Source organism: Thermogymnomonas acidicola, assembly GCF_014646795.1.
In the GTDB taxonomy this organism is placed as follows: Archaea; Thermoplasmatota; Thermoplasmata; order Thermoplasmatales; family Thermoplasmataceae; genus Thermogymnomonas; species Thermogymnomonas acidicola.
In genome coordinates, this window is sequence record NZ_BMNY01000001.1 from 1 (window position 1) to 56630 (window position 56630).

Annotated in this window: 56 protein-coding genes, 3 tRNA genes and 1 riboswitch (1 of these 60 running past the window's edge); of the genes, 20 read left to right on the forward strand and 39 right to left on the reverse strand. The window is 55.9% G+C overall.

Annotated features, from left to right (window positions below; all coding sequences use genetic code 11):
* Positions 1-304 precede the first annotated feature (304 nt).
* From IEW66_RS00005 to IEW66_RS00015, 3 genes are read left to right on the forward strand one after another with little or no spacing between them, the layout of a single operon-like run.
* Entirely contained in the window at positions 305-1018 is a 714-nt protein-coding gene (locus tag IEW66_RS00005; protein WP_188679228.1) for an ABC transporter ATP-binding protein, read from the forward strand.
* Positions 999-2408, forward strand: coding sequence for a hypothetical protein (locus IEW66_RS00010; RefSeq protein WP_188679229.1), 1410 nt, complete (start codon positions 999-1001; stop codon positions 2406-2408). The genes IEW66_RS00005 and IEW66_RS00010 overlap by 20 nt, the downstream gene beginning before the upstream one ends.
* Before the next feature lie 53 nt (positions 2409-2461).
* Positions 2462-3040 carry a hypothetical protein gene (locus tag IEW66_RS00015; protein WP_188679230.1) on the forward strand — a complete coding sequence of 193 codons (579 nt, stop codon included), beginning with the start codon at positions 2462-2464 and terminating at the stop codon, positions 3038-3040.
* Here IEW66_RS00015 and IEW66_RS00020 read toward each other — a convergent pair.
* From IEW66_RS00020 to IEW66_RS00030, 3 genes are all read right to left on the reverse strand, one after another.
* On the reverse strand, positions 3037-4668 hold the full coding sequence (locus IEW66_RS00020) for a B12-binding domain-containing radical SAM protein (protein ID WP_188679231.1): 1632 nt from the start codon (positions 4666-4668) through the stop codon (positions 3037-3039). The two genes, IEW66_RS00015 and IEW66_RS00020, sit on opposite strands and share 4 nt — an antisense overlap.
* A 67-nt stretch (positions 4669-4735) precedes the next feature.
* Positions 4736-5761, reverse strand: coding sequence for a PTO1314 family radical SAM protein (locus IEW66_RS00025; protein WP_188679233.1), 1026 nt, complete (start codon positions 5759-5761; stop codon positions 4736-4738).
* 118 nt (positions 5762-5879) lie between these two features.
* The gene (locus tag IEW66_RS00030; protein WP_188679235.1) at positions 5880-6749 is read right to left on the reverse strand and encodes a phospholipase D-like domain-containing protein; all 870 of its coding nucleotides are present in this window, start codon (positions 6747-6749) and stop codon (positions 5880-5882) included.
* Positions 6750-7021: 272 nt separating this feature from the next.
* Between IEW66_RS00030 and ppdK the strand changes: the two genes are divergently transcribed.
* Entirely contained in the window at positions 7022-9667 is a 2646-nt protein-coding gene (gene ppdK, locus IEW66_RS00035; RefSeq protein WP_188679237.1) for a pyruvate, phosphate dikinase, read from the forward strand.
* A gap of 217 nt (positions 9668-9884) precedes the next feature.
* On the opposite strand, the gene IEW66_RS00040 is transcribed toward ppdK, so the two are convergent.
* The 3 genes from IEW66_RS00040 to IEW66_RS00050 form a co-directional block, all read right to left on the reverse strand.
* Positions 9885-10271, reverse strand: coding sequence for a DUF488 domain-containing protein (locus IEW66_RS00040; RefSeq protein ID WP_188679239.1), 387 nt, complete (start codon positions 10269-10271; stop codon positions 9885-9887).
* A 214-nt stretch (positions 10272-10485) separates the two neighbouring features.
* Positions 10486-10557, reverse strand: a tRNA-Gly gene (locus tag IEW66_RS00045).
* A gap of 180 nt (positions 10558-10737) precedes the next feature.
* Entirely contained in the window at positions 10738-11925 is a 1188-nt protein-coding gene (locus tag IEW66_RS00050) for a Glu/Leu/Phe/Val family dehydrogenase (RefSeq protein ID WP_373286577.1), read from the reverse strand.
* Between the two features lie 487 nt (positions 11926-12412).
* On the opposite strand from IEW66_RS00050, the gene IEW66_RS00060 reads away from it, so the two are divergent.
* Complete coding sequence (locus IEW66_RS00060) at positions 12413-13186, forward strand: DNA polymerase sliding clamp (RefSeq protein WP_229657384.1); 774 nt, start codon at positions 12413-12415, stop codon at positions 13184-13186.
* A 274-nt stretch (positions 13187-13460) separates the two neighbouring features.
* On the opposite strand, the gene IEW66_RS00065 is transcribed toward IEW66_RS00060, so the two are convergent.
* A tRNA-Arg gene (locus IEW66_RS00065) sits at positions 13461-13535 on the reverse strand.
* An 84-nt stretch (positions 13536-13619) separates the two neighbouring features.
* Here IEW66_RS00065 and IEW66_RS00070 point away from each other — a divergent pair.
* Both IEW66_RS00070 and queC read left to right on the forward strand, forming a co-directional pair.
* Complete coding sequence (locus tag IEW66_RS00070; protein ID WP_188679245.1) at positions 13620-14099, forward strand: 6-pyruvoyl trahydropterin synthase family protein; 480 nt, start codon at positions 13620-13622, stop codon at positions 14097-14099.
* The gene (gene queC, locus IEW66_RS00075; RefSeq protein ID WP_229657385.1) at positions 14096-14806 is read left to right on the forward strand and encodes a 7-cyano-7-deazaguanine synthase QueC; all 711 of its coding nucleotides are present in this window, start codon (positions 14096-14098) and stop codon (positions 14804-14806) included. Before IEW66_RS00070 ends, queC begins: the two co-directional genes overlap by 4 nt.
* Before the next feature lie 3 nt (positions 14807-14809).
* Here queC and mdh read toward each other — a convergent pair whose 3' ends face one another.
* Positions 14810-15784 (reverse strand): malate dehydrogenase, encoded by a 975-nt coding sequence (gene mdh, locus IEW66_RS00080; protein ID WP_188679255.1) that lies wholly within the window; start codon positions 15782-15784, stop codon positions 14810-14812.
* 112 nt (positions 15785-15896) lie between these two features.
* Between mdh and IEW66_RS00085 the strand changes: the two genes are divergently transcribed.
* Both IEW66_RS00085 and gvpD read left to right on the forward strand, forming a co-directional pair.
* A complete protein-coding gene (locus IEW66_RS00085; protein WP_188679257.1) occupies positions 15897-16787 on the forward strand; it encodes a DUF835 domain-containing protein in 891 nt (296 codons plus the stop codon).
* 1 nt (position 16788) lies between these two features.
* Positions 16789-18225, forward strand: coding sequence for a gas vesicle protein GvpD P-loop domain-containing protein (gene gvpD, locus IEW66_RS00090; protein WP_188679259.1), 1437 nt, complete (start codon positions 16789-16791; stop codon positions 18223-18225).
* Here gvpD and IEW66_RS00095 read toward each other — a convergent pair.
* A complete protein-coding gene (locus IEW66_RS00095; RefSeq protein ID WP_075056664.1) occupies positions 18210-18500 on the reverse strand; it encodes a hypothetical protein in 291 nt (96 codons plus the stop codon). The genes gvpD and IEW66_RS00095 overlap by 16 nt on opposite strands.
* 54 nt (positions 18501-18554) lie before the next feature.
* On the opposite strand from IEW66_RS00095, the gene hemB reads away from it, so the two are divergent.
* The 4 genes from hemB to tatC all read left to right on the forward strand — a co-directional run bounded on the left by hemB (position 18555) and on the right by tatC (position 21129).
* Positions 18555-19535 carry a porphobilinogen synthase gene (hemB, locus tag IEW66_RS00100; protein ID WP_188679261.1) on the forward strand — a complete coding sequence of 327 codons (981 nt, stop codon included), beginning with the start codon at positions 18555-18557 and terminating at the stop codon, positions 19533-19535.
* A gap of 89 nt (positions 19536-19624) precedes the next feature.
* Positions 19625-19948 carry a TA0956 family protein gene (locus tag IEW66_RS00105; protein WP_229657386.1) on the forward strand — a complete coding sequence of 108 codons (324 nt, stop codon included), beginning with the start codon at positions 19625-19627 and terminating at the stop codon, positions 19946-19948.
* A 64-nt stretch (positions 19949-20012) separates the two neighbouring features.
* Complete coding sequence (locus IEW66_RS00110) at positions 20013-20300, forward strand: Sec-independent protein translocase subunit TatA/TatB (RefSeq protein ID WP_188679265.1); 288 nt, start codon at positions 20013-20015, stop codon at positions 20298-20300.
* Between the two features lies 1 nt (position 20301).
* Complete coding sequence (gene tatC / locus IEW66_RS00115; RefSeq protein ID WP_188679267.1) at positions 20302-21129, forward strand: twin-arginine translocase subunit TatC; 828 nt, start codon at positions 20302-20304, stop codon at positions 21127-21129.
* Here the strand turns inward: tatC and IEW66_RS00120 are convergent.
* The 22 genes from IEW66_RS00120 to priS all read right to left on the reverse strand — a co-directional run bounded on the left by IEW66_RS00120 (position 21100) and on the right by priS (position 39461).
* Positions 21100-21819, reverse strand: a complete 720-nt coding sequence (locus IEW66_RS00120) for an enoyl-CoA hydratase-related protein (RefSeq protein WP_188679269.1) — start codon at positions 21817-21819, stop codon at positions 21100-21102. The genes tatC and IEW66_RS00120 overlap by 30 nt on opposite strands.
* A 1-nt stretch (position 21820) precedes the next feature.
* A complete protein-coding gene (locus tag IEW66_RS00125; protein ID WP_075056669.1) occupies positions 21821-22075 on the reverse strand; it encodes a hypothetical protein in 255 nt (84 codons plus the stop codon).
* A complete protein-coding gene (locus tag IEW66_RS00130; RefSeq protein WP_188679271.1) occupies positions 22072-22431 on the reverse strand; it encodes a hypothetical protein in 360 nt (119 codons plus the stop codon). Before IEW66_RS00130 ends, IEW66_RS00125 begins: the two co-directional genes overlap by 4 nt.
* A gap of 3 nt (positions 22432-22434) precedes the next feature.
* Positions 22435-23892, reverse strand: coding sequence for an NADH-quinone oxidoreductase subunit NuoN (gene nuoN, locus IEW66_RS00135; protein WP_188679273.1), 1458 nt, complete (start codon positions 23890-23892; stop codon positions 22435-22437).
* Positions 23889-25451 carry an NADH-quinone oxidoreductase subunit M gene (locus tag IEW66_RS00140; RefSeq protein ID WP_229657387.1) on the reverse strand — a complete coding sequence of 521 codons (1563 nt, stop codon included), beginning with the start codon at positions 25449-25451 and terminating at the stop codon, positions 23889-23891. The genes nuoN and IEW66_RS00140 overlap by 4 nt, the downstream gene beginning before the upstream one ends.
* Before the next feature lies 1 nt (position 25452).
* Positions 25453-27390, reverse strand: a complete 1938-nt coding sequence (locus tag IEW66_RS00145) for an NADH-quinone oxidoreductase subunit 5 family protein (RefSeq protein ID WP_188679275.1) — start codon at positions 27388-27390, stop codon at positions 25453-25455.
* Between the two features lie 4 nt (positions 27391-27394).
* Positions 27395-27694 carry an NADH-quinone oxidoreductase subunit NuoK gene (gene nuoK, locus IEW66_RS00150; protein ID WP_075056673.1) on the reverse strand — a complete coding sequence of 100 codons (300 nt, stop codon included), beginning with the start codon at positions 27692-27694 and terminating at the stop codon, positions 27395-27397.
* Positions 27694-27912, reverse strand: coding sequence for an NADH-quinone oxidoreductase subunit J (locus tag IEW66_RS08710; RefSeq protein ID WP_188679277.1), 219 nt, complete (start codon positions 27910-27912; stop codon positions 27694-27696). The genes nuoK and IEW66_RS08710 overlap by 1 nt, the downstream gene beginning before the upstream one ends.
* Complete coding sequence (locus tag IEW66_RS08715) at positions 27905-28153, reverse strand: NADH-quinone oxidoreductase subunit J (RefSeq protein WP_188679279.1); 249 nt, start codon at positions 28151-28153, stop codon at positions 27905-27907. Before IEW66_RS08715 ends, IEW66_RS08710 begins: the two co-directional genes overlap by 8 nt.
* Positions 28150-28584: an NADH-quinone oxidoreductase subunit NuoI gene (gene nuoI / locus IEW66_RS00165; RefSeq protein ID WP_229657388.1), complete on the reverse strand. Its 435-nt coding sequence runs from the start codon at positions 28582-28584 to the stop codon at positions 28150-28152. The genes IEW66_RS08715 and nuoI overlap by 4 nt, the downstream gene beginning before the upstream one ends.
* Positions 28581-29621 (reverse strand): NADH-quinone oxidoreductase subunit NuoH, encoded by a 1041-nt coding sequence (gene nuoH / locus IEW66_RS00170; protein WP_188679280.1) that lies wholly within the window; start codon positions 29619-29621, stop codon positions 28581-28583. The genes nuoI and nuoH overlap by 4 nt, the downstream gene beginning before the upstream one ends.
* Positions 29618-30745, reverse strand: coding sequence for an NADH-quinone oxidoreductase subunit D (locus IEW66_RS00175; protein ID WP_229657389.1), 1128 nt, complete (start codon positions 30743-30745; stop codon positions 29618-29620). The genes nuoH and IEW66_RS00175 overlap by 4 nt, the downstream gene beginning before the upstream one ends.
* 2 nt (positions 30746-30747) lie before the next feature.
* Complete coding sequence (locus IEW66_RS00180; RefSeq protein ID WP_229657515.1) at positions 30748-31200, reverse strand: NADH-quinone oxidoreductase subunit C; 453 nt, start codon at positions 31198-31200, stop codon at positions 30748-30750.
* Between the two features lie 8 nt (positions 31201-31208).
* Positions 31209-31673 (reverse strand): NADH-quinone oxidoreductase subunit B, encoded by a 465-nt coding sequence (locus tag IEW66_RS00185; protein WP_188681101.1) that lies wholly within the window; start codon positions 31671-31673, stop codon positions 31209-31211.
* Positions 31673-32110 carry an NADH-quinone oxidoreductase subunit A gene (gene ndhC / locus IEW66_RS00190; protein WP_188679282.1) on the reverse strand — a complete coding sequence of 146 codons (438 nt, stop codon included), beginning with the start codon at positions 32108-32110 and terminating at the stop codon, positions 31673-31675. Before ndhC ends, IEW66_RS00185 begins: the two co-directional genes overlap by 1 nt.
* Positions 32111-32226: 116 nt before the next feature.
* Positions 32227-34041: a Glu-tRNA(Gln) amidotransferase subunit GatE gene (gatE, locus tag IEW66_RS00195; protein ID WP_188679283.1), complete on the reverse strand. Its 1815-nt coding sequence runs from the start codon at positions 34039-34041 to the stop codon at positions 32227-32229.
* On the reverse strand, positions 34038-35249 hold the full coding sequence (gene gatD / locus IEW66_RS00200; RefSeq protein WP_188679284.1) for a Glu-tRNA(Gln) amidotransferase subunit GatD: 1212 nt from the start codon (positions 35247-35249) through the stop codon (positions 34038-34040). The genes gatE and gatD overlap by 4 nt, the downstream gene beginning before the upstream one ends.
* Positions 35250-35260: 11 nt before the next feature.
* Complete coding sequence (locus IEW66_RS00205; protein ID WP_188679286.1) at positions 35261-36061, reverse strand: DUF72 domain-containing protein; 801 nt, start codon at positions 36059-36061, stop codon at positions 35261-35263.
* Positions 36061-37203 (reverse strand): acyl-CoA dehydrogenase family protein, encoded by a 1143-nt coding sequence (locus tag IEW66_RS00210; RefSeq protein WP_188679288.1) that lies wholly within the window; start codon positions 37201-37203, stop codon positions 36061-36063. Before IEW66_RS00210 ends, IEW66_RS00205 begins: the two co-directional genes overlap by 1 nt.
* A gap of 47 nt (positions 37204-37250) precedes the next feature.
* The gene (locus IEW66_RS00215) at positions 37251-37829 is read right to left on the reverse strand and encodes a DUF3501 family protein (RefSeq protein ID WP_188679290.1); all 579 of its coding nucleotides are present in this window, start codon (positions 37827-37829) and stop codon (positions 37251-37253) included.
* Positions 37830-37831: 2 nt separating this feature from the next.
* Positions 37832-38254, reverse strand: coding sequence for a rubrerythrin family protein (locus IEW66_RS00220; RefSeq protein ID WP_188679292.1), 423 nt, complete (start codon positions 38252-38254; stop codon positions 37832-37834).
* Positions 38255-38318: 64 nt separating this feature from the next.
* Positions 38319-39461 (reverse strand): DNA primase catalytic subunit PriS, encoded by a 1143-nt coding sequence (priS, locus tag IEW66_RS00225; protein WP_188679294.1) that lies wholly within the window; start codon positions 39459-39461, stop codon positions 38319-38321.
* Between the two features lie 86 nt (positions 39462-39547).
* On the opposite strand from priS, the gene IEW66_RS00230 reads away from it, so the two are divergent.
* Positions 39548-42886 carry a S53 family peptidase gene (locus IEW66_RS00230; RefSeq protein ID WP_188679296.1) on the forward strand — a complete coding sequence of 1113 codons (3339 nt, stop codon included), beginning with the start codon at positions 39548-39550 and terminating at the stop codon, positions 42884-42886.
* Here the strand turns inward: IEW66_RS00230 and IEW66_RS00235 are convergent, their stop codons facing one another.
* The 7 genes from IEW66_RS00235 to IEW66_RS00265 form a co-directional block, all read right to left on the reverse strand.
* Complete coding sequence (locus IEW66_RS00235; RefSeq protein ID WP_188679298.1) at positions 42887-43918, reverse strand: methionine synthase; 1032 nt, start codon at positions 43916-43918, stop codon at positions 42887-42889.
* Complete coding sequence (locus tag IEW66_RS00240; protein WP_188679300.1) at positions 43919-44809, reverse strand: uroporphyrinogen decarboxylase/cobalamine-independent methonine synthase family protein; 891 nt, start codon at positions 44807-44809, stop codon at positions 43919-43921.
* Position 44810: 1 nt separating this feature from the next.
* On the reverse strand, positions 44811-45596 hold the full coding sequence (locus IEW66_RS00245) for a methylenetetrahydrofolate reductase (protein ID WP_229657390.1): 786 nt from the start codon (positions 45594-45596) through the stop codon (positions 44811-44813).
* Positions 45597-45667: 71 nt separating this feature from the next.
* Positions 45668-47203, reverse strand: coding sequence for an L-piperidine-6-carboxylate dehydrogenase (amaB, locus tag IEW66_RS00250; RefSeq protein WP_188679304.1), 1536 nt, complete (start codon positions 47201-47203; stop codon positions 45668-45670).
* A 131-nt stretch (positions 47204-47334) separates the two neighbouring features.
* Positions 47335-48945, reverse strand: coding sequence for a B12-binding domain-containing radical SAM protein (locus IEW66_RS00255; protein WP_229657391.1), 1611 nt, complete (start codon positions 48943-48945; stop codon positions 47335-47337).
* 93 nt (positions 48946-49038) lie between these two features.
* Positions 49039-50046: an AmmeMemoRadiSam system radical SAM enzyme gene (gene amrS, locus IEW66_RS00260; protein WP_188679307.1), complete on the reverse strand. Its 1008-nt coding sequence runs from the start codon at positions 50044-50046 to the stop codon at positions 49039-49041.
* 92 nt (positions 50047-50138) lie between these two features.
* Positions 50139-50945: an MEMO1 family protein gene (locus IEW66_RS00265; protein WP_229657392.1), complete on the reverse strand. Its 807-nt coding sequence runs from the start codon at positions 50943-50945 to the stop codon at positions 50139-50141.
* Between the two features lie 78 nt (positions 50946-51023).
* Between IEW66_RS00265 and amrA the strand changes: the two genes are divergently transcribed.
* From amrA to IEW66_RS00295, 6 genes are all read left to right on the forward strand, one after another.
* Positions 51024-51584 carry an AmmeMemoRadiSam system protein A gene (gene amrA, locus IEW66_RS00270; RefSeq protein WP_188679311.1) on the forward strand — a complete coding sequence of 187 codons (561 nt, stop codon included), beginning with the start codon at positions 51024-51026 and terminating at the stop codon, positions 51582-51584.
* Between the two features lie 48 nt (positions 51585-51632).
* Positions 51633-51738: riboswitch (TPP riboswitch) on the forward strand.
* Positions 51734-52942, forward strand: coding sequence for an MFS transporter (locus IEW66_RS00275; protein WP_188679313.1), 1209 nt, complete (start codon positions 51734-51736; stop codon positions 52940-52942). It overlaps the preceding riboswitch by 5 nt.
* Positions 52943-52948: 6 nt before the next feature.
* On the forward strand, positions 52949-53728 hold the full coding sequence (locus IEW66_RS00280) for a thiamine phosphate synthase (protein WP_188679315.1): 780 nt from the start codon (positions 52949-52951) through the stop codon (positions 53726-53728).
* A 1-nt stretch (position 53729) separates the two neighbouring features.
* Positions 53730-54404 (forward strand): thiamine phosphate synthase, encoded by a 675-nt coding sequence (thiE, locus tag IEW66_RS00285; protein ID WP_188679317.1) that lies wholly within the window; start codon positions 53730-53732, stop codon positions 54402-54404.
* A 343-nt stretch (positions 54405-54747) separates the two neighbouring features.
* Positions 54748-54819 (forward strand) — tRNA-Ala (locus IEW66_RS00290).
* A gap of 452 nt (positions 54820-55271) precedes the next feature.
* Positions 55272-55466 (forward strand): hypothetical protein, encoded by a 195-nt coding sequence (locus IEW66_RS00295; RefSeq protein ID WP_075056691.1) that lies wholly within the window; start codon positions 55272-55274, stop codon positions 55464-55466.
* A gap of 455 nt (positions 55467-55921) precedes the next feature.
* On the opposite strand, the gene IEW66_RS00300 is transcribed toward IEW66_RS00295, so the two are convergent.
* A protein-coding gene (locus IEW66_RS00300) for a hypothetical protein (protein ID WP_188679319.1) crosses the window boundary here: on the reverse strand, positions 55922-56630 show its 3' portion. Its footprint extends 338 nt past the window's final position; the window shows 709 of its 1047 coding nt (coding positions 339-1047); its start codon lies off the right edge, out of view — the gene reads right to left on this strand; it ends in the stop codon at positions 55922-55924.

Below are 56630 nucleotides of genomic sequence, written 5' to 3' on the forward strand. Positions count from 1 at the left end.
TACATTCCCTTTTCCGAGGGAGTGTATGGTAAGTTTCCTGGAAGAAGCAGGAAATCTCCACCGTGAGGTGGAGATGCCCAGTCCGTGAGGGCGGGGTAGTTCACCTGTTTTTTCATGGGCTGTGCCCCTCCACCGCCTGGTGCCGTATCTCACCAATGAAGCCACTTTGCCATGCTGTCCGTGTGCCAGATTGAGTTCATGCGCCACTTCAGCGGCATGCAGTTGGTACAGGCAAGAAAAGCGTGGCGCAGGCCAGGGTGCATTCCCTTAATAACCCCATCATACTATACATGGTGAGATGACCGTGCCAGACATTGAGCTCAGCGGCGTCGTCAAGAACTACGGAAAGACTACTGCCCTCAACAGCATATCCTTCAGGATAATGCCGGGGGAGAGGTACTCCCTCCTGGGCCCCAACGGGGCAGGGAAGTCCACGACACTCAAGCTCATAGCGGGCCTCCTCGAGCCTGACATGGGTGACGTGATGGTGGGTGGCCACAGGGCCGGTTCCAACGAGGCTAAGGCACTGATAGGATACCTGCCAGAGGACGCCATCCCGTACGGTGTCCTCTCCGTGAGGGAGAATATAGAGTATATGGCGGCACTCAGGGGCGTCAGCGACCCAGAGGCCAGGACGGAGGAGATGCTGGAGATACTCTCGCTCAAGCAGATGGAGAAATACAAGGTACAGAAGCTCTCCAGGGGAAACAGGCAGAAGACTGCCATTGCAATGGCACTGATCCACAAGCCCAGGATAGCCATACTCGACGAGCCGCTCAACTACCTTGACATACCCACGCAGGAGCAGGTTGTTGACTTCCTGGAAAGCCTGGGAGCAACCTTCCTGGTGTCAACCCACATCATGTCCATCGCGGAGAAGCTCACTGACAGCGCCATAATAATCACGCACGGGAACATCGTGTACTCCGGCCCCCTGGACAACATAAGGAAGTCGACCGATGAGACCATAGAGAGGGCAGTGGCGAGGATGATGGAGGATGAGGTACACACTGAATAGCCTTATCCTGAGAACGAGGTTCACCAGGGGGTTCCTGGCACTCACCGTCCTCCTCCTCCTTTATTCAGGTTTGATAGGCTTCTTCAGCCCACACAGCAATGATGATGTGATATACGCACTGACTTTCACGGCCTTCCTCTTCCTGGTGATAGGGGTCAGTGGCGGCGTCGCTGTCAGGAGGCCGGACAGGGACTTCCTGTTCACCATGCCGCTTGACAGGAGGAAGCTCGGTTCCTCGCTTCTCCTGGCACAGTTCCTGACAACGGGAGTCTCCGAGGCCTACTTCCTCTTCGTGATCTTCAGGTTCCTGGGTCACCCCATTGCCATAGGGCTGGCCGTGGTTGCCCTCATTGGCACTGCCGGCATGCTGACAGGAGTGGGCATAATCAACTATTCCCTCACCCTGCCCAGGAGGGTCGTCGTGAGCGCGGTCATGGCCCTGCTCGCGCTGAGCCCACTCCTTGGCTTCCGGTACTCCTTCACAAGCCCCCTGGTCTCCTATTCCCCCGCGGGCACGGCTGTTTCAGCTGCTCTCGGCTCAATCTTCCTGGCCTACTCCTACAGGAATATCACGAGGACAAGTTTCGCGGAGGGGGGCCTCAGGCTCTCTGGCAGGGAAGAGTTCAGGAGCGAGATGGGCTTCTCCGGCCTCACCCCGAGGAGGGCCATAGTCCGCAGGTACATGAACCTCATAGACATCAGCTCCCGCTCGAGCGCCGGCGGCAGCATAAGGGTCTCGCAGATAAGGAGCAGCACCAAGGCCATCGTGCTCTTCTCTTCGGCGGTTGCAGCGGTCTACGCGGCCGTGGTCCTCACGCTCCCCTCTGCCAGGATCTCCTTCGGCAGTGACAACTTCAACATAATCACCTTCCTGTTCAGCGGGTATGTCAGCGTGATACTCCCTATCCTGTTCTCCCAGGGCGCCATATCGAACGAGAGGCTGTGGGCCGGGCCCATGACCATGGACCTGGCCTCCTATTTCAGGTATGCAATGCTCTCAAAGATGGCCCAGTCATACATAATAATGGCGCCATTCACCGTGGCCAACGTTTTCCTCTACTTCATGGGGCTGCACTTTGCGCTGAACTCAGTGCCGGTATTCCTGGGCATATCCCCAACTGCTGTGATAATATATGCGTTCCTTACTGCAAGGTACGCCCCTGTGCAGATCACGGACAGCGAGTTCATGTCGCAGACCTACAGCGGGAGGCAGTTCCTCCTGGTACTCCCGATGCTTGTCCTCTACCTCCTCGCCTTCGTCTCGGTGGCCTTCCTCACCTTCGGGCTAGCGGTGTCCGCCACAATGTACTGCATAACGGCCTACATACTGGCCAGAAGGAAGCTCTGGAGGCACCTGGTGAACATGCTCACCGAAAGGGGTTTTGTCTGAGAGTGCGGGAGGATAGGTTTATCCAAAGCGCCGCAGTATGTCCGTGAGTGTCCATGGCCATGATTAGGGTAGGTCAACCCAGCATTAGGGTGAGCTGGGCCTGGTATGACCAGGCATCTGGCATAGTTGAGTGGAAGTTAAGGAACGTGGGGGGCGGCAAGGGCTCTGTCATACTGATCAGGGACGGGTACGTGTTCGGTGGGGCCTTCTGGCCGGTGTACCTGAAGGTCTTCGGTTTCCCGGTAACCATGGACGATGCCCCGCTGGTCAACATGGGGCCGGCCAGGAACAACCCACCGCTTGGTGTCCTCACAGACCCTGACGGCCACGGTCAGGTGGGCTTCGTCTTCACACTCTCCGCAGGTGAGGCTTACAGCACCCTGGAAGGCGGGTTCAGCACCGAGTTCACGCCAGATTCCTTCGGCAAGATAGAGGCAATCAGCGTGATTCCTGAATCCGTGCACACGTTCATCATAACATACAACGTGAGTGCACAGTGCGAGCAGTACGCATCACAGACGGGCGAAAGCATAAGCTGCCCCGAGAACCCTGTGAAACTCAGATCGATGTTATGGAGGTCTGGGGAGGGCTTCCCCATACCTTTCATGGACGATATAGTGCAGCTGAGCTAGTGGGCGTTAGCCTCCGGCGAAACCGCAACGTCCTCCTCCTTCTTGGAGGGCGGCGTGAAGACCGTTGTGCCCAGCCAGTAGATGGTCTTCATCAGGCCGAAGAAGCTGTTCAGCTCGATCCTGCTGAACTCCCTTGCCTTCTGGCCGTTGGTCTCCATGAGCTCCTTGAATATGCCCTCGATGTGGCTGAACGTCCTGTCCATTATCATGTTCACAAGGTACCTGACCGCCCCGTTGCCCACACGCCTCGTCATGTATGGGAAGACCTGCCTTGTGACCTCCAGGTCGTGCTTCCAGGATACGTAGAGGAGTTCCCAGTACTTCTTTGGCAGCCTCTCCATGACCGGGAACGGGTTCTGCCTTATCCTGGACGTTCCCATGGGTATAACCGGCAGCGGGAAGACCCAGGCCCTCAGCTTCTCCGCGTATATGTCCTCGACCATCTCTATGCTCTTCTCCACATCCTCATCAGTCTCGTCCGGATAGCCTATGGTCATGGTGTAGCATGGCGTAATGTAGGCATCGTTAAGTATGGCCGTGGACCTTATTATTACGTCCTTCCAGTCTGCGGGGGTCCACGGGAACGGCTTGCCCCTCATGTACTTGGCGATTATCCTCTCGCTGCCGTTCTCCAGGCCGACCACAGGGGCCTCAGCCATATACTTGTCGTACTCCGCAATGTGCGATATCTCCTCCACCGTCTTCGGGCTGTCCAGCACCGCCGGCGAAGATATGTGCGGGAAGAATATCTGCTCCGCTCCCGCCTTCTTGACAGACTCGAAGAGCTTGACCACCGCCTCGTGGTTCGTCACGAGCCTCTTTGCGCCGTAGAGCAGTATGTCGTCTGTGAGAAGTTCTATGTTCCTAGAGCCGTGCTTCAGGTTCAGCTCGACCTCCTTCATCACAGATTCCAGGGGTATTGTCCTGAAAGTCTCGGGCGTGATGGAGCAGAACTGGCACCCCCTGGGGCAGCCCCTTGTTACCTGAACCTCCCCGAACCTGGCAGGCTTCACTATGGTGGGTATCTGCTCCACCTTCGGGTCCCTGCCCTTCATGTCCCTGGGCAGCTGCTCACCGTTGAGGGCCTTCCTCACCAGTTCCGGGAGATCGACCTCGGCCTCCCCGTAGAATATGGTGTCCACCCATTCCGGCCTCTCAAGCGCAAGCTGCCATGTTGCGGGCCCCCCTGCAAAGACCTTGAAGTTGTAGGCCCTCTTGAGCCTGGCGATCTTCTCCGACAGCTCAGTGAAGAACTGCGCTGTCCAGGATGGGCCTCCGCCAAACAGCATGGTGAGCTTGAAGGCAACAGGGCTCAGGCCGAGGGGATCGTGGACAGTTATACCGAGGAGTTTCGTATCTGGCCCCACGACCCTTTCAAGGGCCTCTGGGGGCGAGACTACAACGTCGTTGAAACCGGCATTAACTAGGACTGCCTCGACCTTCCTGAGCGCGTAAGGGGCCACCGTAGCCTCCCCGTTCCTGTGGTACGCGTTGGGCGGCGTGAACATCTTGTCCATCATCAGCCTGGGGACAAGCCTGGCCGGCATGCAGGCCACGTAGCCGAGCGTTGACACTCCAGCGTACTCCGTGAATGAGCCCCTGTCTGCGGTGAGAACTATCCTGGCCATGTTGCAATATTATACTTCAGTAAATATAACTGTTTTGAAAACGGGAAACATAGATGTCATGGATTTATTACTGCGGCGCAGGTGAGCCCCGTGACCTTATATAGGATATGACGTTGTCTATTATCCTCTCCCTCACCATGGATGGGTTGCGCCATGAGAAGAGTGAGGGCTCGAGGTAGCATGAGAGGGCGCATTTGTTGCAGCTCCTGTAACTGTCCCAGTCTATGGAGGCCCAGAGCTTCCTCAGATCCGTCTCCCAGACCCTCTGTGTTCCGGAATACTCATTGAGCACGTAGCACGGCGTCACGACCCTCCCCTGCGGGTCTATGTTTATGGTAAGCCATGGCTTGCATTCCCACGGGTCATTATGGTACCATGAGTTTATAACGCTCATGAAGTACTCCTTCGACTCCACTATGGGGTACCCCTGCTTCTTCATCTCGAGGAGCCTCTCCAGCACACCGCGGAGCCTCTGTGCATCCGGTGACATCTTATCCGCTGTGGAGTAATCGTATGCCACCTGGAAGCTGACGGAAACGCCCAGGGACCTGCCTAGCTCCACTATCTCCTCCGCCTGGTGCATGTTCTCCCTGGTAATCGTACTGCTTATTGAGACTGGAAGGTACTTCGTGGCCTCCTTAATGCCCTCTACGGCCTTCTTGAAAGAGCCCGGTATGCCGCGCAGCCTGTCGTGGAGCTCGCCTATCCCGTCTATGGATACGAAGAGGTAGTCCAGGTAGTCCTTTATGTCCCTGGCCCTCTCTTTCAGGAACCATCCATTGGTTACCAGGGACGTGTGGAACAGTGAATGTGATGCGGCCAGTATGTCCTTTATATCCCTCCTCAGAAGCGGCTCACCGCCTTCAAAACCCATGAACGAGACGCCGAAATCTGCAAGGGCCTTCAGCATGAGCTTCTCCTCTTCCAGGCTCAGGAGCTTCTCGTCCTGGCGCCTCCAGAACGGGCACATCTTGCACCTCAGGTTGCACGTGTAGAGCAGCTTGTGCCCGGCAATGAAGGGGCGCTTCTCAGACCCCAGGGAGGACAGCTGCCTCCTTATGCTCCTGAGGACCACCTGCTGGAATAGACCCATGTGCTAACCAACACATATCTTTATTCATACTTTTCCATAGCAATAAATATCGCACTGAGTAAAAGGGTCAAGAGTCGGCTTCATGCGTGCGCACGCGTGGTTTCAGGGCCAGTGGGACCTAGGCCTTCTGGGCCTCAGAGTAATCGTGCAGGACTGTCCTGCGCACCTTCCTCCTCTCGAAGAAGCCCCTCAGGATCACACCTACCTCCCTGTTCTTTTGCAGGCTGGTGGATGTGAAGTTCTGGGAGCCTATGAAGGCAAAGTCCCTGCCGACGATGGCCTTGGCGTGCATGTAGAGCTTCTTCGCGTCCATGAGCCTCACATGGACATGCGATTCCCTCAGGAGCTCCGCGTTTTTCCTGTCACTGGCGCTTATGGTGGATGGCAGCACAAGCCTCACGTGGCGCCCCCGCTTCCTGAAGGCCTCCATCACGGGCTTCGAATCGCCGATCTCCTCCGATTCTGCGATTATGGCCCTCGAAACCAGGGATGAAACGGATGTTTCAGAGCCCGGAGACGTTATGATCTTTGGGGTTACCCTCGGGGTTTCCTTTCCGTCCCAGTCGGAGTTGAACAGGGATATGAGGGATTTCCTTATGGCCCTGTCCTTGGTTATGTAGATGAACTCACGGTTCCTGCCGAAAGCAGCGGCTGTCATGTTGGCTGTCCCTATGAGGGCCTGCCTCTCGTTCACCATGTACTTTGCATGGTCGAAGACGCCGGGCCTGTCGAACGCTGCCGGAGACCTCCGTACCTTTGCGCCCGACATATTCAGTGCCTTCACCTCCGCAGTCACGTCGCTGTCTCCGTATGGCCTCCCATCGTAAATGATCCTGACCTGGGCACCGCGCTTTATTGTGTCCGAAACTGCCTTCAGGACATCACTGTCATCGATCAGGTAGAAGTTCATGAGGAGGAAACGCCTTGATGACCTGATGAACCTGAGCACCGGCTCCTTTCCATCATCAGGCTCAACGTATACAGGCATGGAAGGCCAATTGGTCACCTTTTAATTAATGATCTCTCCGAGTGGCAACCCCCTGGGTATTATATGAATTTACAAATATATTAAGACGCCGAAATTTTCACAAACATTCTTACCTCAGTGTCCCAGTGCCTTAAAGATTTCCCCATAGATACCCGACATTTTGTTTCCTTTGTGGAATATTCATAGATTTAGTATAATTCATAGATCTAATACTCACATGATAGGGACACCAAAAGCACCACTTTATAAAGAGACCGGAGCAATGATCAAACATGAACTTAGGGACGGAGAAGAGGATCTACGACCTGGGAGAGGGTGGCATGCACCTGGTCCACCTGCTGGGTGGAAAGGGGGCAGGCCTGGCGGAGATGAGGAGGATGGGGCTGCCTGTTCCTGCGGGCTTCACCATAACAACCGCGGAGTGCACGAGGTACCTGAAACACGGCAGGCTCGATGAGGGCCTGGTGAACGAAGTCAGGGAGGCCATGGGGAGGCTTGAGGCGGCCACCGGAAAGAGCTTCGGCAGGGGGCCAAGGCCACTCCTTGTATCGGTGAGGTCCGGGGCGCCAGTGAGCATGCCAGGAATGATGGACACTGTGCTGAACGTTGGCCTCAATGAAGAGACCATGGAGGCAATGGTAGCCCTCACCGGCGACAGGCGTTTCGCCCTGGACAGCATGAGGCGCCTCATGCAGATGTTCGGCACCACTGTACTGGGCATTCCTAAGGAGGAGTTCGATCGGGCCACACTCAGGGTTGCCAGGAACAACGGGCCTGGGAGTGCAGACATGATGGACCTGGATACGCTCGATGGCCTGGTAAGGGAGTTCGGTGAGGTCTACAGGAACCATGGCCTGGAGTTCCCACAGGATCCGTACAGGCAGCTCTTCATGTCCATAGAGGCGGTTTTCAGGTCCTGGAACTCCGACAGGGCCAGGGCATACAGGGAGATCAATGGGATAGACGATGGGATGGGGACTGCTGTAAACGTCGTGGAGATGGTCTTCGGCAACATGGGGGAAGATTCTGCCACAGGGGTGGTTTTCACAAGGGACCCGAATACAGGGGAGAAGAGGCTGAGCGGTGAATACCTGGTGAACGCACAGGGCGAGGACGTCGTGGCCGGTATAAGGACGCCAGAGAACGTCTACGGCATGGAGAGGCGCATGCCCGGGGCATTCAGAGACCTGGTAGAGGCCTGTGACAGGCTTGAAAGGCACTACAGGGACATGATGGACATAGAGTTCACAGTGGAGCGTGGCAGACTCTACCTGCTGCAGACCAGGGTGGGCAAGAGGGCGCCGAGGGCTCACCTGAGGATAACGCTGGACATGTTGAAGGAGGGCCTGATATCCGTGGAGGAGGCTGTGATGAGGGTGGAGCCAGAACACATAGAGGGGATCATGCACCCAAGGGTTGAGGATGGGCAGGACGGATCCGTGATCTGCTCGGGCCTTGCGGCTTCACCGGGGGTTGCCACTGGAGAGATCGTCTTCTCCTCGGACAGGGCCATAGAGCTCTCGAAGCAGGGCCGGAGGCTGATCCTGGTGAGGCCGGAGACCACGGCCGACGATGTGAGGGGCATGGCTGCCAGCGCCGGGTTCCTGACGCAGAAGGGAGGGATGACCTCTCACGCTGCCGTGGTCGCAAGGGCCATGGGAAAGCCAGCCGTTGTGGGCGCAGAGGAGATCGAGGTGGACCACATAGGGGGAGTGCTGAGGGCAAGGGGCCTCACCCTGAGGGAGGGAGATGTGGTGACAGTTGACGGCACCACTGGCAGGGCCTACATAGGCGAGGTCAGGGTCACGGAGGTGGCGGAAAGAGACGATATTGACGAGTTCCTTAGGGTGTGTGACAGCGTCAGCAGGCTCCAGGTGTGGGCCAACGCGAACACGCCTGAAGAGGTGGCCCTCGCGAAGAGAAACGGTGCGAAGGGCATAGGCCTGGCGAGGACGGAGAGGATGTTCCTCGGCAACGACAGGATCGGTGTTGTGAGGGCCATGATAATGAGCAGGGACAGTGAGGAGAGAAGATCGTACCTGGACAGGCTGCTCCCCATGCAGGTAAGCGACTTCACGGAGTTCTTCAGGACGATGGAGGGGATGCCAGTGATAATAAGGCTCCTCGATCCGCCCCTGCATGAGTTCCTTCCGGAGAAGGAGGAGATACTCGAAAGGCTCTCCGGGCCAGCTGACGGGGAAAGTGCGGCGGAACTCAAAAAGATGCTTGAAACCGTCAGAGACCTGGAGGAGTTCAACCCCATGCTCGGTTTCAGGGGCTGCAGGCTCGGCATAATACACAGGGAGATCTACGAGATGCAGGTCAGGGCAATAGCCAGGGCCGCTCTCAGGGTAAGGTCAGAGGGGATCGAGCCCAACGTCGAGATAATGGTGCCACTGGTTGGCCATGAGAACGAGATGAAGGAGCTGAGGGAGATCATAATGAAGACGTTCTCCAGTGAGGACCCTGAGGGGAGGATAAGGTACAAGATCGGGACAATGATCGAGGTGCCCAGGGCCTGCCTGGTGGCGGACAGGATCGCGGAGTTCGCGGACTTCTTCTCCTTCGGGACGAACGACCTGACACAGATGACCTTCGGCTACAGCAGGGACGATGCAGAGGGGAAGTTCATAAGGCAGTACATAGAGAGAGGAATACTGAGGCATGACCCGTTCACTTCCATAGATCTGGACGGTGTGGGCAGGCTCATGAAGATCGGGGTTGAACTGGGCCGGAAGACCAAAAGGGATCTGGAGATAGGCATCTGCGGTGAACACGGCGGAGATCCGGAGAGCATAGAGTTCTGCCACACGATAGGCCTGGACTATGTATCTGCCTCGCCCAGGAGGATACCCGTTGCGAGGCTGGCTGCAGCGAGGGCTGCCATAAGGAGCGCGATGGGGAGCAGGGAGTCCTGAGGATTTCAGTCAGAGTGCCCATGAGCAATCAAAACCTAAGATCTTTATTCCATTCTTTATTCCATTTTGTTCGCTGTGCGGTGCCTGGCTTGGTGAGGCAAGGCTGGAAACTGGCCCTACAACTACCGGGCTGGGCATGGGGATAAGGGCCCGGGCGCCCCGGGATACAGTGGAATCCGGGGAGCGTGCGGGCAGAGACTATGAATGACTGAACTTGCTACTGCAGCCCTGCCCTCCTCGCATTCTCCCTGCAGAACGACCGGAATTCCTCCCAGTTCTCCAATATCCCTTTTATAACTACTGCACCATTGAGCTCGCTCCTAGATGCGACCAGGAGCGTCACCGTGTCCATCCGCCTCAGCCCCTCGAGCTCTTTACTGTGGCAGAGCTCTTCCCTGTACCTTTTCCTGAACTCATCCCACCTGGCTGGGTCATGTGAGTACCAGCGCCTGAGGGCGTCACTGGGTGCAATGGACTTTGCCCACAGGTCCATCCTCAGGGCATCCTTCTTCATCCCCCTCGGCCAGAGCCTCTCCACAAACACTCGGTAACCATCTTCCTCAGAAGGTGCGTCGTAAACTCTCTTCACCATGACGCGAACCATACAACATTACATGTAGCCCCAATTTATAAAGTCCGGTGATCTGGACTCACCAAGTTAAGACTGGGCACGGTGCACAGGGTGTCGCAATACTTCCATCCATCTAAACCGGTAAAGCGTACGTTTATCCATCTCCAGCGCCCCTAGAAACCTGCCTTGCACTTACCCACATGCCCCCGATGGTCTACTCCACGGGTCTCCCTTCAAAAAACCAGTATGCGGAAGCCGGGATTCGAACCCGGGTTAAGGGCTTGGGAAGCCCCTGTGATGACCACTACACTACTTCCGCCCATCTCCAGAATGGCAAGCCATTATTTATAACTATACGCAGCGATAAATTACCACCCGTACCAGAAAAACGCTGCAGGCAAACCAGGCTTCGCAATAGCGAGAGGCCACACCCCTGAGCGAAAAGTGTAAGTTGGCGCTCTTCTCCGCACTGGAAAATTATAGGTGCGGGACTGGCACCTCAGTACCAGCCCCTTGCCTTCATTGCGTCGGCCACCCTCTTCACAGATATTATGTAAGCGGCCGTCCTTGGGTCAACGTTGTACTTGTTTGCAGTGTCCAGCACGTCGTGCGTGGACTTGGTCATCTTCCTGTCCAGCTTCTCGTAGACCTCGTTCTCCGTCCAGTACTCCCCTGTCTGGTTCTGCACCCACTCGAAGTAGGAGACTGTGACTCCGCCTGCGTTGGACAGGAAGTCTGGGAGAAGCAGCACCTTGTTCCTGTACAGTATCTCGTCCGCCTCTGGAGTGGTCGGGCCGTTTGCCAGCTCCAGCACTATCTTGGCCTTCACCTTGGATGCGTTCTTCGCAGTGATCTGGTTCTCGATCGCCGCGGGTATGAGTACGTCCACCTCGCTCTCGAGCAGCTCCTCGTTCGTTATATCCTCCGTACCCGCAAGGCCCTGCACGGTTCCCGCCTTCTTCTTCTGCTCCATGAGCTTTGCGTAGTCTAGCCCCTTCGGCGAGTAAACGCCTCCCCTGGTGTCTGAAACGGCAACTACCTTGGAGCCGAACATCTCCCTGACCAGCTTCACGGCGAACTGCCCGGCGTTCCCGAAGCCCTGTATCGCAACTGTGGCCTTCGATAGGTCAAGGCCGACCCTCTTTGCAGCCTCCCTGAGGACGAACATGCCACCCCTTGCAGTCGCGTCACCCCTGCCCAGTGAACCCCAGTTCTCTATGGGCTTGCCGGTTATCACGCCCGGTGCAGAGTGCCTCACGATCGTCTCGTACTCGTCCATCATCCAGGCCATTATCTGCGGTGTTGTGTAAACGTCCGGAGCAGGGACATCAACCTCGGGACCGATGAAGTCCGCTATTGCCCTTATGTAGCCCCTGCTCAGCCTCTCCAGCTCGCCCTGGCTCATGCTCTTCGGGTCGCATATCACTCCTCCCTTCCCTCCACCGAGGGGGAGGTCCATGACAGACGTCTTCCATGTCATCCAGGCAGCGAGTGCCTTAACGGTTGAGAGCGTCTCCTCAGGGTGGAATCTTATACCGCCCTTGGCTGGTCCCCTCGCTGTGTTGTACCTTACCCTGAAACCTGTGAAAACCTTCGTCTTCCCATTGTCCATCTTCACGGGTATGCTCACCTGGAGCACCTTCTGTGGCTGGCTGAGTATGGCCAGCGCCTCTGGGTCCAGGTTCATCACGCTTGCAGCCTTGTTGAGCTGCTTCAGCGCTATGTCAAAAGGATCCAGATCCTCCCCATCTGCCCTCACTCCGGTCTTCACTTTGCCGGATATCTGGACATTTTCCGTCATGCTTTCACCACATGTCCCCAAATGAGGGGACACATGGGCATGGCATGAGAGCCATTAAACTTTTCATGCGACTTATTTTACTGGATCTGCTATGACATGACATGATGTCTGCGACAACTGTCCACGACAGTGGCCGTACGGTGAAAATATTCCAAGCCGATGGGCAGGAGGCCAGGGTTAAACCTGCATTTTATATGGTATATGAAAGACGAGGCAAGATCCATGCTTATCATGATATACTGGAAAATATACATCACCTGTACCGCGGCGGGAAGAAACTTTTATGCTGGCATCACGCATGGTGTCTGCATATCGCCACACAGTGCTATAAAATTCACTGGTCTGTTGTGGCCTTACTCTGGAGGAGAATGACATGGCAGAGCTTCAGGAGATGGGACAGATGAGGTTGACCATTTCAGTAAGGAACCTCAGGGAGATCGCAGACCTCCTCAACACGGTCGTGACGGAGGCCAAACTCAAGATAGACCAGTCCGGGATCACTGTGAAGGCCGTTGATCCCGCACATGTCGCAATGATCAGCCTTGAGATCCCCAAGGGCGCTTTCTCAGAGTACCAGGTGGAGAGCGAAGAGGAGATCGCAATAGACGTCGAGAGGCTCAAAAGCGTGATAAAGCTGGCGAGCAGCAACGACAGTGTGACCATGAGCAAGGACAAGGAGAAGCTGAAGTTCGAGATAGGCACCATAGCGAAGAGCATAGCGCTTCTCGACAGCCAGGCGGTGACCACGCCGAGGGTGCCACAGATCTCTTCAGATTACTATGTGGTGCTTAACAAGAGCGAACTGGAGAGGGGGCTGAAGGCTGCGGAGGACATATCAGACGCGGTCAGGTTCACACTGACGCCCGATGAGTTCAGGGCAAGGTCCGTCTCCGATTCTGAGGAGAGCGAGCTCAGGCTTCCCAAGGACATGCTGAAGGAGATAAAGTGCAACGTTACGATAAAGAGCTCTTACCCCCTTGAGTACCTGCTGAAGTTCGTCAAGTCGCTAGCAAGCGCGGACGTGATAAAGCTCAGCTTCAAGGACGACTACCCACTGTCCATAGATTTCAACTTCGGCTACGGAAAGGACGGCACGCAGGGGGCTATAAAAGGTACATTCCTGCTGGCCCCGAGGATGGAGCAGTGACACTACTTCACCCTCATCAGCACAGCGACTGCAATTATCACTGCGATTGAAACCACCATCATTATGAGTCCGATGAGTCTCTGCGAGCTCATATGGACGCATACCTGCATGCCGCTTAACTCTTTTCATCACTGAACCCAGTTTTACAAAGCATCCCATTGGAGTAAGGCTGCAAAGGCATATGGTTGCACAGGCGTTATGGTGGAATCCCGACTTAGTCATTTCCGACCGGTAATTTCAGAAACACAGATGCCAGGAATTCCTGAATTCACAACGGGCGCGAGGGGATTTGAACCCCTGATCTACAGCTTAGGAGGCTGTTGCCGTATCCAGGCTAGGCCACGCGCCCACAGAGAGGTTAAGGCACTGTGATATTTTAAAGTTTCACGACCTCCCGGAAACCCATATTAATCTTATCGTGATCCGATGTCCCATGAGTGTCAGCATCGAGGTAAATGGCTGGGAAGCGAACCTGAGGTTCTCAGCCGCGCACTTCATACCGGGCCTGGGCAAATGTTCTAGGCTGCATGGCCACGATTATGCAGTCTCTCTCAGGATCGAAGGTGAGACGAGGGAATCCATACTCATGGACTTCATACCGCTCAAGGCTGCGGTCAGGGAGGCTCTGGAAGAGGTGGACCACAGGATACTGATACCCACCAGGTGCCCCAGGGCCGATGTCAGGAAAGAGGGCACGAGCATAAGGGTGCAGTGGGAGGGGAAGAGCATGACCGTGCCTTCATCAGATGCTGTCCTCTGTGACGTCACGGACACGAGCAGCGAGGAGCTCTCCGGCTTCATCCTGAAAAAGGTAATGGAGAAGGTGAAGTTCCCTGATAACATAAGCAGGGTCTCCCTGTGCCTCTACGAGGGCCCCGGGCAGGGGGCATGCAGGGAGGTGGCGCTCCAGTGACCTCAGCGCTCGTGCTCCTCTCAGGTGGCCTCGATTCTACCACGGTCCTTGCCTATGCCCTGAAAAAGGGCTATGATGTGGCCACGCTGAGCTTTGACTATGGCCAGAGGCACAATATCGAACTATTAAGCAGCAGGAGCGTGGCGGATTTCTACGGCGTGGAGAACACGGTCTTCAAGATCGACCTGAGGCAGGTGGGCGGGAGTTCGCTCACCTCGGAGATGCCTGTGGAGAAGAGGGACATAGAGAAGATCGGTGAGAGCGTGCCCAACACGTATGTGCCCGGCAGGAACACCATATTCCTGTCAGTGGCGGCAGCCATAGCCGAGGTTAGGGGCATAGACAGGATCATGATAGGCGCCAACGCAATCGACTACTCCGGCTACCCTGACTGCAGGCCAGCATACTTCAGTGCGATGGAGAGGGCACTCTCTCTGGGCACGAGGATCGGAAACGAGAAGGGGTTCCACATAGAGGTGCCGCTGCAGTACCTCTCAAAGGCTGAGATTATAAGGCTAGGCTCCTCCCTGGGGGCGCCATACCACCTGACCACTTCATGCTACGAGGGAAAACGCCCAGCCTGTGGCCGATGCGATTCGTGCCAGCTCAGGCTCAGGGGCTTCATGGAGGCGGGCCTAAGAGACCCGCTGGAATATGAGAGTTTTCCAGAATTCTACAGTGAATACCTGAAAAAAGGGAGGCCCTGAGGGTCAGAGCTTCCCGCTCAGGAAGGAGTCAACCTTCTGGCAGTTGTTCTTCACTGACTGCACTGTCTTGTTCCAGAGCTCCCTCTCCTCCTGCGTGAAGTCTATGTCGTAGATCTCCTCAACGCCCTCCTTCCCTATCTTTATGGGAACACCTATGAATATCCCGCTGGCCCCGTAGTGTTCAGCGTGCTTCCCTGACAGGTATGCGGCGCACGGGATCACCCTCTTCTTGTCCTGCACTATAGATTCCACCATGGCCAGGATTGAGACACCGGGTGCGTAGTAAGCGCTGCCCGTCTTCAGGAGGTCGACGATCTCGCCGCCGCCGAACCTGGTCCTCTTCACTATGGCGTCGATCTTTTCCTTGCTCAGGAGTGAGGTGATAGGGATGCCTGCAACGCTGGAGTACCTGATGAACGGCACCATGTCGTCACCGTGCCCGCCTATGACAAAGGCGTTCACGTCCTCAACGGATACGTTGAGCTCCTTCGCTATGAAAGTCCTGAACCTGGCGCTGTCAAGCGAGCCGCCGAGGCCCATGATCCTCTCTGGCCTGGCCCCGGTTATCTTCTGGATGGCGTAAGCCATTATGTCTGCCGGGTTTGAGACAACAACTATGACTGCGTCGGGAGCATACTTCTTTATATTCCTGCCCACATCCAGCATTATCTCAACGTTCTTCCCGAGCAGGTCATCCCTGCTCATTCCGGGCTTCCTTGCGAGGCCTGCGGTTACAACAACTACATCCGAGCCCTCCAGGTTCTTGTAGGCCTCCTGGCCCGGAGTTGTGAAGCCTACGACGTTGCTGTCGTATCCCCAGTGCGGTGCGCCCTCCTGTATGTCAAGTGCCTTGCCCTCTGGCACCCCCTGGACGACATCGAAGAGGTACACATCACCCAGTTCCCTTATGGCAAGGAACTGCGCCAGTGTGGCACCCACGTTTCCAGCGCCTATCACTGATATCTTGCTTCTGGACATAAACAGGTATCCCTGCGGGAGTAAAAACTGTTTGCCCTCAGGGCTGAGGTGGGTACGTGGAAATTTTCTTACAACCTGAGTACTGATGAAACCTTTAAATAAAAACTAGGTAATGGATAGGCACTCCATGATAGGCGTCTATGACGTTGATGGCAAGCACAGCGAGTTCGTGAAGCTTGTGCTCAGCGCTGGCTTCGAGGCCGAGGCTGTCACGGATATTGCCGGTACAATACCTGGCATGGAGAGGGGGAGCCCACTCATAATAGTCACAGGCACCGGTATCGGTGAAGAGTTGAGGGGCATCCTAGTCAGTGCGGATAGAAAAGTTTTTCCCATAATAGTTTACGATGGTAACGTTTCACTGGACGACATGCTCCTATACAGCTGTGAGAGTGTCAGGATCTCTGAGGGGAGGTACAGGGAGGCACTCTCGGAACTGAAGAAATGCCTCGTGAACCAGAGGTTCAGGAACCTCCGGAGTGTGGACAGGACATCAGTTTACCTTGCCAAGAATGGCCTGTACCCTGGCATACCTTATTACACGGACCCGTCCAGGTTCGAGCGCTTCCTCGAGCTCCTCTACTCAAGGCACATAGACAAGTCAAGGGTACTGGTAGCATCAAGGTACAACCTCTCGGTTGACTTCCCCGAACTCTTCAGTGAGGACAACATGGTGTGGGTTACTGATTCGATGGGGGGCAACAGGAACAGGCCCGTGAACCTGTCGTTCATTGCGGACACCATTGGCAAGAGGGTGGCGAGCGGCAGGTCCAACATCGTGTTCCTGGACGTCTTCGACCTCCTCAACATGTACCACCCATTTTACGAGGTCAACCGGGCCTTCGAGCAGATAAAGAGCATATGCATAGAGAAGAACGCCTACTTCATCAACGCCATATCCAGGGAGGCAATGGACCCGATACAGTTCGGCCAGGTAACCAGGTTCGCGCAGCCATGGGATCCTGATGAGATCAGGGAACTAGACCTGGAGTCGGATGAGTGAAATGGCACAGCAGGACCTGATGGGTCAGCTCAGGGCCTTCTTTGACCAGCACTTCGGCAAGTCCCTGATCATAAAGGGCAGGCCAGGAGCCGGTAAGACCACATTCGCACTTGACTTCCTGGACATGATGAGGTCCGAGAGACCGGTCTACTACCTCCCAGCCAGGTTTGAGGATAGGTCGGTACTCAAGACTTTCCCCTGGGTCAGCGAGGCGAGGAACGTCGATACATCGGTGCCACTGACCAGGGTATGCACCGAATCTCTTGGCAGGCTGGAGCGAATGGTTGAGGAGGGCAGGTTCAACCCCTCATCGCCCAACTTCTCCGGCCTCGTGGTTAACATAGAGGAGATGCTGCCAGAAGTGAAGGCCATGTACCACTTCGTTGACCAGCACATTGATTCGAGCCCGATACTGCTCCTCGATTCCATAGAGGCGCTGGCAGAGAAATATGAGATGAGCGACGCTGCGATCTTCTCACTGATCTACAGGGACCTGGTGGAGGGCTCCAACGCGAACCTGATCGTGATAATAGAGGCCAGGGAGAACCAGAAGCTCGAGTACTTTGCAGATGGGGTGGTGTCCATGGACTACTCCACGGGGGAGGGCTTCGTGATAAGAACCGCCACCGTGGAGAAGCTCAGGGGGGTGTCTGTAGGGTCATCCCCACAGTTCCTCTATTCGCTGAACGAGGGCAGGTTCAAGTCTTTCACACACGTGCCCATCGTATACCCTGCCGTCAGGATCACGCCGGAGGAGGAGACGGGGGGAGAGCAGTTCGAGGTGCCCATCTACGGTTTCGAAATAGAGAAGCTGACGGAGAGCAGCAGCCCCTCGGTTCCCATAGGCACGCTCATAATGATCCACAGGGAGAGCACCTCCAGCCAGGTGGACCAGGTGGTCAACCTGATAAAGAACAACATAGCGCTCGGAACAGTCTCGGCAGGTAGGGGTGTCATGGACGTGACATCCAGCAGCTACGAGACCTCCGGGGTGCTCGTGAACTGCGTGGACGCGGAGAAGATGAAGAACTATGTCATAGCGGAGAAGTCAAAGAAGAACAACCCATACATAATAAACCTGGAGGGCAAGAGCCTCATAGACGACTTCCCACAGGAGGTGCTTGACTTCTTCATGTCCTATTCCGAGAGACCCGACGTTTACTTCTTCTCCACAGACTTCCTGAGCTTCGTTTACGGCGACAGTTACTATGGAGACCTTGTCAACCTGATCAACGACATAAGGAGTACCGGGATCGTTATACTGATCGCTGATCAGGACGCTTACGAGAGGCTAACCCACTACGCAAACATAACGATACACATTCGGGACTACCACGGTTTCGTCCTGGTCCACTCGAGGCCGGACGCGCTCTACCTCTCCATGCCAGATTACACCCAGAAAGGCTGGCCGAGGCTGAAGCTTCACATGCTGGTCTGAGCGACTTCAGAGACCTCCACGGAGCCTATCTTCCAGAGGCCTCCGGAGCACCGCCAGCCCTTCTCGAATATTGATATCATGACATCCATGACCTGGTGCGTGGCCCTGCGCATGGCTGACATGCAGTCCTCGTCCTCCACCCTGCAGACAACGACAACCCTGTTGGAGAGGATTGAGACTTCAATGCCCGCCCTCCCGGACAAAAGGGAGGAGATGAAATCCCTGTCTATGGCGCTGCCAGACACCAGTTCACCGCGCACAGATACGGCAAACATGCCGCCCCCAGATAGCCCGGGAAGATTAAATTATGGTGGAGCAATCATTAGAACATGTTCCCCGTGACGAGGCTCAGGAGGCTGAGGAGGAGCCAGCAGATCCGGGACCTCCTGTCTGAGACGTCAATAGACACAGGAAAGATGATGATGCCGGTCTTCGTGGATGAGACCACTGACAGATCCGTGGAGGTCTCTTCCATGCCGGGGGTGAGGAGGTACTCACTGGGGCTTCTTGGCGACTACCTGAGGTCCCTGGAGGAAGCGGGGGTGAAGAGCATCCTGCTGTTCGGGGTACCGAAGGTCAAGGACAGCATGGGCACCTCCGCCTACGACAGGAATGGCATTGTGCAGAGGGCCATAGAGCTGGCCAAGGACCAGACAGACCTCGTGGTGGCGGCAGACCTGTGCCTCTGTGAGTATACGGACCATGGCCACTGTGGCATAGTCAGGGGGAATGAAGTGGACAACGACATGACCCTTGACATCTACAGGAAGATAGCGGCAACCTATGCGGAGGCCGGCGCTGACATAATCGCCCCGAGCGGCATGATGGACGGCCAGGTCGCCGCCATAAGGGAGACGCTGACAGACAGTGGCTTCAAGGACACGCTCATCATGGCATACAGTGCCAAGATGGCGTCCTCGATGTACAGCCCGTTCAGGAACGCTGCAGAGTCCAGGCCGCGTTTCGGTGACAGGCGTTCATACCAGATGCCTTACGGGAACCTCAGGGAGGCCATGAGGGAGATTGACGAGGATGTAAGGGAAGGGGCAGACATAGTCATGGTGAAGCCTGCACTCTTCTACCTTGACGTGATTAGTGAGGCGAGGAAACGCTTTGACCTTCCCCTGGCCACATACAGCGTGAGCGGGGAGTACTCCATGCTCGTCAATGCAGTCAGGGCAGGCATACTGCCGGAAGAGAGCATCTACGAGGCAGTAACATCGTTCTTCAGGGCAGGCGCAGACATAGTGATAACCTACTTCGCTGAGCCACTGGCCCGTGGAGACCTCTCTGGCATCATCGGAAGGTAAGGCATGTTCGCAAATACTATGTCACTGTTCGGGATATGGAGGGGACAATGAAACCATGAGTGCCGGTGGTTCGCGTGACAGAGTGTGCGATGTATAACATAACAGTGGGTGGCATGCACCCGTCCACCATATGCGTGGAGATGAAGAAGTTCTCGGCATCGCTGAGGGGGCTCTTGGATGTGCTCACATCTGAATATCCAGAGGAGAGCATGTCGGAGTTCATTCAGAATTTTGCCAGGACAGACGAGGTCATGCCTGAGGACAGGACCCTTGGTTTTGTGGTGGCCAACAGGGACAGGAAGGTGGTGGCCCTGTCCTTCTCGCACCTCCCGGACGAGGTGATGAGGGAGGTAGAGAGCATTGCCGGGAGGTTCAGGGACAGTGGCTTCCAGGTGGAGATTGATGTGTCCTGATACCACGCCGGATCACAGGAGTCACTCCGCATAACCTTAAATAAAAAGTTTCAATCGTTTAGCGATGATCAGTATCGAGGAGATACTAATCATAGTGGTGGTCGCAGCCATACTCTTCGGCGGAAGCAAGAAGATCCCTGAACTCGCAAGGAGCATAGGCAGGGCAACTGGGGAGTTCAGGAGGGGACAGATGGAGATACAGAGGGAGATAGAGAACGCCACCAGGGCAGGTGCGGCCACCCAGACGGTCAACGTCAATGTGGTTGAGGCGGCCAGGAACCTGGGCATTAACCCTGAGGGCAAGAGCGAGGAAGAGCTGAAGAGAGAGATAGCGGAAAAGATCAAGAACTGATATGAGCGATGATGAGCTGCTGCCCAAGCTTTTTGTCTACCTCTCCGAGCTGCGGGTACGGCTCATAAGGATACTGATAGCCTTCGGGCTCCTCACAACAGTATTCATGTTCTTCAGGCTGTCGTTCATGTCTCTGTATGGAACCCCTGTCCCGGTGATACTGCCCACAATCTACCACAACATGGGCATCCAGTTCCTCGGTCTCATAGAACACCACGTGCTCCCCAAGGGCACTGAGATAATCATCCTGAAGCCACAGGACGGTGTTGTGGCAGACCTTGATACTTCGATGTTCCTGGCTGTGGTGTTCTCCATGCCTGTTATTGTAAGGGAAATGGGCAAGTTCATCGGCCCCGCGCTCAGGAAGAGCGAGAAGCAGCTCATCCGCATGGTCACGGTTCCGGCCAGCTTGCTGTTCGCACTCGGTGCTTTCTTCGGCCTCTGGTTCGTTGCACCGAGGCTCTTCATAGTCTTCAGGTCATACGACCTGGGCCTAGGCGCCTCCCCGACCATAAGCCTGACCAGCTTCATATCCTTCATCCTGATCTACATCTTCGCCTTCGGCATGTCATTCGAGGTCCCAGTGATCATGGTTGGCCTCACCAGGACGGGCATGGTATCTTCGGAGACATGGATCGGGGGGTGGAGGTACGCGGTGATTGCGTCCCTGGTCTTTGGCATGGTATTCTCTCCCGGTGTGACCGGCTTCACCATGACGATAATGGCCATACCGATGATCGCCCTTTACTTCGCCGGGGCGTACGTGTCCAGGAGGGTGGAGAGGAAGATGATGGCCGAATCAAAGAGTGTTTCTCAGGCCCTCCAGTGACCTCACATCCGGCCTTATGCTGTTTAGGTAGGCATATATGGCAGTATCCCTACCTATTTCTCTGAGAGGTAGGCTGCGCTTCCTGGCAACTACAGATCGCCAGTCCAGGCTCCTGAGCAGACCGCTTTCGAACTCGAGGATGCCTGAGCCTGGTGGCACAATGTAATCAACGATTCCGAGCTCAAGGGCCTCCCTTGCGCCGAAGATCCTTCCCGACCTTATCTCCCCCATGGCAGCAGCACTGAGTTTTCCCACCGGGTCTGTCAGGACGTCTGTGAGCGGTGGGAACTTGAAGATGAGCTCCGGCATGCCGAACCTGGACCTCGGTGTTGCTACGACCAGGTCAGCTGAGAGCGCGAGCTCGAGGCCCAAGCCAAGCGCGTAACCGTCCACAAGTGCCACTGTTACCCAGGAATCCCTCATCATCAGCCGGGACACGTTCCTTGCCAGCGACCTTGCCTCCCTGAGGAAGCCAGCATCGTTCAGGGAAAGGCACGTGGCCTGGAATCCCCTGCTGAGGTCCCCGCCAGCACCCATCAGCGTCAGCCACTGCGGGCCTGCCGCAAGGGCATCTGCAAGGGCTGAGAGGAGAGACCTCAGGCCGTCTGTGGAGAGCTGGTTGCCCTGCCCAGCATCTATAACGACCCTGATGTGCTGTCCATGCTTCTCTGTGCGGATCCCGCCAGCCATATCAGTACATGGTCAGGTTGAACTTTTTATCTATCTCCTCATAGTCCTGCCTGGATTTCACCTTCAGTATCTCAGATATCGTCTTCATCGCGTTCACGTACCGCCTGTCATAGGCTTCCCTGGCCAGCTTAAGCCTTCTCTCCTTCTCGTCGTAAAGCACCTGCTCTCCGTGCTTCTTCAGGCAGTGTATGCACTCGGCCGCGGATTCCTCGTCCTCCGTAAGGTGCTCGAAACACTTCTCAAACTCCCTCCTCATAGGTCATCGCACCTCTTCATGTCATACCTGGGATACCTAACATTGTAGCGGTCCCTGACGAACTCCAGAATGTATGTGAGGTACTGCAGGCCGTCTTTGCCCTCGCCGATCTCTTCGAAGAGGTCGCCCAGGCCCAGCATCCTCTGCCTCATGTCCTCCACGCCGATCTTCCCCTCCAGGAACTCCCTCACTATGGTGAGCGCTTCCAGGTAGCGGACGTGCCTCAGCCTCTCAGGGTGGTCCCTTGCCATCATCTGGGCCCAGGCTGTGGCGCTCCTGATCCTTGCCATCGCGTCATCGATATCCCCAAAGAGTATCGCGCTCTTTATTATCTCAAGGTCAACGTTCTCCCTCATTGCTCAGACACCCCCGAGGAAACCGTGTGACACTGTGATGAGGTAAGGGAATAGAGAATAGAACACGCCCAGGGCAACAGTCACGAAGGCAGAGAAGATTACCGGAACGTATGACATCCTGCTTGTGTCGAGGCCCTCGGACGATGGCTCCCTCCAGAACATGTAGTTTATGACCCTGAAGTAGTAGAAGACTGAGATGGCGCTGTTCAGTATGGCGATCACCGCGAGCCACCATAGCCTGCCAGATATCAGGCTCAGGAAGAGGTAGTACTTGGCCTGGAACCCACCGGTCAGCGGTATGCCTGCGAGAGCCAGGAGTATTATTGCGAGGCTCACGGCAGTGGCTGGGGCCTTCTTGGCCAGTCCGGAGAGGTCAGAGACCTGGACGTTCTCCTTTCTCACCAGGTTCACCGAGAGGAAGGCGCCCCCTTTCATGAATATGTATACGAGGGAATAGAACATCGCCGCAGCCATGGCGAACCCGAATGTGCTGCTGTTCAGGCCAGCATACGCTATTAGCGGGATCACAAGGATCAGGTAGCCGGCCTGGGCCACACTCGAGTAGGCCAGCAACCTCTTGAGGTTATTCTGTCCCAGGGCTGCCAGGTTCCCGTACGTCATTGTGAGGATGGCCAGTATTGTCCAGAATATGTAAACGTCATGTGAGAGCGGGGCGAAGCCCAGGAGGAAGACCTTCAGTGTTATCAGGTACGCGAGCACCTTGCTGCCCGCTGACAGGAACGCGGAGACAGAGTTCTCAGTCCCGTCGTAGGTATCTATGGCCCACTGGTGCATCGGGAAGATGGCAAGCTTGAAGCCGAACCCAACCGTGAGGAAGACCAGGGAGATCAGCATGGCTGGATATGAGTATACAGTAACGCTGGTCAGGTCAAAGGTGTGTGCCCCGATGTAGTAGAATGAGGCACCGAAGGCGATGAAGCCAGTCGCAATTGTCCCGGTGAAGAAGTACTTCACGGATGCCTCCAGGTTCCTCCTGTCCTTCCCGTAGCCTGCCAGGATGTAGGTGCCAACACTCACAGCCTCGAAGGAGATGAAAAGGGTGATCAGGTTATAGCTGAAGGTCGCCACCAGCATGCCTATCACAACGAAAAGCAGCGTGGCGTAGAAGACCTCTGGCTTGCTCCTGACCCTCTTCATGGCTGGTATGGATATGAAAATGGCCGAGATTATGAGAACTATGGCGAAGTAGGTGGAAAACCTGTTAAATACCTCTGTGCCTGAGAGGAAGCTGGCCGGGTCTGTGTTGAATATGACAGTCACAGGTATTGACACGAAGAGTGCCACCAGGGTGAGTGCGACGATCACCCTCCTGCCAACACCTGCACTGCCCAGGCCAAGGATCAGGAATGCGAAGACGCCTATTATGAATAGTGCGTAGAGGTGCGGCAGGATACCGTCACTTAAACTCGAAACAACACTGAAGGATACCGGCGAACTCATATTGAACCAGGCCTCCCGAGTATGAGAGATGCTGCTTTAAGGCCCAGGCCCGAGGTATGCTGGACCAGTGGCATGAAGGCCAGAGACAGTGAACCTACGTAGTGGGTGAAGAGCGGGAATATGAGGTTGGGATAGACGCCCAGTATGAAGACCACCACCATTATTGACAGGGTTATTGCGAACTCGCCCTTTCCCAGGTCCCTGATCTGGCCCAGGTTCTCGTTGTAAGGGCCGTAAAGAGCACGCTGCGCAGCCCAGACGTGGTACGAGGCCGTGACTATCATGGCGAATATCACCAGCATGATTGCCCAGCTTATCACCTGGAAGGACGCAACGACTATGGAGAACTCCCCAATGAAGCCTGCAAACCCCGGAAGCCCCAGGGATGCCATGAGGGCGGCGAGGAGCATTGAAGAGGCCAGTGGCGCCTCCCTGTAGAGGCCTCCCAGTGAAGGTATCCTCTCGTGCCCGGTGAACTCACTGATGTAGTAGAGGGAGGTGAATACAGCCGCCATTATGAGGCCGTGAGCCACGATCTGGAACATGCCGCCCGCCAGTTCTAGGTTCATGTCATAGCCGTTCTCCAGGATACCAGCAGCGAAGGAGATGGTGACGAAGCCCATGGCCCCTGCGCTGGCATAGGCCATCATCCTCTTCAGGTTCCTCTGCATCATGGCAACCAGGGAGAAGTAGACAAGACTCACAATGCCAAGGAATATGAGGAAGCCCAGCAGCGGTGCTGGGAATACCTGGGCGATGGGCAACAGGATCCCGAAGAGCCCGAAGCCGCCCATGAGTGAGAGGGCACCGGCAAGTATGACTGTGCCGGGATATGGTGCGGTCTCGTAGGCGTCAGGCAACCAGGAGTGCAGGGGGAATGAGGGCAACTTCACAAGGAAGGAGAGCAGGAACCCGAAAAGCATGAAGCCCCTCCAGAACGGCGGCACATGAGTGGAGATGAATGTTGGGTTCAGGAGCAGGGACATCTGGAATGTGTAGACACCCTTGTAGATGAAGTAGAAGTTGTAAAGGGTGAGTATGGACAGCAGCATGAATATGGAGCCTATGTGGGTGTAGACGAAGAACTTGAGCGATATCGAGTCATGCCTCTGCCCCCCGTACCTGAGTATGATGAAGAACACAGGTACAAGGACTACCTCCCAGAATATGTAGAAGAAGAGGAAGTTCCTGGATATCAGGAGCCCTATGAGCCCAACCTCCGTTGTGAGTATCAGGGCGTACATTGTCCTGTCGAACTTCCTCGGATCGGTTATGAGGACAGAGAAGAAGATGATTATCGCAGAGAGTATGAGGAGCGCGTCTGTGAACCCGTTGACGCCTATGGTAAAGTATATGCCTATTGAAGGTGCAAGAGCAAACGTAGTTACCGAGAGCTGGCCCCCCGTGTAGTGGTGCGCGAACCTCAGGACGCTGTAGACCAGAATCAGGAGGAGCACAAGTGCTGACGAACCCATTGCATATGCCCTTATGCCCCTTGGTACGAAGTAGGCGACCAGTGCAAGCAGCAGGGACAGGATGAGTATAGCAAACATCAGCATCTCATATCACCCTGAGGATCTCCATTATCACAAAGACCACTGCAATACCTATGACCATCACGACGAAGTAGTTCTCCACCACACCCGATTGGAGCCTCCTCACCAGGGCACTCAGGCTGAGCGTTGCCTTCCCTGTGGTGTCAACGCCCGAGTTGTACCTGTTCTCGAAGGAGTAGAACGCGCCCGAGAGGCCCGTGACCGCCCTCTCCGCGATCACCCTGGTGAACAGGTAGTCCAGGAAGTACTTGTTCCTCACGATCACGTACGCCGGGTTCCTGAAAGGCTTCATCCTTGTCCACCTGTCCGTGCCGTAGATGAAGTAGGTCACTACCACCCCGATTACCAGGTATATCTCAGGCACAAGGGAGACTGCGAGGGGCACCACCGGCAGGCCAACTAGGTGCGGCAGCACAGATGACTGCTCAACGTAGCTGTAGAAGGGCCTCTGCACTATGCCCAGGATCAGCGAGGGTATGGCGAGGAAGAAGAGGGGTACCAGGACCAGTACGGGTGGATCCCTGGCATGCTCGGCCAGGTATGACCTCGGCTTCCCCAGTGCAACCCTGAAGAACATCCTGAACGTGTACAGTGTGGTCAGGAGCGCCCCCGTGCTCAGGAAGAACCATGGGAGGAAACCGGCCACGGTCTTTCCCGAAGCTATAAAGTAGACCCAGGCAGCGTCTATTATAGTATCCTTTGAGTAGTAGGCTGCAGTCGGAGGTACAGCCGCCAGGGTTATGGCGCCTATGAACATGAGGGTGATTGTGACAGGCATCTTCCTCCACAGGCCACCCATCTCCCTGGTGTCCCTGAGGTCCATGAGGGTGAGGAGTATGGCTCCGGCGCACATGAAGAGGAGGGCCTTGAACATGGCGTGCACGATGAGGTGATACATGCCGTAAGCGACCCCAGCGTACCCTATCGGAGTTGATCCGGAGACTATGCCACCGAAGCCTATGGCTGCAAGCATGTATCCGATCTGGCTTATCGTGGAATACGCCAGTATCCTCTTTATATCGTTGACCACGAGGCCGATTGTTCCTGCGAACGCGGCGGTGAATGAACCCAGTATTGCGACAGAATAGAGGGCAAAGGGCGCTGCGTAGTAGAATAGCGGGAATACCCTTGCCACAAGATAAACGCCAGCGGTTACCATTGTGGCGGCATGTATGAGCGCGGATACTGTGGTGGGGCCCTCCATGGCATCCGGTATCCAGACGTGCAGGGGAAACTGCGAGGACTTTCCAGCTGCTCCGCCAAGGAGGAGCACCGCCACTATCCCTAGCTTTACCTTGCCGATGGTGAGTGCTATGAGCTGCGCCTTCGTGATTATGAACTGTATGCTGAGCGGGCTGGCGCCGTTGAGTATGGAGGTGCCGTTAAGGGAGGTGTACAGGACCGCCATGCCGACTATGAATAGCAGGTCGCCTACCCTCGTGACTATGAATGCCTTCTTCGCAGCCGATGCTGCGTTTGGCTTGAAGAACCAGAAACCTATGAGGAGGTAGGAGCAGAGGCCAACGAGCTCCCAGAACAGGAAGAAAAGAACCAGATTCGATGCTACCACAAGCCCGAGCATGCCGGCAGTGAAAAGTGAGGTCTCGGCAAAGTAGACGTGCTTGTTCGGGTCATCCCCCATGTAGTAGAGGGCGAAGAGGTGTATCATGAGGGAGACGAAAGAGACCATTATTGCCATGACAAGCGTTAGCTGGTCCACATAGACGCCGGCATGTATGTTGTAGAACCATTCCACGCTGTTGTAGACGGGCTGGCCGGTTGCCCTGACATGGAAGAACGTGATTATGGAGAACACCAGGGAGAGGAATATCGTGATGGAGGCCAGGACACCGGCAGTCCACCTGTGGTACCTTCCGACAGTGTAGGAGAGGACGAAACCGATCAGCGGAGAGATGAATATGAACCATGCGTACCAGTACATCGGATCACCACTTTATCTCCTTCAGCAGCGATATTGATATCCTTCCGTACTTCCTGTATATTGCGACTAGCAGGCTTATGCCCACCACGCTTTCCACTGCACCGATGGCTATCACAAAGAGAGCAAAGACCAGGGGGCTCACGGAGTGGGTGAACGATCCCGCGCCCACTAGGTTGAGTATTGCTGCATTTATTATGATCTCTATGGATATGAGCATCTTTATGCCAACGTTTGATGTCATGATCCCGTAAAGCCCTATGCAGAACAGTATTAGAGATAGTGTGGACATAACGCTAAGAAGCATCACTCATCCCTCCTTGTTATGTACAGCATGCCGATTATGCCAGAGACCAGCACCACAGAAAGCAGCTCGAATGGCACAACGTACTGGTTGAAGAGCATTAGGCTTATGTCCTGGATGTCCTGCGAAGTGGGTATGAACGAACCCTGTATCTGCGTTATGACGCCGAAGAACACGATGAAGAAAACAACAACTGCGACAAGCGCTGCCCTTCTATTCAACTTCCTTACCCCCTGTGAGCATCAGCGAGAAGACAAGCAGCGTTACGATTGCACCCACGTAGACCAGCAGCTCTATTGACCCTACAAGGGATGCCCCGAGGAATATGAAGAGTGCCGCAAGGACGAAGAGGAATATCATCAGGTATATTGCAGAGTGTATGAGGTTCCTGTCCCTGACTGCTAGTATGGAAAAGACGATGACGATTATGGCGAATATCACATATATTATCGTGTAGATCATTTTATTACCTCGTCCTCGGGCAGTGCCAGCTCCTCCGGAGAGTAGGTGAAGCTGTTCCTTGTCCTGGCTGTCTCGAACACGTGCGTGAGGTATATGGCATCCGTGGGGCATATCTCCTCACAGTTCCTGCACACCGTGCAGGTGCCGAAGTTCACATCTGGGTATATCTTCCTCTTGTTCCTCGGGTTCTCCCTCTCGACCCTCTGCATCGTTATGCTCTTGTTCGGGCAGACCTGCTCGCACAGTGTGCAGCCAACGCAGTCGTCCAGGCTGAGGAATATCCTGAACCTGAACCTGTCAGGCTCGTACGGCCTCTCCTCAGGGTATTGTATTGTCACCGGTTTCTGGAACAGGTGCTTGGCCACAGCAAACATGCCCTTTATCGAGCCTATAATCGGCAGCTCCTTCTTCGGTTCCTTGACCTCTATCACAGCGACCACCCCAGTGTCAGGAATCCTGCTATTATCAGGTTGACGAAGGCAACGGGCAGGAGGTACTTCCAGCCCATGTTGATGAACCTGTCGATCCTTATCCTGGGCATGGAGAGCCAAACCGTGAATGCGATGAGCACCAGGATGAAGGACTTGATCAGCAGGTATATGAAGCCAGCATCGGAGGAGCCGGGCCCGTTGTAACCGCCAAGGTAGAGGAGGGAGACGATCATCGAGCCCAGGAATATGCTCCCGAACAGGCCTATGTAGAATATACCGAACCTCATTCCCGAGTACTCTGTGGTGTGGCCAGAGACCAGCTCGCTGTCGCTCTCCGCCATATCGAATGGCGTGTAGCTGGACCTCGCTATCATGGCTATGAAGAAAACCCCTAGGCCCAGGATCTGTGGGATCCCGTAGGGTATGAACTCCGCTGAAACGATTCCAGATATGGATAGGGGATCCGGCACCCTTGCCGAGGCCATCATGACCAGGGCCACAGCAGTTATCATCATCGGCACTTCGAATGAGACGTCCTTCGCGACGCCCCTCAGAGCCCCAAGGATCGCGTACTTGTTGTGGGACGCCAAACCTGCGAGTACCTCACCTATGGGCATTATGGCGATCACCGCGAACAGGAGTATGAGCGTGACCTGGGAGTGCGTTATGGTGAGCGACCCGATCCAGTAGAAGTCGCCATAAGGCACTATGGCAAAGGCCGATATGAGTCCGATGAAGACTATGATCGGGGCGATCTTGTAAGCCATGTCGTCCCTCAGCTTGGGCAGAATGCTCTCCTTCCCGATCAGCTTCAGGGAATCTGCTATGAGCTGCAGGGTCCCGAACTTGCCGACCCTGTTGGGCCCGATCCTAAGCTGCAGCCTCGCCATGTACTTCCTGAATATGTATATCATTGCCACGAAGACCACGGTGGCAAAGATCAGCATGAATATGGTCTCGAACAGGTAAGCGAAGAAGAAAGAGGCGTAGTGGCCCAGGGGTGAGAAGAATGCCTGGAGCCTGAAAAGCACGTTCACCTGTCCACCTCCCCGAAGACCAGGTCTATGGAGCCGGAAATAGCGATCAGGTCCGCTATCATCTGGTCCTTGGCCAGGACAGGGAGCACTGAGAGGTTCTTGAACATGGGGCTCCTGACGTGCACCCTGTACGGCTTCACACCGCCGTCGCCTACCAGATACACGCCGAACTCACCCTTTGGTGATTCTGTCCTTGCATAAACTTCTCCCTCTCCCCTCAGCCTTGTCATGAGGGACTTCTTGGCCTTGGGGTTGAAGTACGGCCCATCAGGTATCTTCTTTATTGCCTGCTTCAGGATCTTGACCGACTGCCTCATCTCCTCGAACCTCACCAGGAACCTGGCCAGCGTATCACCCTTGAAAGATACCGGGATGTCGAAGTTCAGCTTGTCGTATACCAGGTAAGGCTCAGCCTTCCGAACGTCGTATTCAACTCCGGACGCGCGGAGCATCGGGCCAGTCACGCCGTAGTCCAGGGCAACTTCCCTCTTGAGGACTCCCACGCCCTTGGTCCTGGATATGAATATGTCGTTCTTCACGAATATGTTGTATATCTCCTCCAGCCTCTTTGGGAAAGACGAGAGGAACTCCTCAATCATGTAGATTATCTTGTCATTGAAGTCCTGGTAGACCCCACCAATGCTCATGTAGTTGGTCTCCTGCCTGGAGCCGCATGCCTCAGCGAATATGTTCAGTATCTTTTCTCTCTCTATGAAGCAGTAGAAGAACGGGGTGAGCATGCCTAGGTCAAGGCCGAAGGTCCCGGCCCAGACCAGGTGTGAGGCTATCCTGTTCAGCTCAGCCATTATCACCCTGATCCACTGTGCCCTTTCCGGGGGTGGCACACCAAGGAGCTTCTCCGCTGCCTCCAGGTACCCCACCTCCATGTTCATGGCAGAGACATAGTCCATCCTGTCGAAGTAGATCAGGGCGTCACAGTAGTAGTCGAGTTCGCATATCTTCTCCGCGTTCCTGTGGAGGTAGCCTATTATTGGCTCTACCTCCCTTATGATCTCGCCGTCCAGCTTGGCCTTGAGCCTCAGGACCCCGTGGGTTGATGGGTGCTGTGGCCCGAAGTTCAGTTCGACCCAGCCGCTGCTGTCCTGTGACCTGCTGACCATCATGGCTACCACCCGTCGTTGGGATCGAAGGTTGCATAGTCGTTGCCTTCCTCGTCCATATTGATGTACTGCACCTTGGAGAGGTCGTAGTTCTTTCTGAGGGGATAGCCAACCCAGCTCTCCGGGAGGAAGATCCTCTTAAGGTTAGGGTGCCCCTCGAAGACAATGCCCAGCATGTCGTACTGCTCCCTCTCGTCCCAGTTTGCACTGCTCCACAGTGATGTCACGCTCGGTACCCTTTCATCCATGGTCTCTGTCTTCACAACCACATAAGTGTTCTTCTCCAGTGAATAGAGGTGGTAAACTACCTCCAGCCTGTCCTTCCTGTCCACGCCGGTTATGAGCGAGAGGTTGAATCCCTGGGACTTCAGTTCCCTCATGAGCTCAAGGAGGTGCTCCTTGGCTACCTTTATTATCCTCCTTCCGTCCTTACCCTTGGTCTCCTCGAGTATCTGCACCAAAGACATCACCTGTCCGCTTCGCCCCTTATCTTCTTCTGCAGGAGCATTATGCCGTACGTCAGTGCCTCCGGCGTGGGCGGGCAGCCCGGGACGTAGACATCCACAGGTATCACCTTGTCCACGCCCAGGACAACGGAGTAGCCCTGGTTGTAAGGGCCACCCTGTATCACGCAGACACCCATCGCTATTACGTACTTCGGGTACGGCATCTCGTCGTAAAGCCTCCTGACCCTGGGTGCCATCTTCTTTGTAACCGTGCCCGCAACTATCATCAGGTCCGACTGCCTGGGGGAGTTCCTGAATATCTCGCTCCCGAACCTGGATATGTCAAGGTGCGAGGCCTGGATACACATCATCTCAATGGCACAACATGCGAGCCCGAACGTGAGCGGCCACAGTGAGTTGCTCCTGCCCCACTGCAGGGCCCTCTCGAGTGTGGTGAGCACTACGCCGCCCTCTCCGCTCTTCATCATCTCTCCCACCTCATGTAGCCTTCCTTGAAAGCGTAATAGACAACGAACAGTGGCATTACGAGGAATATAATTGTCTCAACAAAGGGCACTATTCCCAGGCTCTTGAACCTGTACGCCCAAGGGAAGAGTAGAACCATATCAACATCGAAGAGTATGAAGAGGAGTATAACAGGTATATACTGGATGGTCACGTTCTTGCCTATGTCACCCCTGGCAACCTCACCGCTCTCGTAGGGCTCAAGGTACCTGGTGTCCCTGACAGGAGGGTTGCTCTCCCTCTGCAGGTTCTCAATTATGTCTCTGCTCTTCAGGCTTGGCCGCCTGTTCTTTTTATACCTCCCTTCACCGATGGACGGGATCGCGGAGAAGAGTGCATACATGGCCAGGATGACAAGAACCAGTGTTACTAGGAGCGGAATATAACCGTCCAGCATAATTCAGTATCTGACCAGCCTATTTAAGATATTCTTTGAACCGCCTGCGGCTAAAACCCACTAGCGCTGAAAATATATTCGTCTCCAGACCCTCAAAAATATTTTGGGGTATCCTATCACCGCGCACCACTGGACGGGTTCCCCCCGACCTCGTCGAACAGTTTTAAGAGCACAGATGGGTCGAAGGGCCTCCCTGAGACCCTCCTGGCCTCTGGCACCAGTGACTTCCTCTGGACCCCACGCGATGCCAGCTCCCTTGCAAGGTTCCTGAGCTCCTCCTCGCCCATAGGCCTCAGTGATATATCGCTGAGTATGCTCTCCTTGCCCTCTCCCCTGAACAGCCTGTCCAGTGCGGCCTCAAAGGAGTCCCTCACCCAACCCAGCCTCGATCCCGAAAGGATCAGGCCGTAGATGTCGTCGTCGCTCACCTGGGCCTTGGACGCCTTCCTCTTCTCCGGGACGGTCTGCAGGAGGAGCCTGGAGATGAGCCTCGGGTTGCCAGTCTCATCAGCCAGATACTGGAAGGCCCTCAGCATCCCCTCGTTGACCAGTATCTCCGCGTCCTGCGAAGAGATGCCGTACCTGCCTGATATGGACCTGACGAGCTCGTGCTTCGGCGGTGCCACCATCGAATCAGCCTCATCGAGCATCCCTTTCCCTATGAAGATGTAGGGCACATCAGTCTCCGGGTACATCCTCTCCCCTCCCGGCAGAGGCCTCAGGAACCTGGTCTCTCCATCTTCCGATGCTGCCCTTGTCTCCGAGAAGTCCATGGCAAAGAGCATGCTTAGCTTCCAGTTCATCTCCGCCTCAAGGTTGCCTGCATTGTCCGCCGGCGATGTGCATATCATGAAGGCGTCCGGGTTGCCAAGCTCCTGCCTGACCCTCTCCACCTCACCCCCGGTGATGCCAAACGCCGGTAGCTCGTCAGAGTGCATCAGGCCACCGTATCCGAACGCCTTCACCACCTCTGAAAGCTCCCTACCTATCCTGTATTCTCCACTCTTCAGGAGCCCAGATAGGCCGTCAAGGCGGGAGGCATAAACGTGCAGGCCAGACGATATGGAGTTAGCTATGACCCTTGATCCGGTTCCCCTGAAGAGTTCGGTCACGTCCTTCAGCTTCACGCGGGAAGGCCCCCTCACCCTCGAGCGCCACTCCGATATTGCCCTGGCCAGGTTCTCCTGCCTACCCCTCTCCCACCTGATGACCTCCCTTATGAGGGACAGCCTGCTGACCCCCTTTATCTCCACCCTCCCGTGTCCCATGGAGAAGTTGACGTCTTGCCTTATGGCCTCCGCCCCCCTTCTCAGGGAACCAGTGTAGGATACAATGTAACCTATGCTCTCCGCAACCTCCACAGCGTGATCCTCGTCCTTTATGTCCGGCTCGGTTGATATTTCTATGAGGGGAATGCCGAGCCTGTCCAGGCTGTAAGTGACCCTTCCGGCCTCCTCCTTCACCTTCCTGGCTGCATCTTCCTCCAGGCACACGGTCGATATGCCGACACGGCCCTGACTGGTCTCTATGTACCCATCCATGCCCACCACCGCTGTCCTCTGGAAGCCAGTGGTGTTGGAGCCATCTATGACAACCTTCCTCATGTAGGAGATTACGGGCAGCACATCGCAGTGCAGGGCCCTTGAAACCGCGATCGCTGTTAACAGGGCCTTGCGGTCAACCTCGTGTGGTGGTTCCTCGTCCATCTCAACGAGGCAGCTGTTGTCCGTCACTATGTACTCGAACACCCTTGACCTGTTCCTCTCGTATATTGCGGCCCTGTCCATCTTCCCCATTTCGCTCTGCACCGGGATCAGGGTTCTCCAGAACCTGGTGCCTGTTTCCTGGTGGCCCTCAACAGGGCACCGGCAGAACAGCTTTCCAGTGTTCAGCTGGAAATGTATCTCCAGGCCTATCTTCTGGCCTCTCAAAGCTGCACCTCCCTCTGTATCACCTCTCCCCTCAGGTCAGTGAGCAGGGCCTCGGCAAACCTCTCTTCTGGGTAGTTGGCCAGCACATACATGCTCTTCACGTAAGCCACCTCAGGCAGCATGCCCTCCGCCGGCAGCACACCTATGGACTGCAGTTCCCTCCCTGTGCTGTAAACGTTCATGTTCACAGACCCGCCTATGCACTGCGATGCCATCACAACGTGCACCCCGTCCCTGACGAGCCTTCCTATTGAGTCGTAGAGGGTGCTTGAGCAGTGGCCTAGACCAGTCCCCATGAGCACCAGGGCTCTCCTCCCGTCTGCCATGGCCTCTAGGTCGCTGCCCTGCAGGGTCGGGTGCACGTACACCATTGAAACCCTCTCATCGAGCCTGCCGTTCAGGCGCACAGCACCAGATGGTGCCCTGGCGTGCCCCTCCAGGCTCACGTTGCCATGCGATAGAGATGCAAGTGGCGGTATGCCTATGCTCCTGAAGGCGTCCCTCCTGCTGGTGTGCATCTTCCTCGAACGGACGCCCCTGTGGAGCACAATGCTCTCGTCTGAGATGGAGCCGTGCATGGCTATGCCGACCTCACCGATAGGCAGGGAAGAGAATTTCACAGCGGCAGCCACGTTGAGCGGTGCGTCGCTGCTGGGGCGGTCCGGGCTCCTCTGCGAACCCACCAGGACGACAGGTGAAGGCAGCCCCTCGAACATGAAGGCGAGGGCGGCCGCGGTGTATGACATTGTATCTGTGCCGTGGGCCACCACCACGCGCTTCCCCCTTTCCATCTCCAAGGCGACCTCCCTTGCGAGCCTCACCCAGTCTGCAGGCCTCATGTTCTCGCTGAAAACGTTCATTACCTCCCTGACCTCAACCTCACCGCTCTCCGCGATCTCCGGGGCGCCCCTAAGGATTATCCTCGGGTCCTTCACAGGCCTCACAGCACCGGTGGCGTAGTCCACCATGCTCGCTATTGTCCCCCCTGTTGTCAGGATGACCACAGAACCGTTACCGGTGCCAGGTGCTCCCTCTTCCTCCACCCTTGGGGCCTCCTGCACAAGCCTGATCCTGCACTCCGCCTCTGGAACCGATATGTTGTACCCGCTCCTCAGCTTCACGGTTATTATTCCGCCTTCCTGGTTCACGAACGTTGCATCATATTTCCTGTTCCTGAACTCCACCTCAACACGGTCGCCGAGTTTCATGGAGATGCCTCCTAAACTATCCTCCCCAGGTTCCTGGTTATGCCGAGCATATCCATGGCCCTGATGGCATTCCTTGGGGCCTTCCCAGAGGGGTGGTTGTTGAAGTAGATGAAGACCTCCTCCAGGCCACTGCTGCCCCTTATGATGCCCACTATGCTTTCAAGTTCGCTGTCACTGTATTCATAGTCGAAGGGCAGTGCATCCGACTTCCTGTACCAGGCTTCGTAGTTGCGGCCGTGTAGCCTAACGTATGCCTGGCCGGAAAGTTCATTGACGCCGGAGATCCTTGACTCCGGGCTGTCCAGTGTGACTGGAAGGACTCCTACCTCAACCAGCCTGCTGTAGTATTCCCTGGAGTAGAGTGCCCTGTTCCTGAACTCCACCGCGTACCTGTACCTCCCCGTCCTGGCCTCCCCGAGAAGCCCAATCAGAGACTCCATGTTCCCAGGGCCGAAGGCTGGCGGCAGCTGTATCAGGCAGTAGCCCAGGACGCCTTTGCTGCGGAACCTCTCCAGCACCTCGTCCTCGAAGACGGCAAGTGAGGCCGAGGCAAGTTCTGCGCTCCTGAAGAGGGCCTCGTGCGTCACAGCCCTGGGGGCCTTCACAGAGAACATGAACTCCCTGCCCGATACTGTCCTTATCCACCTGTCCACAGATATGCCTGAGGGCTGCCGGTAGAATGTGGAATCGACCTCCACGGTGTTGAACACGCTGCTGTAGAATGACAGGTGGTCCCTGGTAGACGGAGGGTAGAATGTGCCGACCCAGTCACTGTAACTCCAGCCGCTGCAGCCAGCCCAGTACCTGACCATCAGTGCCCCTTCAGGATCTCCCTGGCTATCACTATCCTCTGTATCTCGTTTGTGCCCTCATAGATCTCCGTTATCTTCGCATCCCTCAGGTGCCTCTCGACGTCAAAGTCCTTGGTGTAGCCGTAGCCCCCAAAGATCTGTATTGCCTCCTTGGCCACGAACATGGCTGTCTCTGAAGCATACATCTTTGCCATGGAGGCGAGCTTTATGGCCCTCTGGCCCACTGCCCAGAGGCGCGCGGCCTCATATGTCAGGAGCCTGCTTGCCTCTATCCTCGTGGCCATGTCCGCCAGCTTGAACTGTATCCCCTCGAACTCGGATATTGCCTGCCCGAACTGCTTCCTGTTCTTGGAGTACTCCAGGGCTTCCTCGTAAGCAGCCTCTGCGATGCCGAGTGCTTGGGCCGCTATGCCGATCCGCCCTGCATCGAGTGTCTCCATTATGACCCTGAAGCCGTCGTTGAGCTGGCCCACTATGTTTTCCTCAGGCACCTCCACGTCTTCGAAGACGAGTTCAACTGTGGAACTCCCCCTCAGCCCCATCTTCCTGATGTCCCTGCTTATCCTCAGTCCTGGCGTGCCAGCATCGACAACGAATGTCGTGATGCCCCTGTGCCTCTTCCCGGAGTCCGTTACAGCATCGAAGACGAAGAACTTCGCTATCCTCCCGTTGGAGATGAAGAGCTTCGTTCCGTTAACGACAAAGCTACTGCCCTTCCTCACAGCAGTTGTCCTGATGGATGCTGCATCGCTCCCTGCGCCTGGCTCCGTTATGGCCAGGCCGCCCACTGCTCCCTGGGCCACCTGCGTGAGGTACCTTTTCTTCAGTTCCTCGCTGCCAAACATGAGGATGGGCTCGGCAAACAGTGTCAGTGCACCGTCAAGCACCAGTGCGGTGCTCGGGCAGGCCTTTGATATCTCCTCAATGACCCTGACAAGAAGCTCGAAGCCGAGGCCTGCGCCACCGTACTTCTCCGGAATGTAGATGGAGAAGAGGCCAAGGGCCCTCATCCTGTCTATGAGGTCCTGTGGGACGTTCTCCTCCTCATCTATCTGCCTGGCCCTGGGCTTGACCTCATTCTGGGCGAATTCCCTGACTACCTTGAGGACCTGCTCCTCCGTCTCCTTGAGGCCTGAAAGCATGCATGAGCCATGTCAAGAATCGATATAAATTGGTGCTTCGGGCCCCTTCAACGGCCCGATATGAGCTCACTCTTGAGGGTCTCCAGGAGGTCCTCCGGTATCCGGGCGCTCTCCTCGTACCCCGGGTGCCTTGTCTCTATGTATACGTTCCTTGCTTCCATGAACTCCGAGAGCTGCTTGTCAGTGAACCTGAAACGCAGGTACTGGAGAGTGCTCTCGAGCGTGTCCGTTGACCTCCCCTCTTCCGGTATTGCGTGTATCTCTGAGTTCCCGAAAGTCATGTATACATGCTTCTCTATCCCTGCAAGCCTTGGCATCTCCCGTATGAGCTTGTCCTGTGTGTCGAACTCAATGAACATAGACACGCTCAGCTCGTTTCTGCCGGGCAGTAGGTCACTGTAGACCCTGATCAGCCTCCTTATCTCCTCCTCATCGTGCACGTTCTCTATGAACACCATCTCATTGATCTGGTTGAGCACTGTGTCCTTGCACTCAAAGAGGAAGCTGAAGGTCCTGGTTGAGACCCTCCTCCTCTTCTTTATCTCAATTATCTCCTTGACTATCCTGTCCCTTTCCTTCTCATAAATCTGAGGAGGTAGAACCTCCTCCCTCCTTATCTCCAGCATGTTCACTGCTGCTTCAGCTTCTGCAGCGTCTCCTCGTACTTCTTGGCGTGAGACTTCTCCGCCTTGGCAAGCACCTCAAACCAGTGGGCTATGTCTTCGAAGCCCTCCTCCCTCGCTACCTTTGCAAAGCCAGGGTACATCTGGGAGTACTCGTATGTCTCTCCTGCTATGGCGCTCTTGAGGTTCTGCTCTGTTGTCCCTATGGGCTCTCCGGTCACAGGGTCGCCAACAAGCTGCAGGTACTTGAGGTGACCGAATGCGTGCGCAGTCTCACCGTCTGCCGTTGACCTGAAAACGGCCGCTATCTCCTGGTAGCCCTCCTCGTCTGCCTTCTGTGCGAAGTACAGATACCTCCTGTTCGCCTGCGCCTCACCCGCAAAACCCATTTTCAGGTTCTCCAGAGTCTTGCTGTTCTTCAGATCCATTTTGCCACCAGGGATGTATCGAATTATCATATTTGAATTTATTGGAATGATTACTAATTAATATCTATACAAATTTAGCCCTGCCGGATGCGACCAGGAATATGCCGAGGGCCCTATCTACACTATGGACACCCGCGTCCAGCTCGAACTTCCTGCCCATGAACCAAACTGAAAAGCCTGCTGGGAGCTCGACCCTGCACTCCCCATCCCTGAACCTCTCCGGCACGGCAGACACCAGGGGATCGAACTCCTCCAGACCGTCGAGAGGGACAGGCAGGACCATGAGGCCAGACTTCCCGTGCAGGCTCATGGGGAACCTGATCAGCCTGTGCACGTCTGTGGTCACGGGCTCATCGATCTCAGACCTCTCCCTCTCAAGGTATGTGGTGGTTGCCCACTCGAACACCTTCTGCTCCGCCTCACTGATATCAAGCCTGTACTTCAGGTGGCCAGGGCTGCTCAGCACCTGCTCCCTACTCGCAGTCCTTGTCCTGTCCACTATGACCGGGGAGTTCCTGCGTGACAGGATATCAGAGAGCTCATCGTCCTTGAGTATGCCAATGTTCGAGCCCCTGTAGACCTCCGCGAACACTGAAGAAACGAAGCGGTCTATGGAGCTGATCCAGCCCCCCATTGCACCGCTGAGCAGAAAGGAGTTCTTCCTTATCTCTGAAAATGTTATCCCCTCCCCCCTAACGTAGTCAGCGATCTCCCTCCTGGAATCCGAATCGAGTGTGTAGACTGCGTCGTCCTGTATGTGCACATGGTATCCACGGCCACCAGAGAAGTAGACCTTGATCGAATCACGCGGCACGCCCAGCGAGCCGATTAGGAAGTTCTTTACCAGCCTGATGGTGTGCTTCTTCACCTCTCCGAGTATCGCCTCGTAGCTCATGTTTGAGGCGCCTGGTATGTGGTCTGCATCCAGGTCAAAGATCAGCTCCGCACCCAACCAGCCCTTACCCTCCATTGACCTCTCATCCGGCTTCCTGTAATATGCAGAAGAGTAGTAGAGGTGCCTGGGCGGATCCCTGGCACACATTGCCCTGGCCTCAAGGAGGCTCCTGAACTTCCTGTGCCTGACCATTGTGCCCTCGAATGGGATCAGGCCTATCTCCCTTGAGGAGATGTTGTCAGGGCCATCCGGCTCCCATGAGGAGTAGTATTCCCTGAATGCAGAGTGGAGCATGGCCGTGGATCTGTCCACCTTAACCTATGGAATAGTATTTTAATTAGGTTTGTGATCGTTTACCCATGCAAAAAAGGGTTCTAATGATTATAATTATAATAATTATGCTAATACTATCAAGCGCATACCTATCAACCGCATCCGTTTCAGGAAAACCATCACACTCGGTGAAGCCGGAACCTGTTGCGGCCACAGCCAGCAGCGGGCAGCCCGTGAACGTTACTGGCATATGGTCCGGTGAAGCCTATGTCCCTGACGCCACACAGGCAGCCTACGTCACCGGCCTGCTGAGGCAGATGGGAATAAACTACACGTATGCAGGTTCACTCATCTCGTTCACATTCCCCGCCTCAGCCTACAGCGAGATCGCCGGTTCCCTTTCTGCTATCCGGCAGGCCACAGGCATCGAATACGCACTTTCCAGCGGCGTGCATTACGCTGTTCCGTACATAGTGCCCCTGCAGGTTGGCTCCTCCGGCATCTACTACACACCCTCACAGATAGCAAAAGCGTACCAGTTCGACGAGGCCTACTCGGAAGGCGTCTATGGAAACGGCACCACGATAGTGATAGTGGACGCCTATGGCGACCCAAACCTCAACTACGACGTTGCGGCTTTCGATAACATAACTGGCCTGCCGCCCATAAACCTGAAGGTCATATACCCGATGGGCGAGCCGGCCCAGTACAACAGCAGCTGGGCCGTGGAGACCTCCACCGATGTGGAATGGGCCCACGCCATGGCGCCAGGTGCCAGGGTGATCCTCGTCGTAGCACCCTCAGCGGACAGCAATGTACTGCAGCAGGCCGTGAGCTACGCAGTTGACGAGAGGCTCGGAAACGTTATCTCCCTGAGCTGGGGCCTGCCGGAGAACCAGGTGGGCCAGTCCCAGATGGAGGTGGCGAACAAGGTGTTCGAGCAGGCCGCAGCTGAGAACATAACAGTGGTTGCGGCCTCAGGTGACCAGGGAGGCCTGGACGGCGAAAGCTCGCCCACCGTCAACTTCCCTGCATCTGACCCTTACGTGCTTGCTGTGGGTGGCACATCACTGTACTACGACAACCCGTACCAGCAGACCGCATGGGGTGGATACTATGACGGCACCACGTTCGGGAGCGGTGGCGGGTTCAGTGCCAACTTCTCCAGGCCGTACTTCCAGGCAGGCCCCGGCATCAACTCCACCATGAGGGGCTTGCCCGACGTTGCCATGGTGGCCAACCCTGAGACCGGGGTGCTTGTGGTTACCGATGGCACGGAGAGGCAGATAGGGGGCACCAGTGTGGGCGCACCAATATGGTCAGCCATCATTGCACTCATCGACCAGTTCGACCACAGGCCGGTTGGCCTCATAACCCCGATGCTCTACCAGATCTACAGGACTCCCTACTACAGTGACGCGTTCGTCCAGATCACGCAGGGCACGAACGGCGTGTATAACGCCGGGCCCGGCTGGAACCCTGTTACGGGCCTGGGAACGCCCATGGTGTACAACCTTATGGTCCTCACCTACTACCTGTACCTCCCATACGGGACCTACGAGGAGTTCACTGGCAGCTACCTGAACGCCACATCGGTCAGTGCCCAGGTATCCATGAGGGATTACGTGGCACAGTATGTGATCAACGGGACTGATTTTTACTACGTTGGTTTTTACAACGACGAGTTCAACTACACCAAGGTAGGCATAGGGGTGAACTCCACAGGTGTGTACGCGATAGCAGAGGTGGAGCAGGACGGGCAGGTGGCGCTGGACTCGAGGCAGGTGGCCAGCGGTGCAGCCCAGGCGGCAGGGTTCTCCGCCGAAATCTCGGCCAGTTACACGGACTACGGTCTCAGTGAGTACATCAATTTGACGTCCGGCATAGTCTACCACTTCACATTCAACACACTGGTCTCGTTCAAGGGCCAGTCATACCCCATCATAGGGGTGGATGTTGCGGGATCCGAGTACAACCTCTCGGACATAAGCACTGCACAGTTCTCGGGCATACTGATCAACGGCACGGCAGTCAGCGGCCAGCCGGATGTTTACACCGGCACTCTGGACTACCTGAACATGCAGAACTATTCCAGTGTGAACGTGTCCAGCAACAGTGCCGGGTACCTGTTCTCCACGGGAGTGCCCAGGATAGGTGGCGCACAGGGTAACGGGACAGGACAGATAGAGTACTGGCTGGCATTCGGCAACGGTGCCATAGAGGGGCATTTCCACACCCGTGGGCTGCCGCCTGGCGTGTGGTATGTCAATGGCACGGCGGTGTCCACTGGTTACAACATGACCTTCCCGTTCAGCAGGGGAGGCATATACCTGGTGACGTACAGCGCACCCGGCGTGGACATCTCAAGGTACGTCGCTGTGCCGTACTTCGGCTACGCGAGCCTTAACGTCAGCACGTCCGCACAGACCGACAGGTATGAGGTGTACAACGCCACAGTTGACTACTTCTACCACTACACGGGCAGCAAAAGCATCAGGGTGGCTGCCCTGGACACATCGAACAGTGTATCCATAACCGCCAAAGGCGAACACCCGTATAAGGGGAACGTAACGGCCGGGGAGGGCCTGAACGTTACCCTTATGCCGTACAACGTCACAGTGACGCTATACGTGTCACCCGGAACTGCAACCGTAGATGCGAAACACGTCAGCATGGTAAGGGACGGCGGGTTCTACACCATCTCCTCCACCCCACAGGAGATCAACCTAACGGTTTCAGCCAGTGGGTACTACAGCGACACCATCCAGCTTGAACTCCTGCCCGGCAGGAACGTTACTGAGGAGGCCCAGCTGGAGCCTCTGGCAACTGATTACGTGGTCGTACAGGGAGCGGTGGAGGATGCCCTCTACCACTACCCGGTCGTCAACGCGAACGTGTCGCTGGGCAGCCTTTACGTTTACACAAACGGGACGGGGAACTTCACCGCCTATGTGGAACCCGGCACGTACAGTGTCAGGATAGAGGCCCCACTCTACAGGAACCTGAGCTCGAACGAGACTTTTGACAGGTCTTCGAGTGTTGTCTTTTACCTCCAGCCGCAGGAGGTCAACGTATCGGTGATACCTCACATATACCTGCTCAGGAACTTCCCCTTCCTGTTCTACTTCGCATACGTCTCCTGGTCACAGTACACCGGATCGGGCTTCCAGTCTTACACCCTCTACATTTCCAACAGCTCGTCCTTCACCAACTATACGACCATGACTATAACTTCGCAGAAGCACACTTACGTGATCCTGGACAATGTCTATCCCGGGAAGACTTACTATGCCATGGTGATAGTGAGGACGTCTAACGGCCAGATATTCGGGAGCGGTGAGTTCCGCATAGGCTACACTAACATAGGGCTGCTGGCACTTAACGTGGTTATAGTGGTGGGCATCGTGCTCTACGTAACCTATGCAGTGAGGATATTCAGAAAAAGGAAGAGGTACGGGGAATGATCACAGGATCTCTTCCCTCAGGGCCCTGACTGCGTCCACCATGTTCTTAAGCTTCTGGAAGCCCACCTCCCTGGACCTGGTGCGCAGGCCGCAGTCCGGGTTCACCTTCACTAGCCTGGGGTCATCTACGACCGAGATCGCGTACTCTATGCGCTTCCTGATAAGGTCCACAGGTTCCACGGTGTCTATGTGCACGTCTGTGACCCCTATGCCTACGAACCTCTTCTTCGATACCGTCTCGTTTACCTGCGCGAAGTACTTCAGGTCACTGTACCCCAGGCGCTCCGATCCGGGTGCGAGCGGGTCCCTGTTCGCGTACTCCAGGTTATAGCCGTCTATGTTCATTTCAGGTATCCTGTCGTAAAGTATCCTGTAGTCCTTGCTGTAACACACATGGAGGCTGAACTCAACACCGCTTAGGCCCTCAGTGCACCTATTTATCGAATCGACGACAATGTCCATCTCTGACGGGTGTGTTGTGGTAGCGGGCTCGTCTATCTGCACCTCAAACCTCTCCTTCCTGCCCGACCTCTTCCAGAGCTCATACATCTCCTTGATCTCCTGGTTTATGATCTCAGCATATGCCATGGCCAGGCTGTGCCTGTCACTGTAATGCTCGTTGAATGACCAGTCCATCATGGTGTAGGGCCCGGTGATTGGCATCTTTATCCTCTCAACTGCGCTGTCAAGCAGGAACCTGAGCTCATCGATGTGGAAGGGTTCCTTCCTTCTTATGTCTCTGACCACACTCCCTTTCCTGTAGTACCGGTTGTCGAATGACCTCACTAGGCCATAGAACTCTATTCCGTCTATCCTGCTGGCCGGGTGCTCGTACATCTCCCACCTGAACATCTCCCCACCGACGCCCAGGTTGTCCAGCCCTGCCTTCCTGAACAGATCGAGTGTCTCCAGTGTGGCCTTTCCTGCCAGCTGCCTGAACTCCTCGGTGCCCTGTATGGAGTGGAACTTCGAGCTAAGGTACAGTGGCTTCCTGAAGCTGCCTATCTCCTGGGTTATGAGTATCTGTTCCATTCAGATCGCCTCCATTATGGCAACCTTCTTCTCCGCAATGCCCCTGGGTAGGAAGTCCAGGTAGTCGTTGGTCGTGACGTATAGGTCCCCGCTCAGCGTTGAGGCTGTGTCTTCCAGGTTCCTCATGGCATCCTTCCCCTCCAGCCTGGTGTTGTGGGCGTCGAGTGCCTTCACGCCCACGTTCCTGCACACCCTGGATGCTGCCTCAATGTCGGAAAGATCAACCACCAGAGTATCAGGCCTGTTGTGCAGGCCCTGGAATGGCTTCTCGCTGAACCTTCCCTGCACCACAAGCGTGACCTTGTAGTCCCTGAAAAGCGGATCCAGGACCGTGAGGTCGTCCTTTCCGTAAGGCAGTGCCTCGAATAGCACCATGTTCTTTGTCCCTGACTTCCCCTGGACCTGCCTGTATATGTCCACAAGGCCCTTAACTGCATCCCCTTCGGATATGCCATGAAGCCTCGAGAGCTTCACGAACGTCAGGGGCGAGGGCAGGAAAGTGGCCCAGCCGCTGTCCCTGGGCATGTAGATGGGCATGGGCGGGTTCTCCTCGACCTCTGCATCCGAATATGGGTCGAATCTCAGTTTGCCAACCTTTGATACCAGTGGTTCCCTGTAGAAGGTGTTCGTCTCCAGGTACCTGGTCAGCGGCCCCAGGGTGATGCCGTCTGTGGCCAGTGCCAGCGGCCTCAGGATGTCATGCCAGTTGAACAGGGGATCGGTCACAAGGTCTATGTTCCTGCACATCCCATAGAATTTCTCCTTCTCCTCCCTGATCCTTTCCTTCACCTCATCAGTCCCGACAGAACCCCTCTCCCACCTTCCGTAGGTCAGCCTCAGCTGCTCTGACCTCGGGAATATACCATAAAGAAGAGACCTGACCTGTCCCATATCAGACAACCTCCAGAAACTCCCTCGCTATGTCGTTCCTTCCAAGCGGCATGATATGCACCCCATCGACGTAGCCCCTCAGTTCCTCCACGAGCCTTTCTAATATGCCCCTGGAAGCAGCCAGCGGGTCTGAGCCGGAGAGCTTGCGCTTCGTTTCTTCGGAGAGCCGGACCCCCATGGCCTCTATGGACTTCAGCTGGGATTCCCTCCTGATGGGTATGAAGCCTAAGGAGAGCCTGAAGTCCCTGTTCCTGATCCACTCCTTCTGCAGCAGTTCAGGCTCGTACACGGCCTGCGTTATGAAGAAGTCTGCCCCGGCCTCCCTCTTGGCCCTGACGACCTGTTCCTCAACGTCCCTGTAAGGGTTCAGCGAGGAGCCGACGGTTACACTGCCCTCATAGTCCTTCATGTACACGGTACTCCTCTTGACCCTCCTGATGGTGCCCATGACGTCGAGCTCCCTGACCTCCCTGGATTCCGACTGGCTGGATATGGGGTCACCGCCTATCACGAAGAAGCTGTCTATGCCTGCCTTTATCCCCGTTATGACCTGGGCACTGATCTGGAGGCCGTTCTTGTCCCTCGGAGTTATGTGCGGCATAGGTTTCAGTGAAGTCCCCCTGGTGGCAACGTAGAGCGATAGGATAGGGTCAATGCCGGGCAGGCCCATGGGGTTCTCCGGCACCGTCACCATGTCAGCAACACCGTCAAGCACTCGGCCCGCTTCCATAAGGTCTTCAAGGCCGGGCGACTTCCTGGGGACTATCTCAACGGACTTCAGCATCATACCACTTGCGACCATCGAGATATTTAAGGTAAGAAATAATGGTTAGTCATATTTGTATTACCAGTGCTCATTCATATGTCGAACCGCACGCCCTGTGCCAGTGGCAGGTCATGGCCGTAATTCTTGGTCACCGTCTGCCTCCGCATGTAGTTCTTCCATGCGTCGCTGCCGCTCTCCCTGCCGCCGCCCGTCTCCTTCTCTCCCCCGAAGGCGCCACCTATCTCAGCGCCAGCCGTGCTCGTGTTCACATTGGCGATGCCGCAGTCAGAGCCGTGGGGCGACAGGAACTCCTCCTCCTCGCGCAGGTCTGTGGTGAATATTGCGGAGGACAGTCCCTGAGGCACGCTGTTGTGTATCTCTATGGCCTCCCTGAGGTCACGGTACTTGAAGACGTACAGGATGGGAGCGAAGGTCTCCTCCCTGCATATCTCCATGTCCTTCCTGGCCTCGATTATGGTGGGTTCCACATAGTACCCTCTGAGGCCGTCCACCGTCTTTGGCCTGCCCCCGAAGAGCACCTTTCCGCCCTCCTCCTCCGCCCTCTTGACCGCGTTCGTGAACTTCTCTACCGCTTCCCTGTCTATCAGGGGGCCAACGAGGACACCCTCCTGGCTTGGATCTCCTACCCTCACAGACGAGTATGCCTTGACGAGCCTGGAGACGAACTCGCTGTAGATCTTCTCAGAAACTATCACCCTCCTGGTGGATGTGCACCTCTGCCCTGCGGTTGCCAGGGCCCCGAAAAGCACCCCTTTCAGCGCAACCTCCATGTCAGCCTTGTCCGAGACGATTGCGGCGTTGTTGCCCCCGAGTTCGAGTATGGTGCGGCCAAGCCTGGAAGAAACCCTCTCGGCTATCCTCCGTCCGGTCCTGACAGAACCGGTGAAGGAGATGAGCGGTACCCTGGGGTCAGAGGCGAGCATTTCGCCCATCTCCACACCTGGGCCTGCTACCATCGTGAAGATGGGGGGTGCCGATTCCTCCTCCACCACCTCCGCCACGGTCCTCATTACCATTATGGCGGTAAGCACAGCCTTGGTGGAAGGCTTCCAGATCACAGTGTCACCCACCGTGGCAGCGATGAACGAGTTCCAGGACCACACGGAGGCGGGGAAGTTGAAGGCCGTGATCACACCCACTGGCCCCAGGGGGAGCCACTGCTCATAGAGCCTGTGGTGCGGCCTCTCGCTTGCCATGGTCAGGCCATACACCTGCCTGGATAGCCCGAGGGAGAAGTCAGAGATATCGATCATCTCCTGTATCTCGCCCTGCCCCTCAGTTATTGTCTTGCCCACCTCCAGGGTGACCACGAGGCCCAGCATGTCCCTCTCCTCCCTGAGCCTCTCGCCTATCTTCCTGATCAGCTGCCCCCTCTTGGGCGCAGGCCACTCCCTCCACTCCTCGAATGCCCTGGTAGAGGCCTTCACTGCATCCTCGTAAGCAGTGGTATCTGAAAGCATGACATCGGCCACAGGTTCTCCGTCCACCGGGCTCACAACAGTGTGTTTCCTTGTGCCCGCGGCCCACTTTCCATAGTATGTGGCCTCCAGTTTGCCGCCTAGGGAGAAGTGCTCCTCCACCCTCCTCCTCACATCTGCAATGTCCATAGGGGAAGATCTGGAGGAACTGAATATAACTTCACACAGGGTGGTTGGTTAAGAAAAACAGGTTAAAGTGGCCCAGGCAGCCAGGCCAAAAGGGAGGCGCACTCCATTCGTGTCCCATATTGTTGGGGATATCACTTCGATTCCTTGATGAGGAAGTACGGGTTCTTCCCACCGTCCGTTATCTCGTATACGATCTTGTTTGAGGTCTCCATCACCTCTTCCACGTGCCCTGGATCGATGTTTGGCCTCCTCTTGCTCTGCCAGTACAGGTCATATGTCTGGAGGAGGAATCTCGGGAAGTCTGCTATGTCTCTGAGGTAGCTGGGCATCATCTTCATTATGAAGTCCATGGAGTTCTTCATAAGCCTCTCCTTCTCCGGGTCCCTCTCCTTTATGTTCTTTATCTTCCCCCTGAAGTACTTGTAGAGGTAGAAGCTGTAGGTTGCGTAGAACTGTGCAATCTGAACCGTGACTGGCCCCAGCCGCGTCTTCATCACAGGGGTCACTATGTCGTACCTGTCCCAGTCCAGGGTGAAGAGGAGGTTGTTCCTGACGGCGTCATCGAAGACGCGTGTCCCAGGAAGGGGCGTGTAGATTGAGAACTGGATTGCGTCTGCGCCTGCCCTGGCCAGTTTCCTGGAGAAGCGGATTGATGCTATGATATCGCGGAGCCTCTCGTATGGTGCGCCGACCATCATGCCGACGAGGGTGACTATGCCGTTCCTTGAGAGTGTGTTCACTGCGTCCACGGACTGTGGCGTGAACTCGCCCTTGTGCATCTTCTTCAGCACCTCTTCGCTCCCAGATTCCACTCCGAGGAAGGCCACCTTCACCCCTGCCCTGGCAGCCTTCTCTATGAGGGGCTTGTTCTTAGCGGTCACGTCAGCCCTCATCTGCACTATGTATTTGAGGCCCAGGTCCTCCTCTATGATCCTGTCGAACAGCTCGTCCCTCTGCCTGACGTTCGGGAAGACCACGAAGATATCGTCTGTGAAGAAGACCCAGTTGTAGCCGTGTGCCTTGGCGTCGCGGAGTTCCGCCATTATCCTGTCGTTGCTCTTGTTCCTCCACTTGTTTCCCCATGTGGGTGTCACAGAGCAGAAGTCGCAGGCGTACGGGCAACCCCTGGCAGTCTCCAGGCACGCGACATACTGGTCGTTACCGAACACCTTGAACGTGTACTTCTCCCTCTCCAGGAGGTCAAGGGGAGGCATGGGGAGCGTGTCCAGGTCCCTGATCAGGGGCCTTGGCCTCGTCCTGTGTATGCCCTCCTCGTCCCTGTACACGATGCCCCTGACTCCTGACAGTCCGGTGCCCTGGTCCACCGCCTCAGCTATCTCATACATGGTTTCGTCGCCCTCGCCCAGTACAGAGACGTCGAAGCCGGAGCGCACGATCTCCTTGGGAAGGAACGTGGCGTGGTGACCCCCCGCCACCAGGAGGGTCTCAGGGCTCCTCTCCTTTATCTTCCTAGCAATGATACTCGCATTCACGTGGGCAGCTGTGGCGTGCAGCGTTATCCCCACAATGTCAGGCTTCATCTCGAGAGCGGCGTTTACAGTCTCCTCTATGGACAGGTTGTCACCCTCCATGTCTATGATCTTGACCCTGGACCCGGGTATCCTGAGCACCTCCCCCGCCAGGTCAAGGAGGCCCAGGGGCGTTGGGAGAAAACCCCACTTGGTGAGGTAACCACTTCCGGTCTTGTTGGTAGGGCGGATGAAGACAGCCCTCACAGCCATAGGAATCCAGCTTCCGGGGATTTATAAACCTTGATCGGCCATTTTATTTCGGTGCCTTATAATTAATTAACTACCTAATTGTTGGCAAGACGCTCAGAGGACAAAAGGTATGCTGTATCCACAGTCCGGACACCTGGAGTCTGGAGTTAACCTGATCCTCAGGGTCCTCATCATATCCCTCTCCACGAGCAATGAGCCGCACCCGGGGCAGTAGGTATTCTGGAGCCTGTGCCCGGGCACGTTGCCTATGTAGACGTAGTGGAAGCCCATCGACTTCGCAAGCTCTGCGTGCCGTTCGAGCACCCCGACGGGTGTGTTAGGCAGGGACATTAAACGGTAGTCCGGGTGGAACCTCAGGAAGCTTATGGGCACATCCGGGCCGCATATGTCCATGATGCGCCCCAGCATGGCCCTGGCCTCATCGAGGCTATCCCCTATCCGTGGCACCACCAGGTCGGTGACCTCAACGTGTATTCCCCCCGCCAGCATCTCTGCGATGGTATCATAAATGAGGTCCACATCGAACACTGACATAACCTTCCTGTAGAACTCCTTCGAGGCATTACCCTTGAAGTCAACGGTTGCAGCGTCTAGGAAACCGGAAATGAAACCGACGCTCTCCCTGGTCTCGAAACCGTTCGTCACGAATATGTTGATCAGGCCCTCCCTCCTGGCCAGCACTCCCACGTCCCTGGCGAACTCGCTGAATATGGTGGGCTCGTTGTATGTATAGGCTATGCCGCCACATCCGTAACTGATCGCTTCACTCACTATGTCTTCCGGCCCCATGTCGTACCCTTCCGGCCTCCTCCTCTGGCTCAGCTCGAAGTTCTGGCAGAACTGGCATGCGAAGTCGCAGCCGGCAGTGCCTATTGAGAGTATCCTGTACCCAGGGTGCATGTGCAGAACGGGCTTCTTCTCGATGGGGTCTATCTGGACAGCCATGGGCCTTCCGTAGACGTTAAGGTAGAGCCTGCCCCCCATGTTCTGCCTGACACCGCAGAACCCTATCTGGCCGTCCGCGAGTGTGCAGTACCTCCTGCATGCCGTGCACCTTACCTTCCCGCCCACCTTCTCGTAGAGTACTGCCTCACCCTGCACATGTACACATGCAAGGGTGGGATAAAGCGTTATCCAGTTCTCCGCCAGAGGGACTGCGTGAAGACTGTTGCAGTGAGGACCCACGGCACGGATCAGAGGTATGCGACTACTGAGCCGTAACCGACCGTTGCGTTCATGTCACCGCTGGCCTCCCCAGAGGTGGAGTGGTGGAGCAGCTTCATCCTCCCACCCAGTTCCGCAGTGATGTGCATGAGCACCGCTATTGGGCCGTAGCCGCATGCCGTGACCCCCCTGGCCCTTAGCGTCCTGTAGAACCCCTCTATGTCCAGGTCGATTATTCTCTCAATGAGCTCCATGTCCTTCTTCACCACCACCTCGTGCGGCTCGTAGTGTGTGAAATCTGATGAGGCTATGAGCACCACATCCCTCCTGAGGGCGCTGATGGATCTGTAGAGCTCCTCCGATGCCTGCGGGCCCTGGTCTCCCATGGCCACAGGTACGAAGGAGAAGTCGTCACCGAAGAGGTACTGGAGGAAAGGTACCTGGACTTCTATTGAGTGCTCCATTGCGTGCGCAAGCTTGTCCGAGACTATGTTCCTCGACTTCGTGCACAGATCCCTGGCGAGGTCCTCGTCCACCCTTGCCCTCCCGAGCGGCGTGAGCCAGACGCCCTCAGGGTACACCGCGGAGTAGGACGGGTAGCCGTTGTGGTTCGGGCCGATTATCAGGAAGTCCCTGGACTGCGACCTGGAAAGTGCCCTGTAGGAATACATGGCGGTGAGGCCTGAGTATATGTATCCTGCGTGCGGTACGATGACACCTATGACCTTCCCCGGGATTTCCTCTGGCCTGGCACGCTTCTCGAAGCCTGCCAGCATGGATATGACCTGCTCCTCGTCGTTCGGGTAGAAAGTGCCGGCCACGGCGGGTACGCGCATCAATTTGTCATGGCTTGCACGTTTAAAGTGTTAATGCTCAACAGAAGATCGTAAATCCCCCTTGTCCATGATCGCGTGATGGAACTGGAACAGGCGATCATGAGGCCAGGCGTCCGTGAGGCGCTCAGGAAGCTGGCTGTGGAAGCCATAAGAGGGATATTCACAGGACAGGTGCCTGAGGTGCCCGAAGACCTAATCGGTCTGGATGAAAGGTGCGGTGCATTCGTCACCATAAAGGAGAACGGCATGCTCAGGGGCTGCATCGGTTTCTTGAGGAGCGATAAGAGCATCCCGCGGGCAGTCATGGAGAGCGCGAGGCTGTCCGCAACTGAAGACCCCAGGTTCCCGCCACTGACCGCGAGGGAGGTGGATAATATTGAAGTGGAGATAACGCTCCTGGGTGAGCCCTTTGAGCTGGACGTAAGTGACGGCATCAGGGGGAAGATAAGGATAGGCACACACGGCCTGATTGTGGAGAGGGGCCCCTACAGGGGCCTCCTGCTGCCCCAGGTTGCAACGGAGTTCGGTTTCGATGAGGAGCAGTTCCTTGAGGCCACGTGCGAGAAGGCTGGCCTGCCGCCAGGGGCGTGGAAGAAGCCCGGCACTAGGGTATATGCTTTTGAAGGCCTCGTCTTCTGAGGAGGGACCAAAAGGGACATATAACGGTGGGTGATGTTCAGACAGGATATAGGTCACCGGGGGAGCTCCGTAGGGGGCTGAGAGGACCCATTGGGGTCGACCCTTTGAACCTGATCCGGGTAATGCCGGCGTAGGGAGGTGTGTCATGTTTGCTGGAACATTACAGTGAGTTAAGGAAACACCTTGACAACAGCCCTTGGGAGAGGAAGCACACCCTCATGATCCTTTCCGTCGCTTCGTCGTTCTTCCTGTGGGGCGTCATACTGGCCATAGCGCCACTCGTCACAACATGGTACTTCATACCGCCCTCAGCAGACGAGTATATACTGATCGCATCGCCAGTTGGACTGCTGCTCGGGAACTACATAATGGGCCTCCTCTCAGACAGGTTCGGGAGGAAGCCCGCATATGTCCTCACCCTGGTTCCCACCGCGGTAGGCCTACTCCTCATAACCCTATCCTTCTCATGGTTGCCCATAGCGATCGGCATCTTCCTCTCTGAATTCGGAATAGGTGGGGACGAGACTGTATCCCTGTCCCTCATGGGCGAGATGCTCCCGCTGAGGCACAGGGGGAGGGCTATTGTGTCAATATCGAACATTGCAAACATCTCGATCACGCTCATCTCACTCCTGTTCCTGCTGCAGCCCAGGGTATCATCATCAGTCTTTGTGGAGAAGGAGATCTTCGGGGCCATGGTCGCGGTCTCCCTTGCAATAGCCATAGGAAGCAGGTTCTACCTCCCGGAGAGCGAGAGGTGGGCGTACCTGAACAGGAACGGTGAGGGAGAGAGACCCATGAACTGGCTGACCTTCGCCGCGCTGTCTCTCTTCGCCATCACGATAATAGTTGGGTTCCCGCTGACAGCACTGGTGATAGGGCCATTCCAGTTCCCGCAGTACACCGATACGTTCGAGTTCCTTGTAACCCTTGCAGAATCAGTGACGGGCGTTGTCTTTGGCCTCCTGCTGGCAGAGAGGATCAGCAGGAAGTCTGGCAGCCTCATCGCCTACACAGGCGGCTTCGTCTCCATCCTTTTAATAGTGCTTTTCCTCAGGTCACTCACCCTCGCACTCTTCCTGGTCATACTGGTCGTGAACGGGGTCTTCGGTGAGATCGGCTGGGCCGAGAGGGAAATGCTGGAACCGGAGAGCTTCTTCACACCCAGGAGGGGCAGGGCCATAGGGTACGTGAGAATGGTCGGATACGCTGTCTACGTAGTGACAATACCCCTGCTCGCGAGGGCAGGTGAGTTCGAGTACTTCGTGTTCACCTGTGCCATCTTCCTCCTCGGTTTCATTGGCGCTCTCCTCTACTTCCTGGGTGGCAGGGAAACGAGAGGCATTAGCCTGGAGTGATGTGATATGGGAAGGAGGCCTCTGCTCTACGCTGTCACGGAGGGTTTCAGTGGGGAAGGGTTCTTCAGGAAGGTAGCCGAGGCACTGGAAGGGGGCGTAGATATCCTGCAGTACCGCGATCTAGGGAAGCACGGAAGGCACGCTGAAATAGCGAGGAGGCTAAGGGCGATATGCAGTGACTTCGGGGTACCGCTGGCCATAGACGATGAGCCCTGGGTCGCAAGGCAGGCTGGTGCCGACATGCTGCACCTTGGGATAAGGAGCTTAACCAATACAGTATCCCTCTGGTGGTCCGAAGGGGAAGCACGGGACTGTTCCGGGATAAGACAGGGCAGCGACATGCTTGCCTTCCCAGGCCATGACAGTAGGCCTGTGCTGTGCAGGCATATGCCGAGCCTGGAGGAGGCCAGGGCTGTTGTGGGCAATCTTCCAATCGGAACATCAGTCTACTGCAGCCCGGTATTCGCTGTGGAGGCGCAGGCACACGGCTATGCTTACGTTTCAGTGGGCACGCCCTACATGAGCGTGACGAAGAGGATAGCGACGGTCTGCTCCATGCAGAACCTCTCAGAGGCCGTCAGGGCAGTCAGAATACCTGTGTACGCGGTGGGCGGCGTTAACCTCAAGAATGCTGCAGAGATCCTTGAAACTGGCGTATCCGGTCTTGTTTCTGTGTCCGCAATATTCTCTGCCAACGACGTCAGGGGAACTGTGAGAAAGTTCATAGAGGTCCTTGAAGGTTTCACCGTTGACAGGGACCCGTTTCCTGTGGGGCTGGTGAGGTAGAATGTCAGGATGGAAGCCTATACTTTACCTGATAACGCCTGACTACATTGGAGAGGGCTTCTTCAGGCTCGTGGAGGATGCACTGGATGGCGGGCCAGATGTGCTGCAGTACAGGGACAAGAAGAGCACAAGGCAGACCAGGACAGAGGTGGCGAGGAGGCTGCGCAGGATGTGCCATGACCGCGGGGTGGCCTTCGTTGTGGACGATGACCCGTATGTTGCCAGGGACAGCGGGGCTGACCTGTTGCATGTGGGCAGGGACGACCCGAGCATTGAGGAGGCCAGGGAGGTAGTAGGCAACATGCCCATTGGCTCCTCTTCGTACTGCAGCACCAGCCTCGCGAGGGACCTGGAGAGGCGCGGGTCGGCATATGTGGCATTCGGGGCCTTCTTCCGGAGCCCCTCGAAGCCAGAGGCAGCCCTCTGTGACAAGAAGACCATCACAGAGGGCCTGCGGGCCGTAAGGATACCGGTATATGCCATAGGGGGAATCAGCCAAACCAATGTCAAGCCGCTGCTTGAACAGGGTGTCTCAGGCGTTGCAGTGATCTCCTCCGTCTTCTCCTCGGAGAACCCTAAGAGGGCGGTCTTGGAATACAGTGGAATACTGGCGGAGTACAGGTGCGACAGGGACCCACTGTCATGGTTCAGGAGGGCTGGTCAGGCCGGACCCTGAATGAGCAATACACCTCCCTGCCTTTCCCTGTGGTGCCTGATTGCCCAAGCCATTTTCCCACCTTCCCGCTTTTAGACTCTGACTATGAGTGCATGCTCCCTAATACCCGTCATCCTTGGTGTTACTGGAGAGAGACTGTATAAAGGCCCTTTTTAATGCTCTCTTACTCAAAGGATCGACACTTCGCTGACGATGAGCAGGTGCAGGGTTCCGGGGCGCGGGCCAGATGTGGGGCGTCCAGGGGAGTCCGGGGTCATGGGCTGGACACCTGCGGGGATAAGCGAAAGTCCTGATCCAGCCGCAGGCATACATTTTTTAATCCCGTGAATATCGGGAATTCACAGGGCCGGTAGATCAGCGGTAGATCGCCTGCTTTGCAAGCAGGAGGCCTCGGGTTCAAATCCCGACCGGTCCACTTGATATATTAATCGAATACTTTCATGCTAATGCTCGTTATGCTATTATGAAGATCCAGCCGAAATATCAGGAGCTGCTTGCAGATGAAGACGTGCGGACGTAGTTCGAGGATCTAGAGGCAAGATCGTTGCTGAGTACAACTGTAGCCCTGAGGAACCCCGGGCATCACTGCGAGACCATGCATACCGGCCACAGGGAAATTCTAAACATAGGAGAGGGCAACTAGAGGGATTTCAGATGCGAGCTCACGGATCTTGTCGAAGACTTGGGGGAGAGAAGGATGGGCCTTGCAGTCTAGGTATAATCGAAGCCATTTCTCCGTTCCCGGAAGTGATATATGCAGCGCTCCTGACCCCTGGTCTCCGGCCTCGCAAGCCTGGTGGCCATGATCCGCTTCAGGAAGGAGCGGTACAAGTCCTTTGGCAAGGATCCAGAGGGCCGGAAGCGGCTATGACGATAGACCTCATTGAGGAGAAGGCCATATTCAGAACTTTCGCACTATGGACCACGGGTGCAGCCCGCTATGGCACCTCGGGGCTTCAGAGTGAACTGACTCCCAATGACCTTCCTCTTGAGCATAATGCGTTTCTGCTCAACGCGGAACTCCTGCGTTTTCAGCAGCGTGACGGCAGTCCGGAAAAGTGAACTACTCACACTGGGCCGCCAGACACGTTTTGCCTTCACACACAGGCTGATACCGGACGACCCCACTTTCCATTTCCACCTCACTCATTCTCGAATGGAGTTGTTTCTGGTCTTTCCTATTCCACCGTCCCGTTCAGAGTGATAAACTGCCAGCCTGACCATGCCCCTGGCACCAGCCGCCCCGGACGCACGACACTGCATAAAGGTTCAAGTGCTGGTGGGTGTTCAGGGTTGCAGTGAATCCAAGGGGCCCACAAGAAGTTGTGGATGTACCGATAGCGGTACTCTCCCTGATTTTTTAACTTGACGGGGATTAAAGGGGTGGGAGTCCCCTATGTGGGGGAGGTGTAGTTCACCCTATCCTAACTGCAAAGAGCAAAGAATCGGAAGGCGGGAACGTTTTCCCCTGCTACTTCCTGTGGTAAATGAGGGATCCGGTGAGCATTCCCAGCTGTTCACCTGCCGAGGAGACTCTCTTCATGGAACTTGGCCAGTGATATCAGCCTGTAGACGGGATGGAGGAACTTGGAGTAAGGCGCAATGACAAAGACGGCGGCTATGATCGCATCGTGGACTAGGAAAGTTAGGCCGTGGTAGGGAGTACCCTGGAGCAGTGTAAACAACGTACCGGTGAGGCCTGCAAGCAGAAGGGCCACTGCGAACGGTAAATCGAAACCCTTCACCTCAGCGCTCCTCATGGCTACCGTGTCGATTGCGTCCATAGATATGAGGCCCGCAGAGCCCACCAGCATCATTATGGAGGCGGCCCCGTAGACTGCGACGGTCACGTGATCGAGGTCGGGATAGAGAGATATTGATGCCAGTGCGAGCAGGAAGCCGAAAAAGAATAGTGGGTGGAAAACTGCCCTCATGTACCTAGAGCGTTCACCCGGAACCCTGCACCCCACCCCTCCTCCCCTGAAATACCTGTGTGTGAGTGCATCCCGGAGCGCGGTCAAATAGGACCTCGGGCTCGCCTTCCCAAGGCTTTCCGCAGACCTGGAGAACCTGTACCCCTGCACGGCCCACATGGCGATGGTGTACGAGTAGAGGGTGATCGATATAGCCCTGAACAGCACAGGTGGAACGTAGTAAGTCAGCGGGGAGGCGCTGAACAGGTGGCGGCCTGTTAAGAGGGCATAAGCAACTGCTGCGACCACTGCA

What these genes read in the sequence shown, in the direction of transcription:
- IEW66_RS00210 (WP_188679288.1), bottom strand. Translation starts at nt 37,203, where the DNA reads ATGCTTTCAGGCCTCAAGGAGACGGAGGAGCAGGTCCTCAAGGTAGTC.
- mdh (WP_188679255.1), bottom strand. Translation starts at nt 15,784, where the DNA reads ATGTCCAGAAGCAAGATATCAGTGATAGGCGCTGGAAACGTGGGTGCC.
- IEW66_RS00145 (WP_188679275.1), bottom strand. Translation starts at nt 27,390, where the DNA reads ATGTACTGGTACGCATGGTTCATATTCATCTCTCCGCTGATCGGTTTC.
- IEW66_RS00020 (WP_188679231.1), bottom strand. Translation starts at nt 4,668, where the DNA reads ATGGCCAGGATAGTTCTCACCGCAGACAGGGGCTCATTCACGGAGTAC.
- IEW66_RS00120 (WP_188679269.1), bottom strand. Translation starts at nt 21,819, where the DNA reads ATGGCTGGCGGGATCCGCACAGAGAAGCATGGACAGCACATCAGGGTC.
- nuoK (WP_075056673.1), bottom strand. Translation starts at nt 27,694, where the DNA reads ATGCTTCTTAGCGTTATGTCCACACTATCTCTAATACTGTTCTGCATA.
- tatC (WP_188679267.1), top strand. Translation starts at nt 20,302, where the DNA reads ATGAGCGATGATGAGCTGCTGCCCAAGCTTTTTGTCTACCTCTCCGAG.
- IEW66_RS00185 (WP_188681101.1), bottom strand. Translation starts at nt 31,673, where the DNA reads ATGAAGAGCGGAGAGGGCGGCGTAGTGCTCACCACACTCGAGAGGGCC.
- IEW66_RS00295 (WP_075056691.1), top strand. Translation starts at nt 55,272, where the DNA reads ATGACGATAGACCTCATTGAGGAGAAGGCCATATTCAGAACTTTCGCA.
- IEW66_RS00015 (WP_188679230.1), top strand. Translation starts at nt 2,462, where the DNA reads ATGGCCATGATTAGGGTAGGTCAACCCAGCATTAGGGTGAGCTGGGCC.
- IEW66_RS00215 (WP_188679290.1), bottom strand. Translation starts at nt 37,829, where the DNA reads ATGCTGGAGATAAGGAGGGAGGAGGTTCTACCTCCTCAGATTTATGAG.
- IEW66_RS00030 (WP_188679235.1), bottom strand. Translation starts at nt 6,749, where the DNA reads ATGCCTGTATACGTTGAGCCTGATGATGGAAAGGAGCCGGTGCTCAGG.
- gatD (WP_188679284.1), bottom strand. Translation starts at nt 35,249, where the DNA reads ATGAAACTCGGCGACCGTGTTGAGGTGGAGTTCAGGAACAGGAAATAT.
- IEW66_RS00130 (WP_188679271.1), bottom strand. Translation starts at nt 22,431, where the DNA reads ATGAGGGAGAACGTTGACCTTGAGATAATAAAGAGCGCGATACTCTTT.
- IEW66_RS00050 (WP_373286577.1), bottom strand. Translation starts at nt 11,925, where the DNA reads ATGAACCTGGACCCAGAGGCGCTGGCCATACTCAGCCAGCCACAGAAG.
- IEW66_RS00110 (WP_188679265.1), top strand. Translation starts at nt 20,013, where the DNA reads ATGATCAGTATCGAGGAGATACTAATCATAGTGGTGGTCGCAGCCATA.
- IEW66_RS00095 (WP_075056664.1), bottom strand. Translation starts at nt 18,500, where the DNA reads ATGTTTGCCGTATCTGTGCGCGGTGAACTGGTGTCTGGCAGCGCCATA.
- amrA (WP_188679311.1), top strand. Translation starts at nt 51,024, where the DNA reads ATGGAACTGGAACAGGCGATCATGAGGCCAGGCGTCCGTGAGGCGCTC.
- IEW66_RS00105 (WP_229657386.1), top strand. Translation starts at nt 19,625, where the DNA reads ATGTATAACATAACAGTGGGTGGCATGCACCCGTCCACCATATGCGTG.
- IEW66_RS00085 (WP_188679257.1), top strand. Translation starts at nt 15,897, where the DNA reads ATGGATAGGCACTCCATGATAGGCGTCTATGACGTTGATGGCAAGCAC.
- IEW66_RS00025 (WP_188679233.1), bottom strand. Translation starts at nt 5,761, where the DNA reads ATGGGTCTATTCCAGCAGGTGGTCCTCAGGAGCATAAGGAGGCAGCTG.
- ppdK (WP_188679237.1), top strand. Translation starts at nt 7,022, where the DNA reads ATGAACTTAGGGACGGAGAAGAGGATCTACGACCTGGGAGAGGGTGGC.
- IEW66_RS00255 (WP_229657391.1), bottom strand. Translation starts at nt 48,945, where the DNA reads ATGGCTGTGAGGGCTGTCTTCATCCGCCCTACCAACAAGACCGGAAGT.
- amaB (WP_188679304.1), bottom strand. Translation starts at nt 47,203, where the DNA reads ATGGACATTGCAGATGTGAGGAGGAGGGTGGAGGAGCACTTCTCCCTA.
- IEW66_RS00235 (WP_188679298.1), bottom strand. Translation starts at nt 43,918, where the DNA reads ATGGAACAGATACTCATAACCCAGGAGATAGGCAGCTTCAGGAAGCCA.
- hemB (WP_188679261.1), top strand. Translation starts at nt 18,555, where the DNA reads ATGTTCCCCGTGACGAGGCTCAGGAGGCTGAGGAGGAGCCAGCAGATC.
- IEW66_RS00125 (WP_075056669.1), bottom strand. Translation starts at nt 22,075, where the DNA reads ATGAGGAGGGAGTTTGAGAAGTGTTTCGAGCACCTTACGGAGGACGAG.
- IEW66_RS00265 (WP_229657392.1), bottom strand. Translation starts at nt 50,945, where the DNA reads ATGCGCGTACCCGCCGTGGCCGGCACTTTCTACCCGAACGACGAGGAG.
- IEW66_RS00245 (WP_229657390.1), bottom strand. Translation starts at nt 45,596, where the DNA reads ATGATGCTGAAGTCCGTTGAGATAGTCCCCAGGAAGTCGCCCGGCCTT.
- IEW66_RS00140 (WP_229657387.1), bottom strand. Translation starts at nt 25,451, where the DNA reads ATGCTGATGTTTGCTATACTCATCCTGTCCCTGCTGCTTGCACTGGTC.
- IEW66_RS00175 (WP_229657389.1), bottom strand. Translation starts at nt 30,745, where the DNA reads ATGATGGTCAGCAGGTCACAGGACAGCAGCGGCTGGGTCGAACTGAAC.
- IEW66_RS00220 (WP_188679292.1), bottom strand. Translation starts at nt 38,254, where the DNA reads ATGGATCTGAAGAACAGCAAGACTCTGGAGAACCTGAAAATGGGTTTT.
- ndhC (WP_188679282.1), bottom strand. Translation starts at nt 32,110, where the DNA reads ATGCTGGACGGTTATATTCCGCTCCTAGTAACACTGGTTCTTGTCATC.
- IEW66_RS00280 (WP_188679315.1), top strand. Translation starts at nt 52,949, where the DNA reads ATGGGAAGGAGGCCTCTGCTCTACGCTGTCACGGAGGGTTTCAGTGGG.
- IEW66_RS00240 (WP_188679300.1), bottom strand. Translation starts at nt 44,809, where the DNA reads ATGGGACAGGTCAGGTCTCTTCTTTATGGTATATTCCCGAGGTCAGAG.
- IEW66_RS00070 (WP_188679245.1), top strand. Translation starts at nt 13,620, where the DNA reads ATGAGTGTCAGCATCGAGGTAAATGGCTGGGAAGCGAACCTGAGGTTC.
- thiE (WP_188679317.1), top strand. Translation starts at nt 53,730, where the DNA reads ATGTCAGGATGGAAGCCTATACTTTACCTGATAACGCCTGACTACATT.
- nuoN (WP_188679273.1), bottom strand. Translation starts at nt 23,892, where the DNA reads ATGAGTTCGCCGGTATCCTTCAGTGTTGTTTCGAGTTTAAGTGACGGT.
- IEW66_RS00040 (WP_188679239.1), bottom strand. Translation starts at nt 10,271, where the DNA reads ATGGTTCGCGTCATGGTGAAGAGAGTTTACGACGCACCTTCTGAGGAA.
- IEW66_RS00205 (WP_188679286.1), bottom strand. Translation starts at nt 36,061, where the DNA reads ATGGTCAGGTACTGGGCTGGCTGCAGCGGCTGGAGTTACAGTGACTGG.
- IEW66_RS00010 (WP_188679229.1), top strand. Translation starts at nt 999, where the DNA reads ATGAGGTACACACTGAATAGCCTTATCCTGAGAACGAGGTTCACCAGG.
- IEW66_RS00060 (WP_229657384.1), top strand. Translation starts at nt 12,413, where the DNA reads ATGGCAGAGCTTCAGGAGATGGGACAGATGAGGTTGACCATTTCAGTA.
- gvpD (WP_188679259.1), top strand. Translation starts at nt 16,789, where the DNA reads ATGGCACAGCAGGACCTGATGGGTCAGCTCAGGGCCTTCTTTGACCAG.
- IEW66_RS08715 (WP_188679279.1), bottom strand. Translation starts at nt 28,153, where the DNA reads ATGATCTACACGATAATATATGTGATATTCGCCATAATCGTCATCGTC.
- IEW66_RS00230 (WP_188679296.1), top strand. Translation starts at nt 39,548, where the DNA reads ATGCTAATACTATCAAGCGCATACCTATCAACCGCATCCGTTTCAGGA.